Genomic DNA, 57,671 nt, shown 5'->3' with positions numbered 1-57,671 from the left:
CACGACGCTGCACGGGATGGCCGCCGCCGTCGAGGAACGCGTCACCGGGACGACGGCCGACGAGGTCCCGCACCTCACCTTCAACCCCGAGGCGGAGCGCCCGCTGTTCTGCTTCCCGCCCGCCGGGGGCCACGGGCTCGTGTACCGGGGGCTCGCGACCTCGCTGCCCTCCCACCGGCTCATCGCCTTCAACTACCTCCCGGGCGACGACAAGGTGAGCAGGTACGCGGACCTCGTCGCGGCCACCGTGCCCGAGGGGCCCGTCCCGCTGCTCGGGTACTCGCTCGGCGGCAACCTCGCCTTCGAGGTGGCACGCGAACTGGAGGCGCGCGGACGGGAGGTCGCCCACGTCGTGGTGCTCGACTCGCGGCGCACCCTGGAGGCGTACGAGCCGGGCCCCGAGGTCCTGAAGGCGTTCGAGGCCGAACTCGGGCACCACCTCCAGCAGCACACCGGCTCGGAGATCGTCACGGCGACGGTCATGGAGCACGCCGCCGAGTACCTGCGGTTCTGCGGGCGCACACCGAACACGGGGACGCTCGCTACGCCCGTCAGCGTCCTCACGGACGAGGACAAGGCGGACCTGTACGAGGAAGGGGTGCCCGGCTCCTGGCACGGGTCCTCGGCGGCCGGGCACCGCGCCCTGTGCGGCTTCGGGACGCACGCCGAGATGCTCGACGCGGAGCACCTGCCGCGCAACGCGGAGCTGGTGCGGCGCCTGCTCGACGGGGAGGCGGGGGCGTGAGCGCGGCCGAGACGGCGGCGGAGGCGGCGGTGCGGGCGGAGGAGGCCGTGCGGTCGGAGAGGGCGGAGGGGTCGGAGGCGTCCGCGCGCTCGGAGACGGCCGCGCGCTCGGAGGCGGCCGTGGGGGAGGGGGCGGCCGGGGTCCCGGCCGCCCGGCCCGCTGCCGCCGCGCAGGCGCCCGCCACCGACTGGGAGTCCCGCGAGCGGGCCCCGGGGACCCCGCCCCGCGTCCTCGTGATCGGGGCCGGGCTCGCGGGGCTCGCGGCGGGCTCGTACGGGCGGATGAGCGGGCTGCGGACGCTCGTCCTGGAGAAGCACGTGCTCCCCGGCGGCTGCTGCACCGCGTGGTCGCGCGAGGGGTACGTCTTCGACTACTGCATCGAGTGGCTCATCGGCACCGCCGAGGGCAACGAGGCGCACCAGGTGTGGCGCGAACTCGGGGCGCTCGACGGGAAGTCGGTGACGAACTTCGAGCTGTTCAACAAGGTCGTCGGCAGGGACGGCCGCGAGGTCGTCTTCTGGAACGACCCGGACCGGCTCGAAGCGCACCTTTTGGAGCTGTCCCCGGCGGACGCCCCGCACATCCGGGCGTACTGCCGTGACCTGCGGCGCTTCCAGAAGATCGAGCTGTACCCCTTCCTCACCGCGCCCGCGCTGAAGACGCTCGGCGAGAAGCTGCGCACCCTGCGCACCGTCCTGCCCGCCTTCCGGCTCTTCTGGCGCAACGCCGCGACGCCGATGCACGCCTTCGCCGACAAGTTCCAGGACCCCCTGCTGCGGACCGCCTTCCGCAACATCTTCTTCCAGGACCCCGAGGGCTTCCCCGTCCTGCCGTACCTCTTCAACATGGCGAGCGCCTACCACGGCAACGCGGGCTTCCCGCAGGGCGGTTCGCTCGGGCTCGCCCGCTCGGTCGAGGAGCGGTACACGGGGCTCGGCGGGGAGATCCGCTACCGGGCCCGCGTGGAACGCGTCCTCGTCGAGGACGACCGCGCGATCGGCGTCGTACTGCGCGGCGGGAAGACGCTCTACGCCGAGCACGTCATCTCCGCCGCCGACGGCGACACCACGATCAAGGGCCTGCTCGGCGGCCGGTACACGGGCCCCAGGATCGACAAGCTGTACGAGGAACTGCTCGACCAGGAGGGGACGTTGTTCCCCGCCGTCGTCTCGGCCTTCGTCGGCATCGAGGGCGGCCTCCCGGAGGGCGACGCGCACAGTACGACGTACCTCCTCGACGAGGAGGACGCGGCGCGCCTCCCCGGCGGCCTCCAGTCCAGCATCGTCGTGCAGCTCCGCTCCCGCTACGCGGACGGCTTCGCGCCCGAGGGCAAGTCCGTCGTGCACTGCACGTACTTCAGCGACTACGGGTACTGGGCGGACCTCCGCGCGGAGGACCGCCGCGCCTACCGGGCCCGCAAGAGCGAAGTCGCCGCTTTCGTACGGGAGTTCCTTGAGCGGAAGTGGCCCGAGGTGGCCGGGCGCATCGAGCTGGTCGACGTCGCCTCGCCCGCGACGACACGCCGATACACCGGCAACCACAAGGGCTCGATCCTCGCCTGGAAGGCGTTCTCGGAGGCCGACGACATCTCCGCGAAGCTCGTCGGCAAGGACCGTATGCGCCTGCCGGGGCTCGCCGGATTCTCGATGGCGGGCCAGTGGGTCGGCATGGGCGGGCTCATCCGCGCCGCGTCGACCGGGCGCTTCGCCATCCAGTACCTGTGCGACGAACTCGGTCTCCCTTTCCGGGCGTTCGAGAGCGAGAACACCGAGCCCTGGCACCCCGGAAAGCTCGGCAGCCTTCCCCAACTGGACCGCTGGAACGAACGCGAGGAGCGGGGCCGATGACGACCGCGCACGAGGAAAGGCGGGCCGATGACGACCGCGCACGAGAAAGGGCGGGCCCGATGACGACCGCGTACGAAGAAGGGCGGGCCCGATGACGAGCCGCTCCACCGCCCACCCGGCCCAGCTCGCCGAGGAGGAGCAGCAACGCGCGCGGGCCGGGAACCGCCGCGAGACCGTGCTGATCATCGGTGCGGGCCTCGGCGGGCTCTCCACCGGTGTCTACGCGCAGCTGAACGGCTACCGGTCCCGCGTCCTGGAGATGCACGAGATCCCGGGCGGCTGCTGCACCGCCTGGGAGCGCGGGGACTACACCCTCGACGCCTGCGTGAGCTGGCTGCTCGGCAGCGGCCCCGGCAACGAGATGCACCAGATCTGGCTCGAACTCGGCGCCCTCCAGGGCAAGGAGGTCCGCCACTTCGACGTGTTCAACGTCGTCCGCGACACCGACGGCCGCGCGGTCTACTTCTACTCGGACCCCGACCGCCTCCAGGCCCACCTCACCGGGATCTCGCCCGCCGACGCCCGCCACATCAAGGGCTTCTGCGACAACCTCCGCTCCTTCCGCAAGGCCCTCGCCGTCTACCCCTTCCTCAAGCCGGTCGGGCTCATGGGCCGGGTCGAGCGGATGCGGATGCTCGCCGGGTTCCTGCCGTACTTCAACGCGGTCCGCAAGACGATCTCCGTCCTCATGCGGGACTACTCGGAGAAGTTCCAGAGCCCCCTGCTCCGACGGGCGTTCAACTACGTCCTCTACGAGCGCCACCCCAACTTCCCCGTTCTGCCGACCCACTTCCAGATGGCCTCGCACGCCAACCTCTCCGCGGGCGTCCCCGAGGGCGGCTCGCTGGGCCTCGCGCGCTCCATCGAGGAGCGGTACGCGCGGCTCGGCGGCGAGGTCTCGTACAACACGAAGGTCGAAGAGGTCCTGATCGAGGGGGACACGGCGGTCGGGGTGCGGCTGAGCGACGGCACCGAGCTGCGCGCGGACATCGTCGTCGCCGCGTGCGACGGGCCCACGACGATGCGCTCGCTGCTCAAGGGCCGCGACCTCGGCAAGGAGTACGAGCGCCTCTACACCGACACGATCGAGAAGCCCGGCATGGTCTTCCCCGGGTACGTGACGCTCTTCCTCGGCCTGAAACGGGAGTTCCCCGAGGCCGACCCCTGCACGACGTACCTGCTCGACGACGCCACCGCCGAGCGGCTCACCGGCATCCGGCACTCCAGCATCAACGTCCAGTTCCGCAACCGGCACTACCCCGAGCTGTCCCCGCCGGGCACGAGCGTCGTCTATGCCACGTACTTCTGCGACATCGCGCCCTGGCGCGCGCTCGACGACGGCCCCGAGCAGCGCACGCGCCGCAGGGGCGGCGAGGAACTGCACACGCTCCCCGTCAAGCACGGGCGCGGCTACTACGCGGCCAAGCACCAAGTGCGCGACACACTCGTGGAGTTCCTGGAGGAGCGCTTTCCGGGGCTGAGCGAGTCCATCGCCGTGCGGGACGTGTCGACGCCGCTCACACAGGTCCGCTACACGGGCAACTTCGACGGCACCGTGCTCGGCTGGCAGCCCTTCGTGGAGAGCGGCGAGACGCTGGAGGAGCTGATCAAGAAGTACGGCCCCGGTGTCCCCGGACTCGGGAACTTCTACCAGTCGGGGGTCTGGGCCACGACCGGCGGGCTCATCCGCGCGGCGGCGGCCGGGCGGCACGTCATGCAGTTCGTGTGCCGCGACGACGGCAAGGAGTTCACGGCCTCCGTGGACACGCACGGCCCGCTGCCGACGCACCGGGTCATCCCGGTGGGGCCGAGGGTGCCGGGCCCGGCGGCGCGGGCCGCGGGCGACGGGGCCGCGTCCGTACCCGTACCGCAGAAGCTCGTCCCGCAGAAGGAGGAATCCCGGTGAAGATCAGCAAGTGGGTCGTCCGCGAGCACGTCAAGGGCACCCCGGACGTCTCCCGCGTCTACGAGCGCGTGGACGAGGACATCGCCGTCGACCTCGCGCCGCACCAGATGCTCCTGCGCACGCGGTACGTCTCGGTCGACCCGTATCTCCAGGGCATCACGCTCGACACCCCGATCGGCGCGCACATGGGCGCCGACACGATCATGGAAGTGCTCGAAGCCGGGCCCGAAGCCCCTTTCCGCGAGGGTGAGTTGGTGCAGGGGTACGGAGGCTGGCGCTCGCACCTGGTGAGCGACGGGAAGCCCGAGCTGTGGGCGACCGGGACCTTCCCGATGGTCTTCCCCGCCTACCGGCGGCTGCGGCCCGAGTGGTACGACGAAGGGCTGCCGCTCTCGACGGCGCTCGGCGCGATGGGCGGGCCCGGGATGACCGCGTGGGGCACGCTCGGCAAGTTCCTCGACGTGCGCCCCGGTCAGACCCTCGTCATCAGCGGCGCCTCCGGCGCGGTCGGCGCCCTCGCCGGGCAGCTCGCGCGCCGCGCGGGCGCCCGCGTCGTCGGCACGACGTCGAGCCCCGTGAAACGCGACTACCTGCGCGGACTCGGCTTCGACGAGGTCATCCTCTACCGCCACGGCGACAGCCCCGAGTCGATCCGCGCCGCCCTGGAGGCCGCGGCCCCGGACGGCGTCGACCGCTACTTCGACAACCTCGGCGGCGCCGTCACGGACGCCGTCTTCTCGATGCTCACCGTGGACAGCCGCGTCGCGGTGTGCTGGCAGTGGGCCACGCAGGTGGGCGGCGAGGCGGTCGGGCCCCGCCTCTTCCCGTACATCATGTTCCCCCGCACCACGATCCGCGGGATCTTCTCCATCGAGTGGTTCACCGACGCCAACTGGCAGGCGCTGCACGAGGAACTGGGCGGCAGCATCCGGCGCGCCGAGGTCGTGAGCGACCAGACGGTGTACGAGGGCTTCGACGCGATCCCCCAGGCGTACCAGAGCCTCTACGGCGCGCGCGAGGCGAACCGGGGGAAGGTGCTGGTGGAGTTGTGAGCGGCGGGCCCGCCGGGGAGCGGGGGCCGCCCGGGGGCTCGCCCGCTCCCGCTCCCCCCGGCTCCCCTCCCGGAAGGTCCGTCGTGACCAGTACCCTCCCCGCCCCCCTGCCCCCGCTGCACCGCATCCCCAGCGCACCCTGCGCGGCCCCGCACCCGGTCGTCCTGCCCGACGGGGCGGCGGCGTGGCGCGTGAGCAGATACGCGGACGTCCGCGAAGTCCTCGGCGGAGGGGGCTTCACCCGGGCCGCGCTCTACGCCGAGGAGCACGACGACCGGCCGAGCGGCGGCGGCATCGTCGACGACCCCGAACTCCTCTTCAACCAGGACGGCCCCGAGCACCTGCGGCTGCGCCGCACGGTCGGCCGCGCCTTCACGCCGCGCGCGGTGGCCCGCTGGGAGCCGTGGATCACCGCGACGGTCGAGGAACTGCTCGACGGGCTCGTCCGGCACGAGGGCCCCCTCGACCTCGTCTCCGGACTCGCCCGGCCGCTCCCCGTCACCGTCATCACCCGGCTCCTGGGCCTCGAAGGGGACGCATGGGAGAAGATCGGCTACTGGAGCGACCTGGCCTTCACGGACGGCTCGCACTCGGCGGCCGAAGTCGAGTCCGGACTCGCCGACTTCACGAGCTTCGGCGGCGAACTCCTCGCGCTGCGGCGCAAGGAGCCCGGCGACGACCTCGTGAGCGGCATCGTGCGTGCCGCCGACGCCGAGGGCGGCATCCCGGAGTCCCAACTCGTGCGCCTCGTCTGCGGGATGGTCGTGGGCGGGCACGACAGCACCATGACGATGCTCGGCAACGTGCTCCTCTACCTCCTCGGCGAACGCCGCGATGCCTGGCCGCGCCTCACCGACGTCGACGCGGCGGGACTCGCCGCCGACCGGCTCCTCCACCTCGTCCCCCTCGGCGAGGACCCCGGCAGCCTGCGCCGCTGCGTCGCCGACACCGACCTCGGCGGCGTCCGCGTCCCGGCGGGCGCGATCGTCGTGGCCGACATCGTGGCGGCCAACCGCGACCCCGAGGTCTTCCCGCCCGCCGAGACCGACGACCTCTTCCGCGAACTCCCTGCCCCCACGCTCGCCTTCGGCGGCGGCCCGCACTACTGCATGGGCGCCTGGCTCGCCCGCCTCGAACTCCGCACCGCCCTGAACCGCCTCGCGACCCGCCTCCCCGAACTGCGACTCGTCCCGGGCGACGGGGGAGTGGAGTGGCGGCTCGGGACGACCTCGCGGGGGCCGAAGAGGCTGATGGCGGTGGGGTGAGGGGGGGGCTTGGCTCGTGGGTGGTGGCGGGGCGTGCTTGGGGCGGGGCCGGAGCGGGACTTGCTCCCGTGGGCCGGGATCGACGGTCACGCCGCTCGGGTGCGGCGTGGCAACGGCATGGCAACCGCGAGCCCGCCTCGCCCTGCCCCCGGCGGCAACCGCGAGCCCGGCTACCCGTGGCACGTGGGGTCGGCGGGTCGGCTCATGACGTGGGGCCGGTGGGTGCCGTGCGGGGGGTGACCTTCCGCTCGTGAGCTGCCCCGTTCGCCGGCGTACGGGCCTGCCGTGCGGGTGGGCCGCCGACGGTGCGGGGCCTGCCGCTCGCGCGATCCGGCCCGTACCGCCAGCCACGCCCCCGCCGCCGCCATCGGGGGGATCGCGTACCCCAGCCACGGGTGGGGGCCGTCCGCCAGGTGGCCCGCCGCTGTCGCTCCCGCCGAGGAGCCCGCGAGGATCGCGGTCACCGCCCAGCTCATCGCCTCCGTGAGGCGGTGCGCGGGGACGCGGACGTGCAGGGTGTTCATGGCGGTGATCATCACGGGGGCCGTCGCCGTGCCGATGAGGAGGAGCGCGGGGGCCAGGGGCCATGCCGCGTCCGTCGTCGCCGCGCACAGCGGCGGCAGCAGGAGCAGCGCCGCCATGAGGGCGAGGCAGCGGCCGAGGCGGAGTGGCCTTCCGTACGCGCCGAGAGCGAGCCCCGCGAGGCCCGAGCCCGCCGCCTGCACGCCGAGCAGCACCCCGGCGGCGCCCCCCGTGCCGCTCACCGTCGTCACCTCCAGGGACCCGAAGACGACGCCGGTGCCCGCGAAGCAGCGCAGCAGCGGCGCGAGCCCCCGCCACGGCAGCCGCCCCGCCGCGCTCCCCGCCCCGGGCGCGGGGCCCCGGCCCTCGCCCGCCGCGACGAAGGCGAGCGTCCCGCCGAGGAGCAGCCCCGCCGCCGTGAGCAGCCCGGCCGCCGGGGCGAAGGACGTCGCGAGCAGCACCGCGAGGACGGGCCCGAGGGTGAAGCAGAGTTCGTCGACGACCTGTTCCAGGGCGTTCGCCGCGCCGTTCAGCCGGGAGCCCCCCGGGGTCGGCCGGGCGCCCTCGGACGCGCGCAGCAGGCGGGCCCAGCGCGCCCGCGCCATCGCGCCCGTGTTCGGCGCGCAACCGAGGAGCGCGTACGTCGCGAAGTACGTCCACACCGGCGCCCCGTACCGCACGCACAGCACGAGCCCGAGCAGCCCGAGCGCCGCGAGCGCCGCCGCCCACGGCGCGACGCGCCGCTGTCCGTGCCGGTCCGTGAGCCGCGCCGTCCACGGCCCGGCGAGCGCCGTCGCGAGCAGCCCCGCCGCCGACACGGCGCCCGCGAGCCCGTACGAGCCGTGCGCCCGCGCCACGAGCAGCACCGTGCTCACGCCGCACATCGCCGAGGGGAGCCGCGCCACGGCGCCCGCGGCGGTGAAGAGGCGCGCGGAGGGGAGGGCGAGCAGGGCGCGGTAGGGGGCCCACGGCGAGGCGCCCCGGAAGAGGATCGGCATGTCCCCAGGCTCGGGGCGCGGACCGTCGCGGGTCCAACACCTCTTCCGCCCCGATTCACCGCCGCGCGTTGTCAATTGCGGCGCGTCAATGCGGACGCGCCAACCCGGGGCGCCGTCAAGGCGGGTGCCGTCAATGCGGGCGACGTCAACGCGGACGCGTGAATACGGGCACGCCAACGCGGACGCGTCACCGGCTAGGTTCACGGCGTGCCTCCCCAAGCCGATGTCCCGCCACGCCTGTTGCGCGCCTTCCTCGCCGTCGCCGACGAGCTGCACTTCACCCGCGCCGCCGCCCGCCTCTACCTCGCCCAGCAGGCGCTGAGCCGCGATGTGCGGCGCCTGGAGCGGGAGTTGGGCGCGCAGTTGTTCGTGCGTTCCACGCGCAGCGTCGTCCTCACGCCCGAGGGCGAACGCCTCGTCCCGCTCGCCCGCCGCCTCCTCGACGCGCACGACGCGCTCCGCGCCGCCTTCGCGACGCCGGGCCCGCTCCTCGTCGACGTCAACAGCCCCGGGCTGCTCGGCGAACGCGTCGTCGCGCACGCGCGCACCCTCGCGGCCCCCGGCGCCGAACTCGTCGTCCGGTACGAGAGCGGGCTCACGCACGCCGCCGCCGAGATCCACGCGGGGCGCCTCGACGCCTCCTTCGGCCGCTTCGCCGGACTGCCGCCCGCGCTCGCCGCCGGACTCGGCCACCAGCCCGTCGCCTACGAGCGCATGGGCATCGTTCTGCCCGCGGGCCACCCCCTGGCCGCACTGCCCGAGGTCCCCATGGCCGCGCTCGCGGGCGAGGAGGTCTACGCGGGCGCGGGCAACGCCCGTACGGCCGAATGGACCGCTCTGGCCGAGGAGTTGTTCGCCCCGTACGGCATCGCGCTCGCCCCGCCCGCGCCGCTCGTCGTCGGCGAGGCCGAGTTCGCGCGCGTCATGGCCGAGAAGCGGCGGCCCGTGCTCTCGGTGACCGGGCTGCCCGCGCTCGCGGGGAGCGTGCTGAGGCCGCTCGTCGAGCCCGTACCGCTCTCGCCCGTCTCGCTCGTGTGGCGCGCGGGGCGGCGGCATCCGGGGCTCGACGTGCTGCGCGAGGCCGCGACCGCCCTCGCGGGCGCCGAATCATGGCTTATTCGGCCACCTTTCGCATGGCTTCCGACCAAAGATGCACTCATCATGACGAGTCCTGCACAAGAGGCAGTTTGAGCCTGAGTCCACGCGTTACCTTGCTCTTCCGGGCGCGGTGGGACAAATGGGGGGCGCTCGGACCGGGTGGGGGCCCGGTCCGGTGAGGGGCGGCGCCCGGGTCGCCCGCGCACCCGTACCAGCTCAATGGGGGAAGTGCGCACATCGTGGAAACTTGGCGAGAAGACGTCAGCACGGGACGTAGTCACGAGCCGCAGGGCGTGACCGTCGATCTCGACAGCCTCGGCCGCCGGTCGGCCGACCTTCCGGCGCAGGACGGCACCGGCACCCGTCCCGGACCGGGCGGGGACGGCGCCGAAGGGCCCGTCTTCGTCGACGCGTCCGGGCGCCGCAGCCGCCGCTACCGCAGGCTCGGCCTCGGTCTCGGCCTGGCCTGCGGGGCCTACGCGGCCGTCATCTGCGCCACGCTCGTCTCGGGCAACTCGGACGCGCCCTGGCTGCCGCTGCCGCAACCGGCGGCGAAGGCACACGCGGACAAGGTCAAGCCCTCACCGCCGCCGAGCACGGGCGTCGAGAGCGCGACGGACGCGGGGGCGGGCGCCGACGCCGCCCCGCCCGTGCTCCCGGCCGCCCTCGTCCCCGGCCTCCCGGGCCGTACGGGACTGCCGGGCCTGCCCGGCACCCCCGGCATCCCGGACATCCCGAAGCTGCCCGGCGCGGGCACGGCCCCCGGCACCGGCAAGGCGCCGGGCAAGGGCGGCACGCCCGGCGCGGCCAAGCCGTCCCCGGGCGGCGGCGGTTCCTCACCGGGCGCGAAGCCGAGCGGCGGTACGGGCACGGGGCCGGGCACCGGCACCGGCTCGGGCGGCCCGAAGCCGGGCTCCGGCACGGGGAGCGGGCAGCCCGGTACGGGCCCCGGCGGCGCGGACCCGGGCCCCGGCACGGGGGCGGGCACGACGCCCGGCGGCGGCACGGGCAGCACCGATCCCGGTACGGGCCCCGGCGGCACGGACCCGGGCCCCGGCACGGGCACCGGCGGCACGGACCCCGGTACGGGGCCGGGCGGCGGCGAGACCCCCGGCGGGGGCGAGACCGGCGGCACCTCGCCCCAGACCGGCGGCGAGACCCCCCTCCCGGACCCGCCCGCACCGGGCGAGGGCCACGGCACCCCGCGCGAGGGCACGCCGGACCCGGCTGACCCGGGGGCTCCGGGGGGCGGGGCCGGCGGTGCCGACGGTGCTGCCGGTACCGGCGGTTCGGGCGACGTGGGTGCGCCGGGGCCGACGACGGGGCCGGGCCTCGTGCTCTTCGCGGCGGTCTGAGGGCGGTACGGCGAGGCGGTGCGGGACGGCCGGTCGGTCGCCCCGTGCGGTCGCCCCGCCCCTGCCCCGGTCGGCCGGGTCGCGTGATCGCTCAGGCCGCCCTGCCTGACTGCCCTGCCCCGATCTCCCTGCCCGATCTCCTCACCCGGTCTCCCCGCCCCCGATCTCCCCGCCCGGTCTCGCCTCCCGGTGTGCCCGCTCGGCCGCCCCGTCAGCCCCGCCCGGTGACGGCCGGAAGCGGCAGCCGAGGGCCGCCGCCGCGCCCTCCCCTGCCCGCTCACTCCCGTACCTCTCGTGAAAGACGTCCCCGCCTTCCGCGAAACCCTCCCCGAAAGGCCGCTCACCGTCATGGCCAACCGTTCCCGGCCACCCCGCCCCCGCACGGGCTCCACCCGCTCCGGCACCCGCTCCGGCACCCGCCCCGGCACCCGCCCCCGCACCGGCTCCGGTGCCCGCTCCCGCCCCGCTGCCCGCAGACGCCGCAGGCGCGGCCTCCCGCTCCGCTACCTCCTCCCCGTCCTCTTCCTCTGCGCGGTCGTCGCGATGCTCATGCTGCGCGGCTACGTGCACAGCGAGATCATGGCCGATCACCGCGTCCGGCCCGAGGCGGCGACCGACAAGGTGCCGGAGAAGATCCTCGACGGCGGCCCGGTCATCGACACGCGCGACGGCAAGGAGAAGTCGTTGCGGATACCGGACCACCGCATCGTCCTCACCTTCGACGACGGCCCCGACCCGACCTGGACGCCCCGCGTGCTCGACGTGCTCAAGCAGCACCACGCGCACGCCACCTTCTTCGTCACCGGCACGATGGCCTCCCGCTACCCCGCACTCGTGCGCCGCATGGTCGCCGAGGGGCACGAGGTCGGCCTGCACACCTTCAACCACCCCGACCTCTCCTACCAGTCGAAGACCCGCATCGACTGGGAGCTGTCGCAGAACCAGCTCGCGCTCGCGGGCGCCGCCGGGGTGCGGACCTCGCTCTTCCGGCCCCCGTACTCCTCCTTCGCCGACGCGATGGACGACAAGTCGTGGCCGGTCACCCAGTACATCGGCTCGCGCGGCTACTTGACCGTCGTCAACAACGACGACAGCGAGGACTGGCAGCGACCCGGGGTCGGGGCGATCATCGCCAACGCCACGCCGAAGAAGGAGGGTGAGGGCGCGGTCGTCCTCATGCACGACTCCGGCGGCAACCGCGCCCAGACCGTCGCGGCACTCGACCGCTACCTCCCCGAACTCCAGGGCAAGGGCTACACGTTCGCCAACCTCACCGAGGCGCTCGGCGCGCCCAGCGCGCTCGCCCCGGTGAGCGGCCCCGACCTGTGGAAGGGCCGCGCCTGGGTGTGGCTCGTGGCCGCGTCGGACAGCGTCACCGGCGTCCTCGTCGCGGGCCTCGCCGTCACGGGCAGCCTCGTCATCGCCCGTTTCGGCCTCATGCTGCTCCTCTCCTTCGCGCACGCGCGCCGCACCCGCCGCCGCGGCTTCGCGTGGGGCGTGCCGGTCACCGAGCCGGTGACGGTGCTCGTGCCCGCGTACAACGAGGCCAAGTGCATCACCGCGACGGTGACGTCCCTGACCCGCAGCGCGCACCCCGTCGAGATCATCGTGATCGACGACGGCTCGACCGACGACACGGCGGGCATCGTGGAGCGCCTCGGCCTTCCGGGCGTCCGTGTCGTGCGGCAGGAGAACGCGGGCAAGCCGGCGGCGCTCAACAGGGGCATCGCGCACGCCTCGCACGACATCATCGTGATGATGGACGGCGACACCGTCTTCGAGGCCGCGACCGTCCGCGAGCTGGTGCAGCCCTTCGGTGATCCGCGCGTGGGCGCCGTCGCGGGCAACGCCAAGGTGGGGAACCGGGATTCGCTCATCGGGGCGTGGCAGCACATCGAGTACGTCATGGGCTTCAACCTCGACCGCCGCATGTACGACATGCTGCGCTGCATGCCGACGATCCCCGGAGCGGTCGGCGCCTTCCGCCGCGACGCGCTCACCCGCGTCGGCGGCATGAGCGAGGACACCCTCGCCGAGGACACCGACATCACGATGGCGATCCACCGCGACGGCTGGCACGTCGTCTACGCCGAGAAGGCCCGCGCCTGGACCGAGGCCCCGGAATCCGTCGCGCAGTTGTGGTCCCAGCGCTACCGCTGGAGCTACGGCACGATGCAGGCCATCTGGAAGCACCGGCACGCCTTCCTCGAACGCGGTCCCTCCGGCCGTTTCGGCCGCGTGGGCCTCCCGCTCGTCTCGCTCTTCATGGTCCTGGCCCCGCTGCTGGCCCCGCTCATCGACGTGTTCCTGTTGTACGGCCTCGTGTTCGGGCCCACGCAGAAGACGCTCCTCGCCTGGCTCGGCGTCCTCGCGATCCAGGCCGTGTGCGCCGCGTACGCCTTCCGGCTCGACAAGGAGCCCATGACGCACCTCGTCTCGCTGCCGCTCCAGCAGATCCTGTACCGCCAGCTCATGTACGTGGTCCTCCTCCAGTCCTGGATCACCGCGCTCACGGGAGGCCGCCTGCGCTGGCAGAAGCTCCGCAGGACCGGCGTGCTCGACGCGGGCGGAACCCCGCGCGGCAAGGATCTGGCCGAGCTGACCGGCGAAGTGCGCCTCGTGGACGAGGCGTTCGGCGGAAACGGGAACGAGAGCGAGCGGAGGCCGGTGGCATGAGCGGGACCGACAGCAAGCCGTACGAGGACGAGAGCGCCACACGGCCCGTGCCGACGGCGGGCGGCGGACCCGTCACGACGGCGGGCGGCGAGTCCGTGGCGGTGAGGGGCGGCGAGTCCGTGGCGGTGGAGTCCTTGGCGGTGGCGGGTGGCGAGCCCGGCACCGTGCGCCTGCCCGTCCAGGAGCCCCGCGCCGCGCGCGGCGAGGCACCCAAGTCGCCCCCCGGCAGGGACCGTTACCTCGACCTCCTCCGCTCCGTCGCCCTCGTCCGCGTCGTCTTCTACCACGTCTTCGGCTGGGCCTGGCTCAGCGTCGTGTTTCCCTCCATGGGCGTGATGTTCGCGCTCGCGGGCTCGCTCATGGCGCGTTCGCTCGCGCGGCCCGCCGTGTCCGTGATCCGTGGCCGGCTGCGCCGACTGCTGCCCCCGCTGTGGCTCTTCGCCGCCCTGCTCGTCCCCGCGATGCTGTACGCGGGCTGGCGCGCGCCGCGCGGCGAGGGCTTCGGCTGGTGGCTGCGCCTGGCCACGTACCTCGTCCCGCTCGGCGCGCCCCCGTACCCCGAAAGCCTCGGCTCGACGGGTGGCTGGCTCGAACAGGGCTGGGCGGACGAGGCGGCGGGGCCGCTGTGGTACCTGCGCGCCTACCTGTGGTTCGTCGTCGCCTCGCCGCTCCTCCTCAAGGCCCTGCGCCGCGCCCCCTGGCCGGTCTTCCTCGCCCCCGTCGCGCTGACCGCCGTGATCGGTACGGGAGTTGTCACGATCCCCGGCGAGACGGGCCTGGCGCTCGTCGACTTCGCGCAGTTCGGGAGCTGCTGGGTGCTCGGGATGGCGTACCAGGAGGGCCTGCTGCGGAAGGTGCCGCGCTATCTCGCCGTCTCGCTCTCCGGTTTCCTCATGGCCTTCGGCCTGTGGTGGGCGCTCGGCCACGCGGGGGACGACGGCATCGACCTCAACGACATCCCGCTCGCGCAGGCCACGTGGTCCCTCGGCTTCACGGTGATCCTCTTCCAGTACGCCCCGTCCTGGAAGACCCTCCCCGGCCGCCTCGCCCGCCTCGACCGCTTCGTCACCCTGACCAACAACCGCGCGGTCACGATCTACCTGTGGCACAACCTGCTCATCCTCGCCACCGTCCCGGTCATCGACCTCCTGTGGCGCCTCCCCGCGTCCGACGGCGCCTTCGGCACCTTCCTTGGCGACTCCTACGCGTGGTGGATGTTCGTAGTGGTGTGGCCGCTGCTGGCACTGGCGATCGTGCTCGTCGGCTGGGTCGAGGACGTGGCGGCGAAGCGGCGGCCGAGGCTGTGGCCGGACGGGGGAGGAAGCGGGAAGAACCGCCCCCGTCGCGCGTAGGAGCCCCGGCGCCCGCCCCGCCGTTCCTCGCCCGTCCGATCGGCCCCCGGCCCGCCGCCTCGTATACCACCGCCGCCCTTCGCCGCGTCCCGTAACGCCCGCGACATACGCTGTGAACAGTCGCGACACCTGCGCTTGGCAGGCTGACGCGCTCCCCGGCGGCGGGCCGGGGGCGGACCGGACGGGCGAGGAACGGCGGCATGGGGAGCAGCGGTACGGGGCAGGCGGGCGCCGAGCGGGAGGTGGGCGCCGAGCGGGAGGAAGGCGCCGAGCGGGAGGCGGGGCCGCTGAGCGGGTTCACCGTCGCCGTGACCGCCGACCGCCGCGCCGAGGATCTGCTCGCCCTGCTCCGCCGTCGCGGCGCCCGCGTTCTTCACGGCCCCGCGATGCGGACGGTCCCGCTGGAGGACGACGCGGAACTGCGCGCCGTCACCGAGGAACTGCTCGCGCACCCGCCCCACCTCGTCATCGGCACCACCGCGGTGGGGCTGCGCGGCTGGTTCGCGGCGGCCGAGGGCTGGGGACTGGGGGCGGAGCTGAGCGACGTCCTGCGCGGGGCGCGGCTGCTGGCGCGCGGGCCCAAGGTGAAGGGCGCCCTGCGGGGTGCCGGGCTCACCGAGGAGTGGTCGCCCGCGTCCGAGTCGATGGCCGAAGTACTGGACCACCTGCGGACGTTCGAGCTGCGCGGCGCGCGCGTCGCGGTCCAGCTCCACGGCGACCCGCTGCACGCGTTCCGTACCGCCCTCGCCGAGGCGGGCGCCGACGTCCTCGCCGTCCCCGTCTACCGCTGGCTGCCGCCCGAGGACACCGCCCCGCTCGACCGCCTCACCGACGCGGTCCTCGCGGGCACCGTCGACGCCCTCCCCTTCACGAGCGCCCCTGCGGCGCTCGCCCTCCTCGACCGTGCGGAGACGCGCGGCCTGCGGGACCAACTCCTCGCCGCACTCAGGGAATCCGTCCTCGTCGCCTGCGTCGGCCCCGTCACGGCCGCCCCGCTCCAGGCCCTGGGCATCCCCACCGTGGCCCCCGAGCGCTTCCGCCTCGCCCCCCTCGTCGACCTCCTGTGTCGCGAACTCCCCTCCCGGGCCCGGGAGGTGCGGATCAACGGCCACCTCCTCACTGTGCGAGGCGACGTGGTGCTCGTCGACGGCGAGCCCCGCTCCCTCCCGCCCGCGAGCGCCGCCCTCCTGCGCCGCCTCGCCGACCACCCGGGCCGCGTCGTCCCCCGCGCCGAACTCCTCCGCGCCCTCCCCGGAACGGGCACCGACGCGCACGCCGTCGACGCCGCGATCAGCCGTCTGCGCACGGCCCTCGCCACTCCCGGCCTCGTCCAGACCGTCGTGAAACGCGGCTACCGCCTGGCGATCGAGCCGTAGAGGCACACCCCTCCCCGGCGCCGCGCCCCGCACGGACGAGGCGGTGCGCGGTGCGCGGGTGTGCGGTGCGCGGACGCTCCGTCCCGGACAGCGCGGCCCGGACCGGACGCACCCCCACCCCGTACACCCCCGCCCCCTTCCCGTACGCCCCCGCCCCCGGCACCCTGGTGTCGCGCACCCCCGACCCCCGCTGGCCCCCACCCCCTCGGCGGTGAGACGAACATGTCGCTGCTCCCCGTGGCCCCCGCGCCGTTCCGGTACGACGCCGGACGGCCCTGTCTGGATCTGCTCGCGACCGGGCACCCGGTCGAACGGCTCGTGACGGGTGAGGACGTGGTCGGCTGGTGCGTGGGCGCGGGGCTGATCCCGGCGCGCGGGCCGCTGCCGCTGCCGCAGCCGCACTGGCCGGCGGCGGTACGGGAGGTACGGGGCCATCTCGGCCGCCTCGTCGACGGGAGCCTCGGCGGCCGGCGCGCGCCGCAGGCGCTCGACCGCCTCAACGCCCTGGCGCTCGCCGCGCCGCCCGTCCCGCAGGCCGCCCGCGCCCACGACGGCCGCCTCGTCGCCGGGCTTCACTCGGCACCCACCCTCTCCGCGCTCCTCTCCCTCCTCGCCCGCGACACCCTCACCCTGCTCACCGACCCCGGCCGCACGGCGCTCCTGCGGCGGTGCGAGGGCGAGGGGTGCCCGCTGATCTACCTGGACACCTCCCGCGGCCAGCGGCGCCGCTGGTGCTCCAGTGAGGTCTGCGGCAACAGGGAGCGCGTGGCCCGCCACCGTCGGCGCACCGCCACGGGGGCTCCGCCCCCGAACCCCCGCTCCTCAATCGCCGGAGGGGCTTGATCTTCCGCCCCGCCCTCACCCGCCCTTCCGCCCCGCCTTCACCCGCCCTTCCGCCCCGCACCCACCCGCCCTTCCGCCCCGCACCCACCCGCCCTTCCGCCCCGCACCCATCCAGCCCCTCCGGCGATTGAGGAGCGGGGTGTGGGGCGGAGCCCCGCAAAGGCGCCCCCGCACAGAGGCGCCCCCCGGCGTAAACGCGCCCCCCGGCGGAAAGGCGAGCCCCCTCCCGCCCCCCGACCGGGTTGCCGTACGGTGGACGGCTGCTCAGCACCATCTGAAGGGGGCCTCGGTGGCCGATACACGCGACCACGAGATCAGCGTCGAACAACAGCATCTTGACCGCGCCTACCGCCGTCTCCTGGAGAAGATCGACGAGGCCGAGTTCCTGATGCGCGACGCGGCCAAGCTCGGTCACGTCGGCACCCCCGGCGCCCTCGCGGAGCGCGACGCGCAGGTCCACCGGGCCGGCGTCCACCTCAACCGGCTCAACAACGAGTTCGAGGACTTCGTCTTCGGCCGCATCGACCTCCTCGCGGGCAAGGACGGCAAGAAGGGCCCGGACGGCGCCTACACCGCCGTCGAGGTCGCCGAGAACGCCATCGGCCCCGACAACACGGCCGACATCGCGGAGACACTGCACATCGGCCGCATCGGCGTGCTGGACACCGACTACAGCCCACTCGTCATCGACTGGCGCGCCCCCGCCGCCGCTCCCTTCTACCGCTCCACGCCCGTCGCCCCGGGCCGGGTCGTGCGCCGCCGCGTCATCCGCTCGAAGGGCCGCCGCGTCCTCGGCGTCGAGGACGACCTCATGCGCCCCGAGCTGACGGCGTTCCTCGGCGGCGCGCCGCTCCCGGCCGTGGGCGACGGCGCGCTCATGGCCGCGCTCGGCCGCTCGCGCGGGCACGCGATGCACGACATCGTCGCCTCGATCCAGGCCGAGCAGGACCTGGTCATCCGCGCCCCCGCCGCCTCCGTGACCCTCGTCGAGGGCGGCCCCGGCACCGGCAAGACGGCGGTGGCGCTGCACCGCGCCGCGTACCTCCTCTACCAGGACCGCAGGCGCTACGCGGGCGGCATCCTCATCGTCTCGCCGACGCCGCTCCTCGTCGCGTACACGGAAGGTGTCCTGCCCTCGCTCGGCGAGGAGGGCCAGGTCGCGATCCGCGCGCTCGGCGACCTGGCCGACGACGCGGCGGGCCCCGGTGGCGCGAGCGCGTACGACCCCCCGGCGGTCGCGCGCGTGAAGGGCAGCGCCCGCATGGGCGGCGTCCTGCGGCGCGCGGCGCGAGGAGCGCTCGAACTGCCGGTGGCCGGTGCCTTCCCCGGTACGGATCAGAGCGAGGCGAACGGACAGCTCGCGCTCGCCGCCCCGGGCCACACCACCGCGCCCCCGGAGCGTCTGCGCGTCGTCGCCTTCGGTCGCCGTGTCGAACTCGGCCCGGAGGTGCTCAAGTCCGTCCGTCGCACGGCCCTTTCGGGCAGCGGCCCGATCAACTACCTCCGCCCGCGCGCCCGTCGTCTTCTTCTGGATGCCCTGTGGGAGCGCTCCGGGGGCGCGGACCGCCACAACGACCCGGAGCTGGCGGCCGAGTTGCGATCGGCCTTCGACGAGGACATCACGTCGGAGGACTCGTTCACGGAGTTCCTGGACGCGTGGTGGCCCGAGCTGAAGCCCCGCCGCGTGCTCGCCGCGATGGCCTCGGAGCGACGGCTCGGGCGCTGGTCGCGCAGGGTGCTCGACCAGGGCGAAGTGCGGCGCGTGGCACGGTCGTTGCGGCGTCTCGACCCGGAGACGGGCGCGGGCCCGCTCTCGGTGCACGACGTGGCGCTGCTCGACGAACTGCACGCCGTGCTCGGCGCCCCGGCACGCCCCAAGCGCCCGCGCGCGTACGACGCGCTCGCCGAACTGACCGGCGTGGAGGAGCTGATGCCGCAGCGCGAGGAGAGCCGCCGCGAGCGCGCCGAACGCCTCGCGTCCGAGCGCACGGAGTACGCGCACGTCATCGTCGACGAGGCGCAGGACCTCACGCCGATGCAGTGGCGCATGGTCGGCCGCAGGGGCCGTCACGCGACCTGGACCGTGGTCGGCGACCCGGCGCAGTCCTCGTGGCCGGACCCGGAGGAGGCCGCCGCCGCGCGCGACGAAGCCCTCGGCACGCGCCCGCGCCGCCGCTTCACGCTCACGGTCAACTACCGCAACCCGGCGGAGGTCGCGGCCGTCGCCAACCAGGTCCTGGCCCTCGCGATGCCCGGCACCGAGCCCCCGCGCGCGGTCCGCTCCACGGGCCTCGCCCCGCGCTACGTCGTCGCGGCGGACCACGGCGGCCTCGCGGCCACGGTCCGCGCCGAGACGGAACGCCTGCTCGGCGAGGTGGAGGGCACGATCGGCGTCGTCGTGGCGATGAACCGCCGTGGCGAAGCGGCGCGTTGGCTGGTCGGCCTGGGCCCGCGCGTCGTCGCCCTCGGCAGCCTGGAGGCGAAGGGCCTGGAGTACGACGCGACGCTGGTCGCCGCCCCGGCGGAGATCGCCGAGGAATCGGTCGTCGGCCTCCGCGTCCTGTACGTGGCCCTGACCCGCGCGACGCAACGCCTCACGGTCGTGGCGGGCGACCGCGACGCCCCGGACGAGACCGGAGTCCCCGACCTGCTGCGGGACTGAGGTCTACGGGGGCGGCTTCCGGTGCCGCCCCCGCCCGGAGCGGAGAGCCCCCGGGGACTCCTCCGCCGGGCACGCGGGCGGCTCCTCCACGGGTGGGCGGACCAGCCGCAACGCCTCCGCGAGATCCCGCGTCACCGCGAACGCCTCCCACGCGCACCCGCTCCACCGCTCCACGACCCGGGGCTCCCCGGGCCGTACATGCGCCCCGCGCGCCCGCCGCCCCTCGTACAGCGGTACGACCCTGAGCCGCCCCACCCGCTCGTCCCGCCGCGCGGCCCACTCGGCGAGCGGCTCCTCTTCCTCACCCATTCGCCCGAGTCTGTCCCACGCGAGTCCGAGCGGCGATCCCCCTCAGGGGTGACGCCCCGCCGCCCGCTCCTCGCACCGCTCGGCGAGCCGCCGCAACCCGGTCGCCAGCAGACGGATGTGCGCGAAACGCTCCCAGGCCGGGGTGGCGCGGGTCGGCTGCCGCTCCGGGCCGAGCAGATCCCGTACGTACGCGACGAGCGCCGCCATCGCGCGGTCGTCCCCGTAGTCGGGCAAGCCCAGGAGCAACCAGGCCGAGGCGTGCGCGAGTTGCGCCGTGACAGCACGCAACTCGGGGAGCGTGGTCGTCCCGAGCCCGAGCGTGAGCCCCCGCCTGCTCGCGGCCACCGCGTCACCGAGCCCCCGCCGCCACTCCGCCTCCGCGCACGGCAGCGCCCCGACGCCCCGCTGCCACAGCAGTGCGACGACGTCGTAGGCCGCCCCGATGTCGGTCGAGAACATCCCCCCGATGGCCTGATCCGCAGCGCCGATCCGCCCCTCTCCGACCGCCCCGCTCACCGCCCCTCCTCCTCATGCGGGTGCCGCCGCACGAGCACGCGGCAATCGGCGGCCCGCGAGTGGTCCCCCCCGCCCCTCGGCCTCCGCCTCCTCACGCCGAAGCCGCGCGCAGACGGGACAACTCTCAGGTGGCGGAGCCTCGTTGCATTCGTGAATACGCACGGACCGTGTTCCTTCCCGGGTGACATGAGGTGGTGTCGGCCGCGCTCGCGAGCGGCCCGTTGACCAGCGCCCGGCTGCGTGCGCCACCAGGCTGGTCACTCATGCAACGCCCGTACGGGATGGAGGGGCAGCTGCCAGAATGTCTGTCACCTGTAGTCCAGATGTGAACCAGCGCTTGACGAGGGATCGGATCGCACATGCCGGAGAGCACCATCGGTCAGCGCATCCGGGCCGCGCGTGAGGCCCGGCGACCGTGGTGCAGCCAGGAGAGACTCGCGGACGAGTTGTCGGTGGCACGGTGGGGGAAAACGGGATTCTGTGACCGGCAACAGGTCTACAGGTGGGAGAAGGACCTCAGGTCCCCCCCGGGTGTGGCTGCCCTTCATCGAGCAGGTACTCGGCATCAACCTCTCCGAGCCGGAGGAAGGCCCGGCCACGCGGGTGGATACCGTGACTTCGGTCATGCTCTTGGGAGGTAGCGACGTGGACCGACGACGATTCCTCGCGGCGTCCGCCGCTGTCGGTCTGGCCGCGCTGGAAATGCCGGATGCCGAGGCCGTCCTGCGTCGTGCCAACCGGAGCGGGCCACTCGCGGTCGGCAAGGGGGAGGTCGCCGCCATCCGCACGATGACCGCGACACTCGGCGACGCGGCGTCCGAACTCGGCGGCGGGCACGCCCGTCACCTCGCGGTGCGCTACCTGACTGTCGATGTCGCGCGATGGCTCGACGGCCGCTACTCCGAGGCTACGGGACGTGAGTTGTTCGCCGCGACGAGCGAACTCGTGTACCTGATCGGGTGGATGGCCCGTGACGAGGGGCACCAGGGGCTCAGCCAGCGCTATCACGTCCACAGTTACCGGCTCGCCGCCGAAGCCGGCGAGAACGAGCTGGCCGCGACCGCGCTGCGCGGCCTCGCGGAACAGGCCCTCGATCTTGGCTACATCCCCACCGCCGTCCGCCTCGCCGAGGCGTGCGAGCACCGCGGCCGGAAGCTCGACAACCCCAAGGCGCTCGCGTACTACCGCAACACGTACGCGCGTGCCGCCGCGGCGGACGGCGACCACGCCACCGCGGCCCGCCTGCTGGCCGCGTCCGAGGCGGCGATCGAACACGCCCCCGCGCGCCCCGGTCTGTCATGGGCGAGCCACTACAGTGCCGGCCGCTGGGCCCACGACTCCGGCATGATCCACGCGAGGCTCGGCGACCTCGGCGCGGCGGCCGAACACCTGCGCCTCGCACTCGACACGCACGGCCTGGACCGCAAACGCACCCGGGCGATCGTCCTCGCCGATCTGGGCCACGTCCAGTTGAAGCGCGGTGACACGGAAACAGCCCTCGCGACCTGGAGGGAGTTCCTCGACTGTGCCGAGGGCGTGCGTTCCGTACGGATCGACGACGGCCTGAGCAACGTCGCGGCTCGCCTCTCCGGCCTTCCCGGGACCTCGGCGGCGGCCGAACTGCGGGAGCGCATCGCCGCGCGAGCCTGATCGTCGGCCGGCCCGACGCGGCGAGCCTCGGACGGGGCGCCCCCGGACCGCGATGAGACGCACACGAACGTGTACGGAAAGTGACCACGGTGAAAATCCCGGCCACCGGGAATTGCCCCGTCCCCAGGCTTTGTTACCTTGGACGTGGCACCGGTTCGATCCAAGCCCCCGGGCCCAACCATAGGCGCTTCGAGCGCCCACTTGCCGCGAGGCGAGCATGGCGGGCCGGTGTCACAGACGTAGGGCGGAGCCCCGGTCGCGGAGACGCGGCCGGGGCTTTGTCGTGCGCGCGGGAACCCGGGGCTTTGTCGTGCGCGCGGGAACGCGGTGTCAGCGGCTCTCCTCCACCGCGATCAGTGTCCGCCCCGTGTGCCGTCCCGCCAGCAGGCCCGCGAACGCCTCCGGCACCGCCTCGAAGCCGTCCAGGCGGGTGTGCAGGCTCCGGACGCGGCCCGCGCGGACCCAGCCACCCACCTCCGCCTCGAAGGCCGCGCGGCTCTCCTCGTGCGCGGTGACCGTGAAACCGCGCAACGTCAGCTCCTGGTAGATCATCCGCAGGTAGTTCGCGGGGCCGCGCACCTGCTCGCGCCCGTACTGCGAGGCCGCGCCGCACAGCACCGCGCGGCCCCGGAAGCGCAGCGCCTCGATCGCCGCCTCCAACTGGGCGCCGCCCACGTTGTCGAAGGCGAGGTCGACGCCGTCCGGTGCCGCCGCGCGCAGGAGTTCCGTCGCGTCGCCCGCGTGGTGGTCGAAGGCAGCGTCCGCGCCCAGCTCGCGCGTCAGCAGCGCGACCTTCTCCGGGGAGCCCGCCGAGCCGATCACGCGGGCCCCGCGCGCCCGCGCGAACTGCGTCGCGCACCCGCCGACCCCGCCCGCCGCGCCCGAGACGAAGACCGTCTCGCCCGCACGCACCGCGCCCACCGTCACGAGACCGGTCCACGCCGTGAAGCCGACGTGCCCCAGAACGGTCAGAAACGCCTCCAGGCCGGTCCGCGGCGCGTCGGCGGGCAGTGGGCGCAGGGCGTCGGCCCGTACGGCCCCGTACGTGCGCCACGGGACCTTGCCCACCGCGAAGCTTCCGGGGGGCAGCGCGGGGTCCGCCGAGGCCGTGATCTCCACGACCGCGTCGCTCTCCGGCACGTCGCCGGGGCGCAGCCCGGGGCCGTACGCCGTGTCCGGGCCGCCGATGCGGTGCGCGAGCCCGGCGTTGAGGCCGAGGCGGCGCAGGGCGACGAGGACCTCGCCGGGGCCCGGCGGCGCGGGCTCGGGCGCCGGGCGCACCGTGAAGGTGGCGGCGGTGACGCCCTCGGGGCCCGGGAGGGCGGCGAGACGGGCTTCGCGCGGGGGCTCGTGCGGGGCGGTGCTCATGGGCGGCAGGCTACGACCGGCGGGCGGGGCGGAGGCGCTCCGCCCCGCGCGGGCACGTGATCCCCCTCACTCGTACCGCAGAACGGAAAGCGAATTCCGCGATACGGTCGGAATCGGCCTCCCGGGCCCGGAAAACTGTCGCAACCGCCGCACGCGGGACCGCGAGGGCTGTAGGGAGGGTATTCGCGCCTACTCGCCAGTAGGTGCGACGATCGGACCGCACGTCCGGCGGGTCGCCGTTCACCACGGGTCACGACCGGTCGCAAAGAAACACCAGGTGGAAAGAGGAAGTCGGCATGGCAACGGCGCCCAGCGTCTCCTACTCGATGACGGTCCGTCTTGAGGTGCCCGCGAGCGGTACGGCGGTCTCCCAGCTCACGACGGCCGTCGAGTCCTCCGGGGGCTCGGTGACGGGTCTCGACGTGACCGCCTCCGGCCACGAGAAGCTCCGTATCGACGTCACCATCGCCGCCTCCTCCACGGCGCACGCCGACGAGATCGTCAGCAAGCTGCGCGGCATCGAGGGCGTGACCCTCGGCAAGGTCTCCGACCGTACGTTCCTCATGCACCTCGGCGGCAAGATCGAGATGCAGTCCAAGCACCCGATCCGCAACCGTGACGACCTCTCCATGGTCTACACGCCCGGCGTGGCGCGGGTCTGCATGGCGATCGCCGACAACCCCGAGGACGCCCGCCGCCTGACGATCAAGCGCAACTCGGTCGCGGTCGTCACCGACGGCTCCGCCGTGCTCGGCCTCGGCAACATCGGCCCGAAGGCCGCGCTGCCCGTCATGGAGGGCAAGGCGGCGCTCTTCAAGCGCTTCGCGGGCATCGACGCGTGGCCGCTGTGCCTCGACACGCAGGACACGGACGCGATCGTGGAGATCGTCAAGGCGATCGCCCCGGGCTTCGCCGGGATCAACCTGGAGGACATCTCCGCGCCGCGCTGCTTCGAGATCGAGGCCCGCCTGCGCGAGGCGCTGGACATCCCCGTCTTCCACGACGACCAGCACGGCACCGCGATCGTCGTGCTCGCCGCGCTCACCAACGCGCTGCGCGTCGTCGGCAAGAAGATCGAGGACGTGCGCGTCGTCATGTCGGGCGCGGGCGCCGCCGGTACGGCGATCCTCAAGCTCCTCCTCGCGGCCGGTGCCGAGCGCGCCGTCGTCGCCGACATCCACGGCGTCGTGCACGCGGGCCGTACGGACCTGGTCGACGCGGCCCCCGACTCACCGCTGCGCTGGATCGCCGACAACACCAACCCGGAGAACCTCACGGGGACCCTCAAGGAGGCCGTGCGCGACGCGGACGTCTTCATCGGCGTCTCGGCGCCGAACGTCCTCGACGGCGACGACATCGCCGCGATGGCGGACGACGCGATCGTCTTCGCGCTCGCCAACCCCGACCCCGAGGTCGACCCGGGCGAGGCCCGCCGCACCGCCGCGGTCGTCGCCACCGGGCGTTCCGACTTCCCGAACCAGATCAACAACGTGCTGGTCTTCCCGGGTGTCTTCCGCGGCCTGCTCGACGCCCAGTCGCGCACCGTCAACACCGAGATGATGCTCGCCGCCGCGACCGCGCTCGCCGATGTCGTGAGCGCCGACGAGCTGAACCGCAACTACATCATCCCCAGCGTCTTCAACGACAAGGTCGCGGGCGCGGTCGCCGGAGCGGTGCGCGACGCCGCCCGCGCGGCCGGTGAGTCGGCGGAGGCCGCCATGAGCGGCCCCGTCCCGCCCGCGGCCGGCTGAGGCCGCGCGGGGCCCGTACAGGCCGGTTCCGTACAGTGCGACGAGAGCCTTCGGCCGTGGTGGCACGGGGTGCGGACGACCCGTGCCACCCGGCGTGGCGCACGTGAGGCACGCCACGCCGCGCATCGGCCCGCGCCGAGCGGGCAGACGTATGGTCGGCGCGTCGCGAATCGCCGCCCCCGCACCCGGCACCTAGGGTGTCGGGCACGAGACACGACGCGCCCGCGGCTCCACGGGGGACCCGGATTGGCGTTCCCGCCGCAGGTGGGGGCAGGATGCCTCTCTGGGCGCGAGGGTCCGTAGAGCAGGACCCGGGTCCGGGGGACCTCGTGGACCCTGGCAGCATCGGCTTCGCTGTTGCCCAACATGCGGCAACGCCGCGTGGCACGCCTCAACGGCAAGAAGAACACGGGAGTACACAACATGAACCGCAGTGAGCTGGTGGCCGCCCTGGCCGACCGTGCCGAGGTGACCCGTAAGGACGCCGACGCCGTGCTGGCCGCGTTCGCCGAGGTGGTCGGTGACGTCGTCGCCAAGGGCGACGAGAAGGTCACCATCCCCGGCTTCCTGACCTTCGAGCGCACGCACCGTGCGGCTCGTACGGCGCGCAACCCGCAGACGGGTGAGCCGATCCAGATCGCGGCGGGCTACTCCGTGAAGGTGTCGGCGGGCTCCAAGCTGAAGGAAGCGGCGAAGGGGAAGTAAGTCGCCCCGGGTGCGCGGGGTGGGCCCCTTTGTGGGGCTCCGCCCCACACCCCGCTCCTCAAACGCCGGAGGGGCTAAGTTTTTTCACGTGAAGGGGGCGGTCACCCAACCGGGTGACCGCCCCCTTCACGTGCCCGCTACGCCAGGCCCTTGCTCGGCAGCTCCACCTTGGCGCCCAGTTCCACCAGCTTGTCCATGAAGTTCTCGTAGCCCCGGTTGATCAGGTCGATGCCGTGGACGTGGCTCGTGCCCTGGGCCGCGAGGGCGGCGATGAGGTACGAGAAGCCGCCGCGCAGGTCGGGGATGACCAGGTCGGCACCCTGGAGGCGGGTGGGGCCCGAGACGACGGCCGAGTGGAGGAAGTTGCGCTGGCCGAAGCGGCAGTCCGAGCCGCCCAGGCACTCGCGGTAGAGCTGGATCTGCGCGCCCATCTGGTTGAGCGCCGCCGTGAAGCCGAGGCGGGACTCGTAGACCGTCTCGTGGACGATCGAGAGGCCCGTGGCCTGCGTGAGGGCGACGACGAGGGGCTGCTGCCAGTCGGTCTGGAAACCCGGGTGGACGTCCGTTTCCAGCGCGATCGAGTGGAGTTTGCCGCCCGGGTGCCAGAAGCGGATGCCGTCGTCGTCGATCTCGAAGGCGCCGCCGACCTTCCGGTACGTGTTGAGGAACGTCATCATCGAGCGCTGCTGCGCCCCGCGCACATAGATGTTCCCCTCCGTCGCGAGGGCGGCCGAGGCCCAGGAGGCGGCCTCCAGGCGGTCGGCGAGGGCGCGGTGGCGGTAGCCGCCGAGACGGTCCACACCGGTGATCCGGATGGTCCGGTCGGTGTCCATCGCGATGATGGCGCCCATCTTCTGGAGGACGCAGATGAGGTCCTCGATCTCGGGCTCCACCGCCGCGTTCGACAGCTCGGTCACGCCCTCGGCGAGCACCGCCGTGAGCAGCACCTGCTCGGTCGCGCCGACCGAAGGGTAGGGCAGCCGGATCTTGGTGCCGCGCAGCCGCTGCGGGGCCTCCAGGTACTGGCCGTCCGCGCGCTTCTCGATGCGGGCGCCGAACTGGCGCAGCACGTCGAAGTGGAAGTCGATGGGCCGGCCGCCGATGTCGCAGCCGCCGAGGCCGGGGATGAAGGCGTGGCCCAGGCGGTGCAGCAGGGGGCCGCAGAAGAGGATCGGGATGCGCGAGGAACCGGCGTGCGCGTCGATGTCGGCGACGTTCGCGCTCTCGACGTGCGTCGGGTCCAGGACCAGCTCGCCCGGCTCCTCGCCGGGGCGCACGGTCACGCCGTGGAGCTGGAGCAGACCCCGCACGACCCGGACGTCACGGATGTCGGGCACATTGCCCAGCGTGCTCGGCTCGCTGCCGAGCAGCGCGGCGACCATGGCCTTGGGCACGAGGTTCTTCGCGCCTCGGACCCGGATCTCGCCCTCCAGCGGGGTTCCGCCGTGGACAAGCAGTACATCGTCGGTGACGGTCATCGATCTCGCGTTCCGAAGGAGGTGGACAGGGCCGAAGCAAAGCGTAATCGCCGCGGGAGGGGGGACGGCGTGCCTGAACGGGGCACAAAGCGTCATGAGTTCGCCACAACACGAACGGTTGAGAACCAAATGCGGTACGTCACCATCCGCGTGTCGTGCGCGGGGGACGCCCCTGTGCGCCCTGAGCTGCGGCGGCGAGCCCGGCGTGACCCACTCCCCGTCCCTTGCGCCGATGCGGGATCATGGCTGTCATGACCGGGGTGTCCTCGCTCACAGGGCGACTGCTCGTCGCCACACCGGCCCTCGCGGACGCGAATTTCGCGCGCGCGGTGGTCCTCGTCCTCGACCACGACGCCGAGGGCACCCTCGGCGTGGTCCTCAACCGGCCGACCCCGGTCGGCGTGGACGACATCCTGGAGGGCTGGGGGCCGCTCGCGGGCGCGCCCGGTGTCGTCTTCCAGGGCGGCCCCGTCTCGCTCGACTCCGCGCTCGGCGTCGCCGTCGTGCCGGGGGAGCCCGGGGCCCGTACGAGCCCGCTGGGCTGGCGGCGCGTGTACGGGGCGATCGGCCTCGTCGACCTGGAGACCCCGCCCGAACTCCTCGCCGCCGCGCTCGGCGCGCTGCGGATCTTCGCCGGGTACGCGGGGTGGGGCCCCGGGCAACTGGAGGACGAGCTGGAGGCGGGGGCCTGGTACGTGGTCGACGCGGAGCCCGGCGACATCTCGGCCGAACACCCCGAGGGCCTGTGGCGCGAGGTGCTGCGCAGGCAGCGGGGGACGCTGGCCATGATGGCGACGTACCCGGAGGACGCGAGCCTGAACTGAGGGCTCGCGGGCGTTCCCGCCGTGGCCTGTCGCGTGGGTACCCTTGGAATTTATGAGCACTCTTGAGCCCGAGCGCGGTGGCAACACCTCCACTCTCGTCGAACCGGTCCCGCAGACCTCGCACGGCGACGGTGACCACGAGCGGTTCGCCCACTACGTCCAGAAGGACAAGATCATGGCGAGCGCGCTCGACGGCACGCCCGTCGTCGCCCTGTGCGGGAAGGTCTGGGTGCCCGGCCGCGACCCGAAGAAGTACCCCGTGTGCCCCATGTGCAAGGAGATCTACGACTCCATGGGCCCCGGCGGCGACAACAACGGCAAGGACGGCAAGGGCGGCGGCAAGAAGTAGCCCCCGGCCCCCGCCTCCCGCACGGCCAGGGTCCTCTCCTCATGCACGGACCCCCGCACCCCCGGTCCCCACCGGGCGGCGCGGGGGTTCCGTGCGTCCCGGGGCCGCACGGCGCGTTCCCGATCCGAAACCGGTCCCGCTCCAGGTCTTCGCATGTCAGCCGCTATCTGGTGGACTAGACCTCATGACTGGACTGGACCACCCGGACTCCCTGCCCGACGCCGCGCCCGACGTACTCGCCACCCTCCTCCCCGCCCCCCGCCACGTCCGCGCCGCGCCCGACGGCACCCTCCGCCTCGACGCCTCCGCCCGGCTCGACGCGGGGCCGGGGACCGCCACCGCCGCCCGCGCCCTGCGGCGCGACCTCGGGGTGCCGCTCGGGCTCGACTTCCCGGAATCCGGGGACGGCCCCGTCGTACGCCTGCGCATCGACGCGAGCGCGCCCCCCGAGGCGTACGTCCTGACCGTCGGCGCCGAAGGCGTCCGCATCACCGGGGGCGGGCCCGCCGGGGTCTACTACGGCGTCCAGACGCTCCGCCAGCTCGCCGGGCCCCAGGCCCTGCGCCGCGCACCGCTCACCGCCGCGGTGCCCGCCGTCCCCGGCGCCGCGCCCGTGCCCGTAGCGGCGCCCGGCGTCGAGATCCCGTACACGGAGATCGAGGACAGCCCCCGCTTCGCCTGGCGCGGCCACCTCCTCGATGTCGCCCGCCACTTCCTGCCCAAGGACAGCGTGCTGCGCACGATCGACCTGCTCGCCGCGCACAAGCTCAACGTCCTGCACTTCCACCTCACCGACGACCAGGGCTGGCGCATCGAGATCAAGCGCCACCCGAAGCTCATGGAGACCGCCGCCTGGCGCCCCCGCACCAAGCGCGGCCACCGCACCTCCGAGCTGTGGGACGAGACCCCGCACGGCGGCTACTACACGCAGGACGACCTGCGCGAGATCGTCGCGTACGCCGCCGAGCGGCACGTCACCGTCGTCCCCGAGATCGACGTCCCCGGCCACTCGCAGGCCGCGATCGCCGCGTACCCGCACCTCGGCAACAGCGACGTCGTCGACACGGAGGCGCTGGGCGTGTGGGAGACGTGGGGCGTCAACCCGAACGTCCTCGCCCCCACCGAAGAGGTCCTGCGATTCTACGAGGACGTCTTCACCGAGGTCCTGGACGTCTTCCCGTCCACCTTCTTCCACATCGGCGGCGACGAGTGCCCCAAGGACCAGTGGAAGGCGTCGGAGACCGCGCAGAAGCGCATCGCGGAACTCGGCGTCGGTGACGAGGACGGGCTCCAGAGCTGGTTCATCCGCCACTTCGACACGTGGCTGACCGCGCGCGGGCGCCGGCTCATCGGCTGGGACGAGATCCTGGAGGGCGGGCTCGCGCCCGGCGCCACCGTCACCTCCTGGCGCGGCTATGCGGGCGGCATCACCGCCGCGCGCGCCGGGCACGACGTCGTCATGTGCCCCGAGCAGCAGGTCTACCTCGACTTCCGGCAGGCCGGGGGCGAGGAGGAGCCCGTCCCGATCGGCTGGGTACGGACCATGGAGGACATCTACCGCTTCGAACCCGTGCCGCCGGAGCTGACCCCCGAGGAGGCGCGCCACGTGCTCGGCGCGCAGGCCAACTCCTGGGCCGAGGTGATGGACAGCCAGGACCGCCGCGACTACCAGACCTTCCCGCGCCTCGCCGCGTTCTCCGAGGTCGTCTGGAGCGAACTCCCCGCCCCCGACGCGCGCGACTACGAGGGCTTCGCACGGCGCATGGACGCGGCGCACTACGCGCGGCTCGACGCGCTCGGCGTCGCCTACCGGCCGAAGAACGGCCCGAAGCCGTGGCAGCGGCGCCCCGGCGTCGGCGGCTTCCCGAGGGAGGGCAGGCCGCCGCGCGTGTGAGTCAACGGCGGGGCAGGGGGCGCGGGTCCGGGGGAGCGGGGCGCGAGCCGCGACGCGGTCGCGCGCTCCCTGCCACCGGACCGCCCCGGCCCCGCCCCCACCCCCGCTCCGCACCCGCGCGAAGATGTGCCAGAGTTGCCACGTCCGGCCCGTGACGACGTACCGTACGGCAGCACAGGCCACAGGCGGGACACGTCCGGGGCAACGGGAAGGGGCAGCCGCTTTGACCACACAGGCACCGAATGCGGCGGTCTCCCTGCCCGCCACGCTGGAGGAGGCCGTGGCCGCGCTCGCCGCGACCCCCACCGCCGTGCCCGTCGCGGGCGGCACCGACCTCATGGCCGCCGTCAACGCCGGACTCCTGCGCCCCGCCGCCCTCGTGGGCCTCGGCCGCGTCGCCGAGATCCGCGGCTGGCAGTACCTCGACGGCCACGCCCTGCTCGGCGCCGGGCTCACGCACGCGCGCATGGGCCGCCCCGACTTCGCCGCGCTCATCCCCGCCCTCGCCGCCGCCGCGCGCGCCGCCGGGCCCCCGCACATCCGCAACGCGGGCACCCTCGGCGGCAACATCGCGACCGCCGCCGCCACGGGCGACGCGCTCCCCGTCCTCGCCGCGCTCGAAGCCACCGTGCTCCTCGCGAGCGCGGGCGGCGCGCGCCGCGAGGTCCCCGTCTCGCACCTCCTGACGGGCATGGACCCGCTGCGCGGCGGCGAACTCATCTCGCACGTACGGGTACCGCTCCTGCACGCCCCGCAGGTCTTCCTCAAGGCGACGGGACGCACCGGGCCCGGCCGCGCGGTCGCCTCGCTCGCCCTCGTGCTCGACCCGGCCCGGCGCGCGGTGCGCTGCGCGGTCGGCGCGATCGCGCCGATGCCGCTGCGGCCCCTCGAAGCCGAGGCGTGGGTCTCCGCGCTCGTGGACTGGGACGGCGACCGCAGCCTCGCGCCCGAGGCGCTCGCCGCGTTCGGCGAGTACGTCGCCGCCGCCTGCGTACCCGAACAACCGGCGGGCGAGGACGGCGTCGTGCCCCCGCTCACGCCCGCCGTTCAGCACCTGCGCCGCACCGTCGCCGCGCTGGCCCGTCGCGCACTGGGGAGGGCGCTCGCATGAGCGAGGAACAGGACCGGCCCACACCGTCGCAGCAGGACCCCTACGGCGAGGGCCCGGGGCCCTACGGCGGCTGGGAACCCGTCCCGCACACGGACTACGACGCCGACGCGACCGCCTTCGTGAGCCTCCCCGAAGGACTCCTCGACGCGGCCCCCCTCGCGGCCCCCGGCCACGGCTACGTGCCGCCGCGCATCCCGGCCGCCGGTACGGACCCGGGCGCGACCGGGCAGTGGGCCTTCCCGCAGCAACAGGCGGAGCCCGGCCCCGAAGCACCCGGCGAACCGGCGTACGGGCCCAGCCCGATGGAAACCACGGTCCAGTTCGCCGCCTTCACGCCCGAGCCCGCCGCCGAGGCCGCGCGCGACGCCCAGCCGAGCGAGCCGAGCGCCTCGGGAGCGACAGGGCAGTGGCAGATCCCCGTCGCGGAGGGCGCGCTTCCCGAGGAGTCCGGCGAGTTCCAGGGCTCCTCACTCACCTCCCAGTGGTCGGGCACGGCCCCCGCGACCCTCCCCGGCGGCGCGCTCGCACCGTGGGCGGTGGCGGCGCAGGAGGCGGAAGCGGCCAGGGACGAGACGGCCGTTCGGGACGAGACGGGGGCGGTTCGGGACGCGCCCGCGCCCGGTGGGGACGCGCCCGCGCCCGGTGGGGACGCGCCCGCGCCCGGTGGGGACGCGCCCGCGCCCGGTGGGGACGCGCCCGCGCCCGGTGGGGACGCGCCCGGCGTCGCGAGTGTGCCGGAGCCCCGGCACGAGACGGCGCCGGGGTATGTGCCGGGCGAGGAGGAGCCGGAGGCGGCGACGGCCCCCGAGGCGGAGGCCGTTCAGGAGCCCGAGGCCGCCCCCGAGCCCGAGGCCGCCCCCGAGCCCGAGGCCGCCCCCGAGTCCGAGGCCGCTCCCGAACGGGATGTCGCGGACGAGCCCGTACCCGAGGCCGCCGCCGACGCGACGGCCGAGCCCCCGGCGGAAACCGGGCCCCCTGCGGAAACCGGGTCCTCGGCAGAGCCCGGCCCCGAATCCGCCGCCGTGCCCCCCGGGTTCCCCCTCCCCGACGAACACCCCCTCGCCTCCTACACGCTCTCCGTCAACGGCGTCGAACGGCCCGTCGAGGGCGCCTGGATCGGCGAGTCCCTGCTCTACGTGCTGCGCGAGCGGCTCGGGCTCGCCGGGGCCAAGGACGGGTGCGCGCAGGGCGAGTGCGGGGCGTGCAACGTCCAGGTGGACGGACGGCTCGTCGCCTCCTGCCTCGTCCCCGCCGCGACGACCGCCGGGAGCGAGGTCCGCACCGTCGAGGGGCTCGCGCGCGACGGCGAGGCGTCCGACGTGCAGCGCGCGCTCGCCGCGCACGGCGCCGTGCAGTGCGGCTTCTGCGTCCCCGGCATGGCGATGACCGTGCACGACCTCCTGGAGGGCAACCCGGCGCCGACCGCGCTGGAGACCCGTCAGGCGCTGTGCGGGAACCTGTGCCGCTGCTCCGGGTACCGGGGTGTGCTCGACGCCGTCCAGGACGTCGCCGGGAGCCGCCGCGAGGCGAGCGAGGAGCGGGCTGCCGCGAAGGAGGAGGCCGCCGCCGAGGCTGAGCCGCCCGCCGGGCACCCCCACGCCCGGGTCCCGCACCAGCCGGGCCCCGTCGACCAGGAGCCCGCCGCGACCCCGCCCTACGGCACCGACCTCGGCGAGGCCGGGGGCACGTACGGCGCGGGCTTCGCCGTCCCGCCCGAAGGCCCGTACCCCGCCGAAGGCCCCTACGAGGACCCGGGACAGCGCACCTACGGCGCCGGTGAGCACTTCGCGCCCCAGGAGGGCTACGGGCCCGAGGAGAGCTACGCGCACGGGGCGCCCGGAGCCCACCCCCAGGACGGAGGCCAGGCATGAGCGAGTCGACCCTGGAGCCCCTGGAGAGCCTGGGGGACGAACAGGCCGAGGAGCGGCCCCCCTTCGGCCTCGGCACCTCGCTGCCGCCCGCCGAGCTGCGCACCAAGACCGAGGGCACCTTCCCGTACGCGGCGGACCTGTGGGCCGAGGGCCTGCTGTGGGCGGCGGTCCTGCGCTCCCCGCACGCGCACGCGCGGATCGTCTCGATCGACACGAGCGAGGCGCTGCGGATGCGGGGCGTGCGCGCGGTGCTCACGCACGAGGACCTGCCCGCGCACTCCTTCGGCGGCGAGCGGCCCGTCTTCGCCTCCGAGGTCGTCCGCCACCACGGCGAGGCGATCGCCGCCGTCGCGGCCGACCACCCCGACACGGCCCGCATGGCCGCCGCCGCCGTGCAGGTCACCTACGAGACGCTCGACCCCGTCACCGATCCCGAGGAGTCCTTCGAGGCGGCCCCGCTGCACCCGGACGGGAACCTCGTGCGGCACATCCCGCTGCGCTCGGGCGACCCCGAGGCGGTCGGCGAGGTCGTCGTGGACGGGCTCTACCGCATCGGCCGTCAGGACCCGGCCCCGATCGGCGCCGAGGCGGGGCTCGCCGTCCCGCGCCCGGACGGGGGCGTCGAGCTGTACACGGCCTCGACCGACCCGCACGGCGACCGCGACCTCGCCGCCGCGTGCTACGGGCTCAGCCCGGACCAGGTCAAGGTCGTCGTGACCGGCGTCCCCGGCGCGACGAGCGACCGCGAGGACCAGAGCTTCACGCTGCCGCTCGGGCTGCTCGCGATGCGCACCCAGTGCCCCGTCAAGCTCACGGCGTCGCGCGAGGACTCCTTCCTCGGCCACGCCCACCGCCACCCGACCCTGCTCCGCTACCGCCACCACGCCGACGCCGAGGGCCGCCTCGTCAAGGTCGAGGCGCAGATCCTCATGGACGCGGGCGCGTACGCGGGCAGTTCGGGCGAGGCGCTGGCCGCCGCCGTCTCCTTCGCCTGCGGCCCGTACGTCGTCCCGAACGCCTTCGTCGAGGGCTGGGTCGTGCGCACGAACAACCCGCCGTCCGGGCACGTGCGCGGCGAGGGCGCGATGCAGGTGTGCGCCGCGTACGAGGCGCAGATGGACAAGCTCGCGAAGAAACTCGGCGTCGACCCGGCCGAGCTGCGGCTGCGCAACGTCCTCGCGACCGGGGACGTCCTGCCGACCGGGCAGACCGTGACGTGCCCCGCGCCTGTCGCCGAACTCCTCGAAGCCGTACGGGACGAGGAGCTGCCCCCGCTCCCGAAGGACACCCCCGAGGACGAGTGGCTGCTGCCCGGAGGCCCCGAGGGCGCGGGCGACCCGGCGGCCGTGCGGCGCGGGGTGGGCTACGGGGTCGGCATGGTGCACATGCTCGGCGCGGAGGGCGCGGACGAGGTCGCGACGGCGACGGTGAAGATCCACGACGGCATGGCGACGGTCATCTGCGCCGCCGTCGAGACCGGGCAGGGCTTCTCGACGCTCGCGCGGCAGATCGTGCAGGACGTGCTCGGCATCGAGGACGTGCGCGTCGCCCCCGTCGACACCGACCAGCCGCCCGCCGGGCCTGCGTGCCACGGCCGCCACACGTGGGTCTCGGGCGGGGCTGTCGAGCGCGCCGCCAAGATGGTCCGTACGCAGCTCCTCCAGCCCCTCGCGCACACCTTCGGCATGTCCGCCGAACTCCTCCAGATCGCGGACGGCAAGATCACCAGCTACGACGGGGTCCTCTCCACGACGGTCGCGGAGACCCTGGAGGGCAAGGAGCTGTGGGCGACGGCGCAGTGCCGCCCCCACCCGACCGAACCGCTCAACGCGGACGGCCAGGGCGACGCCTTCGTGGGGCTCGCCTTCTGCGCGGTGCGCGCGGTCGTGGACGTGGACATCGAGCTGGGCGCGATCCGGGTCGTCGAGCTGACGGTCGCGCAGGACGTGGGGCGGGTGCTCAACCCGGCGCAGCTCCGCGCTCGGATCGAGGCCGGTGTCACGCAGGGCGTCGGCGCCGCGCTCACCGAGAACCTCCGCACCCCGCGCGGCCTCGTCCGCCACCCCGACCTGACGGGCTACCCGCTCCCGACCGCGCTCGACACCCCGGACATCCGCGTCGTGCGCCTCGTCGAGGAGCGCGACGTCATCGCCCCCTTCGGCGCGAAGGCCGCGAGCGCGGTCCCGGTCGTGACGACCCCGGCGGCGATCGCCTCGGCGGTCCGCGCGGCGACGGGACGGCTCGTCAACCGGCTGCCGATCAGGCCGCAGCAGGCGGTGGCGAACCCGTAGGCGGTGGGGGCCGGGCGCCGGGTGCGCGGGTGAGTCGCGCTCGTGCTCGCGCCCGTGCCCGTACTTGTGCTCGTACGTGGGCGCGCGGGCCGTACCGGGGCGCGCACGCGGAAGGGCCGGGCGTCCCCTTCTCCTGGGACGCCCGGCCCTTCCGCTCGACCGAGGCCGTGATCGGATTCGAACCGACGTAACCGGCTTTGCAGGCCGGCCCCTGAGCCACTCGGGCACACGGCCACGCGCACACGTACGGACCGCTGTCCCTGGCCCGCCGTGTGCTGTGCGGTACCCCGACCGTAGGAGCGGGAGGGGGCGCGGGCAAGGGATCGGCCGTCCCCGCCACGGAGCCGACATACGGCGTTCACGGGAGGCCACACGGGGCGCGGCCGTCCCGTACCGGCCCGTCCGGGGTCGTACGCCGAAAGGAGGAGCGCGTACCCGGCTCCGGACAGGGACGTATGCCGCATTCGCCCCTTACCCTGGGCCGGTGAGTACGAGCCAGCAGCCCGGCGCCGAAGCCGCGGACCCCGTCCCGATACCGGTCCCCGTCGAACCGGCCCCCGTGCCCGCCGCGGGCGGTGTCCTCTCCCGCCCGTACCTCGCGCTCAGCCTCGGCATCGTCTCCGTCGTCCTGCTCATCGCCTTCGAGGCGACGGCGGTCGGTACGGCGATGCCGGTCGCGGCGCGCGAACTGCACGGGGTCCCGCTCTACGCCTTCGCGTTCTCCGCGTACTTCACGACGAGCCTGTTCGCGATGGTCCTCGCCGGCCAGTGGGCCGACCGGGCGGGACCGCTCGCGCCGATCACGCTCGGCATCGGCGGCTTCGCGGCCGGACTGCTCCTGTGCGGCACGGCGGGCAGCATGTGGGTCTTCGTGCTCGGACGCGCGGTGCAGGGGCTCGGCGGCGGCCTCGTGATCGTCGCGCTGTACGTCGTCGTCAGCCGCGCCTACCCGCGCAGGCTCCAGCCCGCGATCCTCGCCGCCTTCTCGGCGTGCTGGGTCGTGCCCTCGGTCGTCGGGCCGCTCATCGCGGGGACGGTCACCGAACACCTCGGCTGGCGCTGGGTCTTCCTCGGCATCCCCGTCCTCATCCTGCTGCCCCTTCTCCTCGCCCTCCCGCAGATCCGCCGCCGCGCCGCCGGACCGCTGCCCGCGGACCCGGACGCCCCGCCGCGCACCGCGCCCCGGGGCCGCCTCGCCTGGGCCTTCGCGCTCTCGCTCGCGGCCGGGCTGCTCCAGTACGCGGCGGGCGACCCGGACTGGTGGTCCCTCGCGCCCGCGCTCGTCGGCGCGGTGCTGCTCGCGCTGGCGGTACGGGTCCTGCTGCCGCCCGGGACGTGGCGCGCGGCGCGCGGGCTCCCGGCGGTCGTGCTGCTGCGCGGGGTCGCGGCGGGCGCGTTCATCGCGGCCGAGTCCTTCGTCCCGCTCATGCTCGTGACGCAGCGGGGACTGAGCCCGACGCTCGCGGGGCTCTCGCTCGCGCTCGGCGGCAGCACGTGGGCCTTCGGGAGCTGGGTGCAGGCGCGGCCCGCCTGGTCCGCGTACCGCAGGACGTTCATGACCTTCGGCATGGTGCTCGTCGCCGGGGCGATCGCGACGGCGCCCGGCGTACTGCTCCCCTGGACGCCGGTGTGGATCGTCGCGGTCGCGTGGGGCTTCGGCTGCTTCGGCATGGGCATCGTCACCTCGGGCACGAGCACGCTCCTGCTCGAACTCTCGGCGCCGGAGGAGGCGGGCACCAACTCGGCGGCGCTCCAGATGTCCGACGGCCTCTCCAACGTGCTGCTCCTCGCCCTCGGCGGCGCGGCCTTCGCGGCGGCGGGCGGCGGCGCGGTGGGCGCGGGCCACGACCTGTCGGCGGCGGGTGCGGGCACGGGGCACCCGGCGGCCTTCGCGGCGGTGTTCCTCCCGCTGGCCGTGGTGGCGGCTGTGGGGGTGGGGGTGGCGCGGCGGACGCGGGAGTGAGGGGGGTGCGCGGCCCGCGGGGTGTGCGGGATGGCGGGGCGTGTGGGGGTGTGGCGGGGCGGCGTGGGGATGGCTCGCCCCGCCCTGGTCCGAGGGGCCAGGCCCGGGAGGGGGTGTCCCGGGCCGTGAAGGGACCGTCCCGGACCCCGTAAAGGGACCGTCCCGGCTCACTCGCTCACGCGCAGCACCGTCTTGCCCCCGCTCCTGCCCGACCGGATCGTCTCCTGCACCTCGGCGATCTTCTCCCACGGCTCGACGCGCCACACCGGGAAGCTGATCCGGCCGGCGGCGATGTCGTCGGCGAGCGGCTGGAGCGCGTCGTAGCGGAAGACGGTGTTCTCGCGGCCACTCGCGCGCACGCCGTACGTGTCCGCATTCTGGAAGTCCGTGACCGTCACGACGTGCGAGGTGTCGCCCCCGGCGAGAGAGATGAGCAGTGGGAGCTGGCCGCCGGGGCCGATGTCGACGACGCGGTCCACGCCCTGGGGCGCCAGCTCCCGTACGCGCTCCTCCAGCCCGTCGCCGTGCGCGACGACCTCGGCGCCCAGCTCGCGCATCCGCGCCGCCTTCGCCGCGCCCGAGGTCCCGATGACCCGCGCGCCGCGCTGGACGGCGACCTGCGTCGCGAGCTGCCCGACCGCGCCGCTGGCGCCGTTGATGAAGACGGTCTGGCCCCCCGTGACACCCACCTCGTCGAGCGCGCGGACGGCCGTCTCACCGGCCATCGGGATCGCGGCGGCCTGCGCGAAGGACAGACTCCCGGGCACGAAGGACCAGTGGTCGAGCACGGTGTACTCGGCGGCGCCGCTCGTCCGGGTGCCGAACCGCACGTTCCCGAAGACGCGGTCGCCCACCGACACCCCCTCGGCACCCGCGCCGAGCGCGTCGACCACGCCCGCGACCTCGAACCCCGTGCCCTGCGGCAGCGGCCCGCCGAGCATCCCCTCGCGCACCGCCCAGTCCGCCGGGTTGGTGCCGCAGGCCCGCACCGCGATCCGCACCTGGCCGGGGCCCGGCTCGGGGGTGTCGGTCTCGACGAAGCGGAGTTCCTCCGGGCCGCCGAACTTCTCGATCTGCACCGCTCGCATGAGCAGCCTCCCAGGACTCACAGTGATGACACTTGATGTCTTCGCAACGATAACACCAGGTGTCATCGGGGTCCCTCCGAGTGCGCCGCCGTAGGATTCCGGCATGCCACGATGGGAGCCCGACGCGCGGACGCGCCTGGAGAAGGCCGCGCTGGAACTGTTCGCCGAGCGCGGTTACGACGGCACGACCGTCGCGGACATCGCGGAGCGCGCGGGCCTCATGAAGCGCTCGTTCTTCCGGTACTTCCCGGACAAGCGTGAGGCGCTCTTCGGCGGCACGCCGCTCCTCGTGGGCCACTTGGAGCAGTACGTGACGGAGGCGCCCCCCGGAATCCGGCCCTGGCCGCTCCTCGTCGACGCGCTCACGGGCACCGCGCGCTTCTTCCCCGAGGACCGCGAGACCGCCCGCACCCGCCACCGCGTCGTGACGGCGAACCCGGAACTGCGCGAGCGCGAGGTCCTGAAGACGGCGACGCTCGACGACCTCCTCCGCGACCTCCTCACCGCCCGCGGCACCCCACCACGCCAGGCCGCCTACCTGGTACGCCTCGCCCTGACCATGTACGAACAAGCCTTCACCCACTGGCTCACTCCCACCGACCCGGAGCCGGACTTCACGGAGTGCGTGACGACGGCGGTGGGGGACTTGGAGCGGGTGCTGGGGGAGTGGGGGGACGGGGGGTAGGGGGACTTGGGTGGGGGGCTCGGGTGCGGGATCGGGCCCGGGTACGTGGGCGGGCTTGGGTGCAGGGTCGGGCTCGTCGAGGATCGGGTGCGGGTGCGGGTGCGGGTGCGGGTGCGGGTGCGGGTGCGGGGGCCGGTCCGGGGTGGCGTGGGCTCGCGGACTCGGTTCCGGGCCGGGTACGGGTACGGGTACGGAGCCACCTTCAGCCGCGTAGTCGGCCGCCCTCGGGGGCTCCGCCTTCTCCCGTACCGGCACGTGCGCCCCGCTGTCCGTCGAAACGGGCTCGCACCTTCAGCCGCCCCACCGTCCCCGCGCCCCAGCCCGGCGGGCCGCGCCATGTCCGCGCTGTGGCCGGGGCCGGTCAGTGGCTGGTTCGGTCAGTGGCTGGGCCGGCCCGGGACGCCCCGGATGCTTCTCCGTGGGCAGGGGCGCGGAATGGAGCGCAACTCCCCCCGTGGACGGGCCGGTTCATGTCCAAATCGCTCAACACGCGGGCTTCAGCGGCGCGGAGAGGACTCGACGGGCCTCATTCCCGGGTCTCCTCCGCCACCCACGCCAGGTACTCCGCGCTGCCGCCCGTGAGCGGCAGCGCGATGATCTCCGGCGTGTCGTAGGTGTGTTCGGCCTTGATGCGGGCCTCCAGGGCCGCATAGCGCGCGGCCGTCGTCTTGTACGTGACGCGCCACTCGGTGTCCGTCGCGATCTCGCCCTCCCAGCGGTAGACGCTGGTGAGCGGCCCGTCGATCTGCGCGCACGCGGCGAGCCGCGACTCGACGGCCCGCGCGGCGAGCCGCCGCGCACGGTCCTCGGAGTCGGTGGTGGTGAGCACGATGAGGAAATCCGGGGAGTCGGCCATGCGGCGAAGGTACCGGCCCGGCGCGGGGCGTCGCGAGGTACGGGCGGGGACGCGAGGCCCGGCGATCAGGCGGCGCACCGCACCTCTTGACCAGTCCCTGCCCGCCCCGTGGACCGCGCGCATCAGCCACCGACCCGCCGGGAGCGGCACCGGAGCCTGCTTCGCCCGCCGAGACACGCCACGGCGGTTCCGCTCCCGCCCCGGCCGCGCCGAACAGCACCCCCGGACCATCCGTGATCCGCAGCGCCACGTCCCTCACGCCGGTCCGGATCGGCCGGCCCCTCACCACCCCGAAGAGCCCCCTTCTCAGAACGCCTGACGAGGTGACCGCTCGGGGTCGGCTGCTTGTCGTCGGGTGCTGTCGGACAGCACGCGCGGATGGATTCGATCAACCGTTGCCTCGAGAGCCGAAGGCTCTTCACAGCGGCTCCGGCTCCCTCGCCAGAGCCGCTACCGCCCCGCAGCGCGTGCCGGTACTGGCACGTGTTCACGGTACAGACCTGGCGGCGGAGCGACGGGGCGACGAAAGGAGCACCTTCCCATGCGTGGGCTGCGACTTGCTTCAGGCCGTCAGAGTGCGATTTTTACGCTGTAGGTACGCAGCCAGGCGTCGAGTTGGAGCGCCGTCTCCAACGCTGCCCGGCTTATGGTCCCCGCCAAGGCGGATGCTCCGTGCTTGGACACTGCCTGCCGCAGCTGTGTGGAGAGCAGCGGGGCGATCGGGCTCTCAGCGGTGCAAATGACCTCGGCCAGCCGTTGCCGGAGGCCGCGGTCGTAGGCGCCATCCCGGATCGACGGGTAGGGGGCTTTGATCCTCTGGGCGACTGCTTTCGGAAGCAGGTCCTTCATCGATGCGCGGAGCAGGCTCTTCTCCCTGCCGTCGAAGGTCTTCATGGACCATGGAACGTTGAAGGTGTATTCGACCAGCTTGTGGTCGGCGAAGGGGACACGGACTTCGAGGCCGCACGCCATGCTCATGCGGTCCTTGCGATCGAACAGCACCTGGGCGTGCCGTGTAAGCGCCAGATACGTGGCTTCGCGGTAGCGGGCTTCTTCGGGATCCTTCAAGTGCTCGCGCGCGGCGATTTCGGCGATTGCCGTGCTGTAGCAATCGCGTTCGTAAACGTTCAGGTCAAGCTTCGCGATGAGGTCGGGATCAAAGAGGTCGCCGTTGCCCCGATAGGCGTCCCGGCCGTCATGCACCCAAGGGAATGTGCCGGAGAAGACCGAATCGCGTTCGCGCTGCCAGCGATAACCGCCGAATACTTCGTCTCCGCACTCCCCCGAGAGAGCGACGGTGGAGTGCTGGCGGACGCCGGCGAAGAGCAGTTGGAGAGAGGCGTGTTCATCCCCCTTGGCAATCGGCAGATCGTAGGCAGCCAGAACGGACGCTCGTAGCTCCGGATTGAGGAGGTTGTCCGTGTTGAGTGGGAGCTCGCTGTGGGTGGAGCCGACGTGGTCGGCGAGCAGGCGAGCATATACGTGGTCGTCGTTGGCCGGTGTGTTGCTCGTGTGCTCGGGGTCGGAGTCGCTCACCGAGCAGGACCGGATACCGCGTATCCCTTGCTCGCGAGCTGCCTTGGCGGCCAGCGCGGTGAGGGAGCTGGAGTCCAGTCCACCGGACAGCAAGGTGCACAGCGGCACGTCGGCCACCATCTGCTGTGTCACGATTGTCTCTAGCATGTCGCGCACCGTCTGGATGGTGTGGTCGAGTGAGTCGGGGTGTTCCGCTATACGAAGGCGCCAGTAGATCCGTTCCGTGGCACCGGACCGATTTACCGTGAGAGTGCTTCCTGGAGGAAGTTCCCTCATCCCCTGGAATATGGCGTTCCCTGGTACCTTTGCGACGGAGAGGATGTCGCGCAGGCCGTCAGCGTCGAGAACCGGCTGGAAGTCCGGGTGGGCAAGGATGGCTTTCGGCTCGGAGCCGAAGAGCACTCCGGTGGGTGTGATCGCGTAGTAAAGCGGCTTGACGCCCATGCGATCCCGGACGAGGACCAGTTCTTGACGGCGTTCGTCCCAGATGGCAAAGGCATAGATGCCCTCAAGGCGGTGGACGAACTCGGCCCCCCATTCCTGGTAGGCGCGCAGGACCACCTCAGTATCGCTCCGCGTATCGAAGTGGTGTCCCATCGACTGGAGCTGGGAGCGGAGTTCCTGGAAGTTGTACGTCTCTCCGCTGTAGGTCAATACGACTTGGGGTGCCGACCCTTTCTCGGTTGCCATGGGCTGGCATCCGCCTTCCAGGTCGATGACGGACAGGCGCCTGTGCCCGAGTGCTACGTGTTCACCGAGCCAGAGGCCGCTGGCGTCTGGGCCGCGTCGCGTCATCGTCATGGTCATCGCCTCGGCGACAGACCTGTGTTGAGTCACGTCGCGCGCGAAGTCAAGCCAGCCGGCAATTCCACACATGGGTCATCCCCGCAGTAGTTGAAAGAGACTCTTTGAGACAGACAGTTCTGCGTTACAGGCGCTCGACGTGGGCCATTGCGTGGGCGGATCCTCTGGTATCGAGCAGGAGCGGTGCGTGCTGCTCGATCTGGTCCAGATCGTACGATCGGTGTTGCTGGAGAAGGATCACCAGGTCCGCACTCGCCAGAGCCTTGATCAGATCCCCTGCGGCGGCCTTCACCGGGATACCGTCGACCTCCCAGACGGGCACGTAGGGGTCGTGGAAGATGACTTCGGCACCGAGCGCACGAAGGCGCTGTACCACGTGCCTGGCCGTGGTCTCTCGCTGGTCGGCGATGTCGGCCTTGTATGTCACCCCCATCAGCAAGACAGTGGCTCCGCCGAGCGTCTTTCCGGACCGGTCAAGGAGCTGCTGGGCGCGTTCGACCACATATCTGGGCATTCTGGTGTTGATTTCTTGTGCCAGTTCGACCATGCGGAAGGGGTAGCCGAGGGTGCGCACCTTGTGCGCGAGGTAATTTGGATCGATGGGTATGCAGTGGCCGCCGACGCCCGGTCCGGGGCGAAATGCCTGGAAGCCGAAGGGTTTGGTGGCTGCGCAGTCGATGGCGTTCCACAGGTCGATGCCGAGTTCATGGCAGAACACGGCCATCTCGTTCACCAGCGCGATGTTGACGTGACGGTATGTGTTCTCGATGAGCTTGGCCATCTCGGCTTCGCGGGTTCCTGCGGACTGTACGATCTCGTCGACGAATTTCCCGTAGAACGAGGCAGCGGCACTCGTGCAATCGGGGGTGTGGCCGCCGACGACCTTGGGAGTGTTGCGGATTCCGAAGAGCCGATTGCCCGGGTCGACGCGTTCGGGGGAGAAGGCGAGGTGGAAATCGGTTCCGGCAGCGAGGCCCGAACTCTCAAGTATCGGGCGCACTACCTCGTCGGTGGTGCCCGGGTAGGTGGTCGATTCCAGGACTACCAACGTGCCGGGACGCAGATGGCGGCTGATCGAGATGCATGCGCTCTCCACCATGGTCAGGTCCGGACCGCCATGCGGGGACAAGGGCGTGGGTACACACACCACAACAACGGCGGCATCCGCGATGACGCTCTCGTCGTGAGTGGCGGTGAAGTGAGCCTTGAGCATCTCGCTGACATCGTTGTTGCTGATGTCGTCGACATGCGATACGCCGTCGTTGAGCGAGGTGACGGTGGCGGGGTCACGGTCGAGTCCGGTGACAGTCAGTCCAGCACGGGTCGCCTCAAGCGCCAGTGGCAGTCCGACGTAGCCCAGGCCTATGACAACGAGATCGTTGCGCACGGTTTCTCTTTCCGACGGGGGGCATGTGGAGTGGGTGCTGGCTGGGGGCTCAGTGTTGACGTGTGCGCCCGGACAGCACGATCAGCAGAAGGCTTGGCAGCAGGAGGAGTCCGAAGGCGGTGGTGTAGCCCGCCAGACCCGTGGTGCCAAAGGCCAGGGTGATGTTGAGCGCAGCGGCGGCTAGCCCGAGGATGAGAATTTGCCCCAGGTTCTGGTTGGACTGCATGGCGCCGCTGGCATAGCCGCGGTCGCCGGCTGAGCTGTGGACTAGTGAGAGCACGATCAGAGAGGGTTCCAGCAGGCCCATACCGACGGCGGCGAGCGGCATGGCTGCGGCAGCGGTCAGGGCGGGGACCCCGGGGAGCGTTCCGGCTACGGCTACGGCGACGGCCGTGGCCTGCACCAGGGCCCCTGCACCTACCAGCCGGTGACGGGGCCAGTTTTCCAGTACCCGGCCCTGCACCCAGGAGGCGCCTGCCCAGACCACGGATGCGCTGGTGAAGATGAAACCGATCAGGACGGCGGAGACGTGGCGATGGCTGACCAGCATCAGCGGGACGAAGGCCTCGAGTGTGAAGAAGACGCCGGACCCCAGACCTCGTAGGAGCACGGTGGCAGGAAGTCCCTGTACAGCCCGCCAGGTACCGGCGGGCAGGAGGCGGGGCGCCAGCAATACGAGCACGGTCATCCCCGCGACGGTGAAGACGGCGTGCCGCACGTCCCAGCCCGATACGCCGTACTGTCCGAGCGCCGCACCTACGCTGACCGTGGCGGCGACCAGCACGGCGGGGCGTTTGGGAAGGGTTTCCACATGCTCGTGCGCCACTGCCCAGGCGCGGCCGCGCAACACGATGCCCAGCGCGATGGCAGGCAGGAGTGTCAGTACGGCCAGGCCGTAGAACACTGCTCGCCACGACCAAGCTTCGGTTACCACTCCGGCCAACGGAGGTCCCGTCAAGGACGGAATGATCCAACTGGTGCTCATGAGGGCCAAAGCGCGTGGCCGTAGACGGTCCGGATAGGTTTCACCGATGGCCGTGTTGACGGACACGGCCACCATGCCGGCTGCCAAGCCGTCCAGGAACCGACCAAGGGCGAGCTGCCAGATCGAGGTACTCGTAGCGGCTACCAGGAGTGTGACCACCGTCAGTGCCATGCCCGTTGCCAGGGGCCGACGAGCCCCGGAACGGTCAGCCCAGTTGCCGCCCAGGACCCCACCCAGCAGACTCGCTGCCACAAAACAGCCGGTAACCAGCGGGAACAGCGACACGCCGTCGAGGGCGTCGGCTGCCGTCGGCAGGGTAGGCACCACGGCCAGGGCGGTGAATCCGGTCAGGAACATTGTGGCGGCAAAGCTGAGTGTTGCCACCGCGTAGTGGCGGGAGAACAAGCCCTCTTGCGCTGTGTCGGCTTCCGCGTCCAGCGCCTGCTGCGGCTTCTCATCCGCCGTCTGATCAGACATCGCTGCCGATCTGCGGGAGCCCGGTGACGGCGTCGTGTACGTCGCAGGCAAGCCATTGGGCCAAGGCGCGCAGGCCTCCCAGAGCCGGCAGCGCGGAGTGCCAGCCGAGCTCTTTTTCGGCCAGTTCGGTGGACATGACCCCTCCACGGTCGGCCGCGGTCGGTGCGTCGTGCCAGGGCATTCGGCGGGCCAGCACGGCCACCAGCTCGGCCAGTTCCTCTTCGCTGTATGTTTCCGAGGCGACGTTGAACACTGTCTGACCTGCCGGGGCAGCCAGGAGGGCGGTGATGGCACCTGCCACGTCTCCGTGGTCAAGTACCTGGTGTCGACGTCCACGGTCCAGCGACAGAGGGCGCCTGGTCCAGGCTCGGTGAATCCACCGCGCGGCTGTTCCTTCGGCGAAGACGCCCGGTCCCACCGGCTCGGCCAGCCGCAGGATCTGTACGGGAATACCGGCCTCTCGGCCCCATCGACGGCACTGGTCCTCCTGCTCCCACCACTCTCGGGCCTGGGCGTCGTCAGGAGGCCCGGTGATCAGGTCCTCGGTGAAAGTGGTGGCATCCAGGCCTCGGTAGATGGCCGCCGAACTGATGTGGACGAACCGTTCGACACCGGCCTCCTCGACGACCGACAGGACATCCGCGAGCACCCGCGAGTGCGCCCTGGGGGTTCCCAGATGCACTACGAAGGCGCTGTCCTTCAGTTGCGCGGAGTCGAGGGGGCCGGACAGGTTGGCGGCGCGGTATCCGAGGTCACCCAAGAGCCCAGTCAGGTGACGACTGAATGCCGTGTCCTCGTCGGCAATGACCGCCACACGAGCAGTCTCTGTGAGCGGAGCGGACATCGGCTGGGCCCGGCGCCCTGCCTCAAAGGCTGTCAGGGCGAGTTCACCAACAGCCGGGATCAGCTCGCGCAGATCGTCGGCGGTGTAGTCCTCGCAGAGCCCCCCGGGTCCCACAGAGTCCAGTACCGTGCGCAGTACTTCGCGAGTGGGGAGCTCATCCGTGAGCGACGCAATCACGGCCCCCATCGCGAAGGCTGTTTCCCACACAGCCTTCGTCACCCGTTCGGGCAAGTGGGAAGAGCCTGCCGCCGCGAGCGCGGACGAACTTTGTTCGCCCAGTCCTACCCGCTGCAGGTAGCGCTCGGTCTCGATGTACTGCCAAGGGGCTTGGGCGTCCTGGCGCAGAGCCGTTCGTGCAAGCCCGTACTGGTAGAAGGGAACGGTGGCGAACTGCGTGCAGCGAAACGTGGTGGGTTCCGGCGCGCGATGGGTGAACAGCGGGGACTGACGCCATCCGTGTGTGCTGTTTCCCGCGATGCTGGGTACTTCACTGTGGTCGACCGTGCTTGGGACGGACACTCTGATCGGAACGCCGCGCGAGTTGAGGTAGCGCTGCATCACTACGTCGTAGGGCCAGCCCCGGCCTTCTTCGGCTGCGTAGCCGGTATAGCCGCGTGCCACATCGGCGGGGAGCATCAAAGCCAGGCATGGGCTGTGTTCTTCGATCGCATACGTCCATTCCTGCCCCGCAAGCGCGGCCATACGAAGTGCCGCGCCTGTACGCCCTTCCCAGCCTGCGTAGAAGGCGACAGCCTCATCGGGCACGGCCGCCGCTACGCGTTCGGCGTAGGTGAAGAATCCCTCCGCCAGGACGACGTCATCCTGTAGCACCAGGTGATGGGTGGCGTCCTCGTTAACACTCTGCCAGGCAAGGGCCGCGGACCGCAGGGCTGTCGGGGGACCATCCGGCTCCGGGTCTGTCACGACGCAAACCCGTCCGAGCGTGTCCGCCTCTGCCAGGCGAGAAGCAGCCTCCATACGGATGGGGTGGGTCATGACCGCCCCGCTGAGCCGGATTGGTCCCGGGCCGACGCCTTCAAGACTTCGCATCTTCATAGCAACACCTTTGAGAGTGGCGGTTCGCAGGCAAATGTGATCTTGGCAACAGACGCTGTCCGCGGTCCGTGATCACATAAAGCCTTCTTCAACTTGGCTTATCTATAAGGAGGTTCGGCATGACTGGTATGACAGTGATCTCGGCTGAGGGGCTCAAGGTCCAGGTGGCCCACCGTCGCAACCCCTACGCCTACCTTTTCGACTCCGCCGGGCTCGACTCACTCCTGCTCGAAGTGGCCTGTCGCCGGGCAACCAGCATTTGGCGGCACCACACCTCCACGGGGGCCAATGCGCCGCGCGGCGTCTACCCGCAGGACTCGATGGGTTTCGTCCTCATGGATCCCACAGCGGGTGCCTGGACGCCCAATGAGGAAGCGGTACTTGGAGTCATCGCGATAGGCGACCAAGGTCACACCTTTCTACCGAACGCCGCCGCCAAGGCAGGTGCGCATCGGCGCCTCGGGCGCAATAACGGCGAAGCGGTGCACATAGAGCCTCATCTGCTTGGCACGGGTTCGTTCCGCTACGGCCACTCGGCGCAGGTACGTGGTCAGATCGTCGGAGCCAGTGCACAGGACACGGACCAGGATTTGTACGAGTCGGCCTGCCTCGCCTCGGACTTCGTGGACGCACTGCGCAACCGGCATTCAGAGTGGGAGCGGCAACACAGCACCGGCATATGGACATCCGCCGACGATGATCACGCTCCGGAGTACGAAGCCATGATCGACTGGTTCGAGCCGAGCTGATGCCCGAACCGCCGGCAGCTATCCCGATCCGAGCGTGCTGCTCCTTCCGGCCTCAAGTAGCCAGATCAGCTGTGGGAGTCAGCTCCTGCGCGGTGTCCGAGAAGTGTCCCCAGGCACTGAGCGCATCACGCTCGAACTTCTCCTCGGAGATCTGCTCCGAGATGACTCCCTGAAGCTCCTTCCCCATGTGCTGCACGCCCGGATCGCTGTAGTGGATTCGCTCGATCGCGCCGCACAGGCCCGCCGGTGACGGTTCGAAGCGGTACGTGGCGGGGAAGAAACGCCCCGCTTCGACTCTCTCCGAGTTGGTCATGAGCGTGCAGACTCCGCTAAGAGCGGCTTCCAGCGGGGTGATGCCCAAGGTCTCGTAGCGCGAGGGACATACGAAGAGCCCTTGATGCCTGACCTCACGAAACAACGCGTGAAGTTGCGGTTTGGACAGCTTACTGGTGGCCATGAAACTCGGCAGATGCTCAGTAGGCACACGACGCAGCAGCTGCCGTCGTCTGACATCGTTGTCTGCTTCGTCACCTACTATCAGCATGCGCAGAGGTATGCCACGCTGGCGCGCCTGGACGCTCGCGTCCACGAGAAGTTCGATGTTCTTGAAGTAGTCCAGTCGCGCTACGGCCGTGAAAACGAGAAGCTCTGCGCCGGTGACAAAGGCGCACAGTTTTTCGCCCTGAAGTGTTTCGGCAGAGTTCAGGACCGGAATAGGGGGACGTACAGCACGGATTCGCCGCGCATCCACACCTCGGTCGATCAGGTGTCTGCGTTGGATGTGGGAATGCTGGAGCACAAACATTCTGTCGCTGTACCGGAGTTTCTCCAGCCCTAATTCCTGATACTTGAGCAGGTGCAAGGCTTTGACGGCGTCACCGAATGCCTGCCCGGTCTCTTCTGCTGGGAACCTTCCGATGAAATCGGACACGAACGGGCCGTGGTGTGTCACGCAAGCAGAAAGCTCTTCTGGGTGGAAGCCGAGCAGTGCATCGGTCTGATAGTAGAGCATTGCCGGACGCCTGATGTCCTGCGCGTCGAGCAGGCGTTGGCTCGCTTTGGCAATGCAGCGACTCACAGCCTGGTCGTCCATGCCGAAGTTGAAGCGCATAATTGCGCACAGAAAACCAGCCCTGTGCTCAAAATGCATGAGCGGTTCCGTCAGGCTTTCATCTCTCTTGTAGAGAAGAATCCCTGCGCACAGTTCGACCTGTCGCAGGAAGCGCAGGACGGAGTGAGCGAATGAGGTCGCTCCTACGTGTGCGGGATCTTTCTCGCTGTGGGGGAAATATTTCTCGTTGACGACGACTATGCCGGCTAGATGCGATTCGACTGAGGTCACTTCTGGATACCCGCGTCCTGGGCGGCATCAGAATTGCGCACCAGTCGGACGTTCTCCGTCAGGCCCACGTCGTATCCGCGCTCACGCTCAAGGCGAAGCATTTCCGCAGGGCGGAAGTTCAATATGTAGGCGCGACGCACCGAATGTGTGCTGTTTCCGCGCGAGTAGTGCAGCGTAGTACCCGAGTGAGCCACCCCCTCTCCCAGCCCAAGGGGGATTGCCGTCGCACCGGGTTCATCCTCGGAGCAGTCGCACTGGATGTTCTTGCCGTCTGCCGTTTCGTAGTGTCGGCGGAGAGGTTGCTTGTGCGAACCCTTGACGTACCACATGCATCCGTTGTCCGGGACAGCGTCGTCGAGCGCCACCCAGATCGACACCGCCCGCTTGTCGGGCAGATCGATCCAATAAGCCGCGTCCTGGTGCCAGGGGGTTGCTACGTCTGCGTGCGGGGCTTTGTGGATGAGCATGTCGAAGTCGAAAACGGCGTCCTCGCCGATCAGTTCCTTCGCCATGCTGAGAGCCCGTGCATGCAGCGGCATGTCCATCAGCGTTTTATGGAGAGCGGACGGCCACATGATCTGAGTGATGTTTTCCTTCACGCCGTTCTTGCGAGTGACGTGGGAGCCGAGATCGGACCGCTTGTCACCGCTCTCGATCTCGCCGCTCAAAAAGCGATCGTAGATCTCGCGGTAGGTGTCGACTTCTGCTTCTGAGAGCAGGCGTCCGGTCGTAACAAACCCATCCGCCTCAAACTTCTCAGCCAATGTACGGTCAGTGTCAACTGGCATGACATTCCCTCCGTGCCGTATTGTCGAGATCAGTCTTATAGCGACTAAGGATTCTGCAGTAAGTCCGCATGAATCAGTCAGTGCGATTTCTTGGTGACGCCTCGCAGGAGATCTTCTGTCTACTGGAGTTCGCGCTCGCGTCGGCGCCTCGCAATCCAGAAGCGCATTACCTTGCACCACTCTTCTTGATGGCGCTCACGCACAGCGATACTCCCCCTCCATTCGAAAGACCCCCCGGAGCCGCGACCGATCATGAACCCACGACTATCCGGAAGTCAAGCGCTTTCTGCATTCGCGAGCCAGTACCTCAGGCCCGTGCCTTTGGCATATTTTTTGCCAATCCTTTACCTGAAACGCCAGGAACAAGCCACTGTCTGCGTCGGTTTAACGGGGAACAAGCCACTGTTCGCGTCAAATTGAGGAGAGAAAAGAACCCCGTCATCGGCGGTCCTTCTTTTTTCAAGAAGCCTGTATAAATGCGCCCCGCGTGGCCCGGCGGTGCCAGCGCCCGAGCGTTTACGAGGCGCGAGGGTAGTTGCTGCTTCACGAGACAGCCCGGAATGCATCATTCCACCGCTGTCCGACAGGCTTCCTGCCTCGCGCAGGTCCTCGGCAGTCGTCCGACCGACGCGGTGCCCGTTGTCCGGGAACCGCCCGATCAGCACTCCGGCCAGGCCCGGTTTGGCGGCGAAGACGATGTCCTCGTCGAACCCGGCCGCCTGGCAGAGATTCAGGTCAGCGGAACACAAGCGCGGAACATGCGTCTTCCGGCCCAATACCGCATGCCCTGCTCACCGGCCTAGACAAGATGGACAGCGCCCTGCGAGAGCTAGGGCGTGTGCCGAAAGTGGATCTCGGGCTGTGAATGATCACGGTTCATGGGCCGGGGTGATCTTACGGACGAGCAGTGGGCGGTTCTGGAGGCGCTGTTGCCAAAGGGGGTCAGGTCGGGGCAGCCGCCTGTCTGGCCTCGGCGGCGTTTGATCGACGGCATACGGTTCCGTGTCCGGACCGGAGTTCCGTGGCGGGAGATCCCCGTCGAGTATGGGCCGTGGAACCGGGTGTTCGACCTGTTCCGCCGGTGGCCGCAACGGCACTTGGCGCCGGATCCTTACCCGGCTCCAGAACCTGGCCGACGCGAAGGGCGCGATCGTCTGGGACCTGAGCGTCGACTCCACGGTCTGCCGCACCCGTCAGCACGCGGCCGGGGCGGCAAGCAGGGCGAGCTGCAGAAGGAACCACTGGGCGGCGTATTCACTGAGCCCGATGACCACGGGCTGGGACGATCGCGTGGTGGCTTCACGACCAAACTGCACCTGGCCGTCGAGCAGGGTCAGAAGCCAATGTCGACCGTGGTCACAGCTGGGCAGTGTGGGGACTCACCACAGTTCGAACCTGTGCTGTAGAAGGTCCGCGTGCCCCGCACCGGTCCGGGACGGCCGCGCGTCCGACCCGACCGCGTGCGGGCTGACGAGGCGTACGGCTCCCGCGCGAACCGCGCCTATCTGCGCGGACGCGGCATTGGCTGCACTGTCCCGGAGAAGCACGACCAGATCGCCAACCGCAAGAGGCGCGGCTCCCACGGGGGGTCGGCCACCGAAGTTCGCCAAAGCCGACTACCGCGAGCGCCACGCAGTGGAGTGCGGCATCAACCGTCTCAAGCGGCACCGCGCGGTGGCCACGAGATACGCCAAGCTCGCCGTCCGCTACGCAGCGACAGCTCTGGTCGCAGCCGTCAACGAGGGGCTTTGACGAGCGCTTTCGGAATCGCCTGGCGAACACACCCGCAGGAAGTCCACCCATCCGGCTCCCCACTCACCAACTCTCCCCCGGAAATTCCGAGGACCGCATCGTGCACATGGACCTACACTCCGGCCACCATGAAGCGCCGTGTTGAGTTCACCGAGCGAGTGGCCCGGCTCCGCGACTACCTGCCTCCCGATGATCGCCGTTCCCTGAAACGCCTAGTTGATCGGGTCACCGATGACCCCGACGGCCCTTCCACCCACCTCGTCTTCACGAACGACGACCTCACGCGTTCCAGCTGGCTGGACGGAGCGATGGTCCATTTCATCGTGACCACACAAGTCATCTACGTCGTGGACGCCGACATCCATGACGCCGCCCGAGGCTTCAACGTCGTCTGACCGACTGGCCCGACCGCTCGCCATGGAACATCACTGCGCGACCCTGATCTACTTCCGAGACACGCCCCAACTCCCCGAGGGGGGAGCTGTCAACTGCAGCTTGGGAGGAGTCCGACAAGGTCGGACTCGTGGGGCTGGGCCAGGCGCCAGCCTCGGCCCACTTGGGCAGGCGGCATCAACGCGTCACGCCCGAGTTGAAACCGAGCTCCGGTGGCAAGTGTTACCAGGTGATCCCGGTGCGCAGCACGAACACAATGCCCTGGAACACCAGTCGATCGGGATGCCGCTACGCACGGGGTAGCGCGTGCGACCCTCGACCTTCGGCAACAGTCGATCGACCGCCGCCCACAGCTCGTCTTCGACATGCGACGGCTGCGGCCGAGCCACCCCGCACTTCCCGGATCGGTCGGCCCCGCTCCGCCGCCGCGAACACCCCCTCCTCCGTGTCCGTCCCGGTCACCGCACGAAGAACAGCCTCTCCAGCACGGGCACGTCCTCGCCGGTTCGTCGGCCAGGACGAGGACGAGTGCGGTGGCGGTGCTCGTACCGATCGCTCCCGCCCCGCCCCACCCTTCCACCTCGCGGGCGTGGTCGTAGTCGTCACGGCCCTCGGCCCCCGCGGAGCGAGCCTTCCCCGAGCACCCACCCCAGCCGTTGAGGGCGGACAGCGGGACGACGACCGGGGGACCGCTCAGCGTCGACCCCCACACCGGCCCCGTCCGCGTACCGCGCACCGCACTCGGCCTCGTGTGCCTCCTGCGTGCGCGCCGCCGTGCCCTCTCTCCCGCTCGCCCTCAGGCGGTCGCCGTCGCGAGGATGCGGGCCGCGCCCTGGGCGAGGAGGCGTTCCGCCACCGTCAGGGCCAGCTTCTCCGGCTCCTCCGCCGGGCCCTGCGCCGTGGCGGCGATCTGGTGGGTGCCGTCCGGGGTGGTCACGGCCGCGTGGAGGCGCAGGAGGGTGGGGGAGGGGCGGCTCGTCCAGGTGCCGAGGGGGACGGAGCAGCCGCCGTGGAGTTCGGCGAGCAGCACACGTTCGGCACGGACCTCCGCGTCGGTCGCCGCGTCCCCGCTCGCGGCGAGGAGGCGCGCCGCCTCGCTGTCCTCCCGTACCTGGATCGCGAGCGCGCCCTGCCCCGGCGCGGGCGGGTACGCCTCCGGGTCCAGGTACTCGGTGATCTCGTCCGCGAGCCCGAGGCGGTGCAGCCCGGCCGCCGCGAGCACGACCGCGTCGAGGGTACGGGTACGGGCCAGGCGGGCCGGGACGTTGCCCCGCACCGGGACCACCTCCAGGTCGGGACGCAGCGCGAGCATCTGCGCGACCCGCCGCGTCGAACCCGTACCGACCCGGGCGCCTGTGGGCAGTCCCGCGAGCGTCGCCCCGCACAGCGCGTCCCGCACGTCCTCGCGCGGCCCCGGCGTCCGCAGCAGCACCGTGCCCGGGGCCGGGGCGGTCGGGAGGTCCTTGAGGCAGTGCACGACGACATCGACCTCGCCGCGTACCAGCGCCGCCTCCTGCCGCGAGGAGAAGGCCGACGCACCCGCGCGCCGCGTCACCCCGGCGACCGTGGGCGTGCTCCGGTCCGCGTCCCCCGCCTCCGTGATCACCCGCCGCACGAACCGGGCCCCCGGCACCTCGCGCTCCCAGCGCTCCACCATCTCCCGCACCTGCGCCCGCGCCAGCGCGCTCCCGCGCGAGCCGACCGTCACCACGCTCTCGACCACGCCGCTCGACTCCCTCACCGGTCCGCTCCTCGGGCCGTCCGAGTCTAGGTATGCGCGGCGGCGCCCCATGCCAACGCACTGTCGCCAAGCGCACCCCTCGCGCGAGGTCGCGAACCCGTCGCGCGAGACCGCGAATCCGTCGCGCGAGGTCGCGGGCCACTGAAAACCCGGTGCTCAGCCCCCGTGCCCGCTCGTACGCTGCCGCCATGACCGAGCGCCCCGAGGACCGCACCGCGACCGACGACGAGTACACCGCCGCCGACCGCGCGACCGTCCTCCGCCTCGCCCGCGAAGAGGCAGCGCGCTGGGCCGAGTTGATCGACCGGCTGCGATGAGCGCGCGGCTCTCGCCCGCCGACGCGCTCGCCGTCGCGACCGTCGCGGTCGATGACCAGCCGGTCCTCGTACGGGACGCGGCGCTCCTCGACTCCGCGCTCCACCGCCCCTACGGGCGCATGCTCGGCACCGAGGCGTACCCCGGCCTTTTCACGAAGGCCGCCGCCCTCCTCCAGTCCCTCGCGATCAACCACCCCCTCGTCGACGGCAACAAGCGCACCGCCTGGATCGCGACGGCCGTCCTCCTCCGCCTCCACGGCGTCTCCCTCCGCACCGACACGGACACCGCCGAACGCCTCGTCGTGTCCGTCGCGGCGGGGGAGACGCGGGACGTGGGGGAGATCGCCGACGTGCTGCGGGAGCTGGCGGGGCGGCGGGAGCCCGCCGGGGAGCGGGACGCGGCGCGGCAGGTACGGGCACGCCCTCCGCCGCCCCTCGGCCTCGCCCCGACCCCGCGCTCGTGACACCCGCCCACGGTCCGTGCCACCCTCGGTGTGACGCCCGTCGCACCCGTGCCCTCCCTCCGCGCCGGGCGCCGCGCCCGTCCCGGGGGCGGGGATAGGGTGGCTGCTCGTCCACGCAGCCGAGCCTGATTCAGCGGAGAACGTGACTACCACCCCCACCTCCTCCTCACACCTCTCTCCCGCCTTCCCCGGCCGGGCCCCCTGGGGTACGGCGGGGAAGCTGCGCGCCTGGCAGGAGGGCGCGATGGAGCGGTACGTACAGGAACAGCCCCGCGACTTCCTCGCCGTCGCCACCCCCGGCGCCGGGAAGACGACCTTCGCGCTCACGCTCGCCTCCTGGCTGCTGCACCACCACGTCGTGCAGCAGATCACCGTCGTCGCCCCGACCGAGCACCTCAAGAAGCAGTGGGCGGAGGCCGCCGCGCGCATAGGGATCAAGCTCGACCCCGACTACAGCGCCGGGCCCGTCTCCAAGGAGTACGTGGGCGTCGCCGTCACCTACGCGGGCGTCGGTGTGCGCCCCATGCTGCACCGCAACCGCGTCGAGCAGCGCAAGACCCTCGTCATCCTCGACGAGATCCACCACGCGGGCGACTCCAAGTCCTGGGGCGAGGCGTGCCTCGAAGCCTTCGAACCCGCGACCCGCCGCCTCGCCCTCACCGGCACCCCCTTCCGCTCCGACACCAACCCCATCCCCTTCGTCACCTACGCCGAGGGCAACGACGGCATCCGCCGCTCCGCCGCCGACTACACCTACGGCTACGGCAACGCCCTCGCCGACGGCGTCGTGCGCCCGGTCATCTTCCTCTCGTACAGCGGCAACATGCGCTGGCGCACGAAGGCGGGCGACGAGATCGCCGCACGGCTCGGCGAACCGATGACCAAGGACGCCATCTCGCAGGCGTGGCGCACCGCGCTCGACCCGCGCGGCGAGTGGATGCCGAACGTGCTGCGCGCCGCCGACCAGCGCCTCAGCGAGGTCCGCAAGGGCATCCCCGACGCCGGCGGCCTCGTCATCGCCTCCGACCAGGAGCAGGCCCGCGCCTACGCCAAGCTCATCCGCGAGATCACCGGCACGAAGGCGACCCTCGTCCTCTCCGACGACTCCGGCGCCTCCGAGAACATCGACACCTTCTCGCACAACGAGGACCGCTGGATGGTCGCGGTCCGCATGGTCTCCGAAGGCGTCGACGTGCCGCGCCTCGCCGTCGGCGTCTACGCCACCACCATTTCCACGCCCCTCTTCTTCGCCCAGGCCGTCGGCCGTTTCGTGCGCTCGCGCAGGCGCGGCGAGACCGCCTCCGTCTTCCTCCCGACCGTCCCCGACCTGCTCGGCCACGCCAACGCCCTTGAGCTGGAGCGGGATCACGTCCTCGACAAGCCGAAGAAGAACGGCGAGGAGGACCCGTACGCCGAGTCCGAGAAGGAGATGGACGAGGCGAACAAGGAGCAGGACGAGGACACCGGCGAGCAGGAGCAGTTCTCCTTCGAGGCGCTGGAGTCCGAGGCCGTCTTCGACCGCGTCCTCTTCGACGGCGCCGAGTTCGGCATGCAGGCGCATCCTGGGAGCGAGGAGGAGCAGGACTACCTCGGCATCCCGGGCCTCCTCGAACCGGACCAGGTGCAGATGCTGCTCCAGAAGCGGCAGGCCAAGCAGATCGCGACGAGCCGCAAGAAGCCGGCCGAGGACGCCGATCTGCTCGAACTCCCCGCCGAGCGGCGGCCCGTCGTCTCGCACAAGGAACTCCTCGAACTGCGCAAGCAGCTCAACACCCTCGTCAGCGCCTACACCCACCAGAGCGGCAAACCCCACGGCGTGATCCACACCGAACTGCGCCGCGTGTGCGGTGGACCGCCGAGCGCGGAGGCGACGGCGGGGCAGATCCGGCAGCGCATCGACAAGGTGCGCGAGTGGGCCACGCGGATGAAGTGACCAAGCGACGGCGGGGCAGCGGCGCGGAAGCGGGCGGCGCAGCGCGAGGCGACGCAGCGGACCTCGCTGGGGCGGACGGTGGCGGAGCGGGCCGCGGCGATGCGGGCGCTGGCGGCGACGCGATGGGGCGGGCGGTGGCGGAGCGGGCCTCGGCGGCGACCCAGCGGGTATCGGTGGGGCGGGCGGTCGCGGAGCGCGCGGCGGTGGGCGGGTGGGGCAAGGACGCCGCGCCCGCTCCGTGTTCGGCGCGCCGCTCCGCTTCCTCCTGTGTGCTTTCCGTGTACATGCTGAGTTCCTCAAGGGGTAATACGGACGGTTCGGCTCCGTTACCGCCCGGATACTGGACAACGCCTTCCGCTGAGCGGGGACCGCTCGCTACTGTCCGGGCAACGCACACGCCCCGTGGCAGCGTCGCCCCGGAGCGCAGCCGGTGCGACTCGCAGGCGGACCGGGTACGAGGTGCCGTGCGCCGGACGGGACCGGTGGCCCCGCGCCCGTACGGTCGGGCCCCGCCGCACCTCATCGAAGGAGTGGGCGTCGTGACCGCGGAGACCTCTCAGACGCTCGACCGTGGACTCAAGGTCCTCAAACTGCTCGCCGAGACCGACCACGGTCTCACCGTCACCGAACTCTCGGCCCGGCTCGGGGTCAACCGCACCGTCGTCTACCGCCTCCTGGCCACGCTGGAACTGCACGC

The 57,671-nt window shown here is 72.0% G+C and carries 44 protein-coding genes, 1 tRNA gene and 1 pseudogene (2 of these 46 only partly in view); 30 read left to right on the top strand and 16 right to left on the bottom strand.

The genetic code is table 11. The features are described 5' to 3' along the window. The 5 genes from STTU_RS11485 to STTU_RS11465 form a co-directional block, all read left to right on the top strand. Window positions 1-745, top strand: the 3' portion of a protein-coding gene (locus tag STTU_RS11485) for a non-ribosomal peptide synthetase/type I polyketide synthase (protein WP_007822902.1). It extends 8,669 nt beyond the left edge of the window; 745 of the gene's 9,414 nt are visible here — the last part of the coding sequence; its start codon lies off the left edge, out of view; it ends in the stop codon at window positions 743-745. Between the two features lie 119 nt (window positions 746-864). Next, window positions 865-2,592: a phytoene desaturase family protein gene (locus STTU_RS11480; protein ID WP_043257316.1), complete on the top strand. Its 1,728-nt coding sequence runs from the start codon at window positions 865-867 to the stop codon at window positions 2,590-2,592. Between the two features lie 175 nt (window positions 2,593-2,767). After that, entirely contained in the window at window positions 2,768-4,498 is a 1,731-nt protein-coding gene (locus tag STTU_RS11475; protein WP_095683900.1) for a phytoene desaturase family protein, read from the top strand. Beyond that, on the top strand, window positions 4,495-5,550 hold the full coding sequence (locus STTU_RS11470) for an MDR family NADP-dependent oxidoreductase (protein WP_043254881.1): 1,056 nt from the start codon (window positions 4,495-4,497) through the stop codon (window positions 5,548-5,550). Before STTU_RS11475 ends, STTU_RS11470 begins: the two co-directional genes overlap by 4 nt. An 83-nt stretch (window positions 5,551-5,633) precedes the next feature. Next, a complete protein-coding gene (locus STTU_RS11465; RefSeq protein WP_007822898.1) occupies window positions 5,634-6,815 on the top strand; it encodes a cytochrome P450 in 1,182 nt (393 codons plus the stop codon). Window positions 6,816-6,985: 170 nt separating this feature from the next. On the opposite strand, the gene STTU_RS11460 is transcribed toward STTU_RS11465, so the two are convergent. Then, entirely contained in the window at window positions 6,986-8,335 is a 1,350-nt protein-coding gene (locus STTU_RS11460; RefSeq protein ID WP_007822897.1) for a hypothetical protein, read from the bottom strand. 240 nt (window positions 8,336-8,575) lie between these two features. Between STTU_RS11460 and STTU_RS11455 the strand changes: the two genes are divergently transcribed. The 7 genes from STTU_RS11455 (at window position 8,576) to STTU_RS11425 (ending at window position 19,697) form a co-directional block, all read left to right on the top strand. Beyond that, window positions 8,576-9,526 (top strand): LysR family transcriptional regulator, encoded by a 951-nt coding sequence (locus STTU_RS11455; protein ID WP_007822896.1) that lies wholly within the window; start codon window positions 8,576-8,578, stop codon window positions 9,524-9,526. A gap of 200 nt (window positions 9,527-9,726) precedes the next feature. Beyond that, window positions 9,727-10,788 (top strand): translation initiation factor IF-2, encoded by a 1,062-nt coding sequence (locus tag STTU_RS36050; RefSeq protein WP_106432128.1) that lies wholly within the window; start codon window positions 9,727-9,729, stop codon window positions 10,786-10,788. Window positions 10,789-11,136: 348 nt separating this feature from the next. Continuing rightward, complete coding sequence (locus STTU_RS11445; RefSeq protein WP_043257315.1) at window positions 11,137-13,464, top strand: polysaccharide deacetylase family protein; 2,328 nt, start codon at window positions 11,137-11,139, stop codon at window positions 13,462-13,464. Further along, a complete protein-coding gene (locus tag STTU_RS11440; protein WP_043254879.1) occupies window positions 13,461-14,816 on the top strand; it encodes an acyltransferase family protein in 1,356 nt (451 codons plus the stop codon). Before STTU_RS11445 ends, STTU_RS11440 begins: the two co-directional genes overlap by 4 nt. A gap of 200 nt (window positions 14,817-15,016) precedes the next feature. After that, window positions 15,017-16,192: a uroporphyrinogen-III synthase gene (locus STTU_RS11435; RefSeq protein ID WP_007822891.1), complete on the top strand. Its 1,176-nt coding sequence runs from the start codon at window positions 15,017-15,019 to the stop codon at window positions 16,190-16,192. A gap of 222 nt (window positions 16,193-16,414) precedes the next feature. After that, the gene (locus STTU_RS11430; RefSeq protein WP_007822890.1) at window positions 16,415-17,035 is read left to right on the top strand and encodes a CGNR zinc finger domain-containing protein; all 621 of its coding nucleotides are present in this window, start codon (window positions 16,415-16,417) and stop codon (window positions 17,033-17,035) included. 289 nt (window positions 17,036-17,324) lie between these two features. Continuing rightward, the gene (locus STTU_RS11425; RefSeq protein WP_007822889.1) at window positions 17,325-19,697 is read left to right on the top strand and encodes a HelD family protein; all 2,373 of its coding nucleotides are present in this window, start codon (window positions 17,325-17,327) and stop codon (window positions 19,695-19,697) included. A 3-nt stretch (window positions 19,698-19,700) separates the two neighbouring features. Here STTU_RS11425 and STTU_RS11420 read toward each other — a convergent pair whose 3' ends face one another. Both STTU_RS11420 and STTU_RS11415 read right to left on the bottom strand, forming a co-directional pair. Then, complete coding sequence (locus STTU_RS11420; protein WP_007822888.1) at window positions 19,701-20,006, bottom strand: DUF6087 family protein; 306 nt, start codon at window positions 20,004-20,006, stop codon at window positions 19,701-19,703. A gap of 42 nt (window positions 20,007-20,048) precedes the next feature. Then, window positions 20,049-20,522 (bottom strand): hypothetical protein, encoded by a 474-nt coding sequence (locus tag STTU_RS11415; RefSeq protein WP_043254877.1) that lies wholly within the window; start codon window positions 20,520-20,522, stop codon window positions 20,049-20,051. 531 nt (window positions 20,523-21,053) lie between these two features. On the opposite strand from STTU_RS11415, the gene STTU_RS11410 reads away from it, so the two are divergent. Beyond that, on the top strand, window positions 21,054-22,172 hold the full coding sequence (locus tag STTU_RS11410) for a tetratricopeptide repeat protein (protein ID WP_007822884.1): 1,119 nt from the start codon (window positions 21,054-21,056) through the stop codon (window positions 22,170-22,172). A 330-nt stretch (window positions 22,173-22,502) separates the two neighbouring features. On the opposite strand, the gene STTU_RS11405 is transcribed toward STTU_RS11410, so the two are convergent. Further along, entirely contained in the window at window positions 22,503-23,540 is a 1,038-nt protein-coding gene (locus tag STTU_RS11405; RefSeq protein ID WP_007822883.1) for an MDR family NADP-dependent oxidoreductase, read from the bottom strand. A gap of 296 nt (window positions 23,541-23,836) precedes the next feature. On the opposite strand from STTU_RS11405, the gene STTU_RS11400 reads away from it, so the two are divergent. Together STTU_RS11400 and STTU_RS11395 are read left to right on the top strand one after the other, a co-directional pair. Continuing rightward, entirely contained in the window at window positions 23,837-25,291 is a 1,455-nt protein-coding gene (locus STTU_RS11400; RefSeq protein WP_009068307.1) for an NAD-dependent malic enzyme, read from the top strand. A 423-nt stretch (window positions 25,292-25,714) separates the two neighbouring features. Continuing rightward, the gene (locus STTU_RS11395; RefSeq protein ID WP_008745984.1) at window positions 25,715-25,996 is read left to right on the top strand and encodes an HU family DNA-binding protein; all 282 of its coding nucleotides are present in this window, start codon (window positions 25,715-25,717) and stop codon (window positions 25,994-25,996) included. Between the two features lie 137 nt (window positions 25,997-26,133). On the opposite strand, the gene murA is transcribed toward STTU_RS11395, so the two are convergent. Then, the gene (gene murA / locus STTU_RS11390; protein ID WP_007822867.1) at window positions 26,134-27,474 is read right to left on the bottom strand and encodes a UDP-N-acetylglucosamine 1-carboxyvinyltransferase; all 1,341 of its coding nucleotides are present in this window, start codon (window positions 27,472-27,474) and stop codon (window positions 26,134-26,136) included. A gap of 242 nt (window positions 27,475-27,716) precedes the next feature. Here murA and STTU_RS11385 point away from each other — a divergent pair, with 242 nt between their 5' ends. The 6 genes from STTU_RS11385 to STTU_RS11360 all read left to right on the top strand — a co-directional run bounded on the left by STTU_RS11385 (window position 27,717) and on the right by STTU_RS11360 (window position 35,814). Further along, complete coding sequence (locus tag STTU_RS11385; RefSeq protein ID WP_043254873.1) at window positions 27,717-28,298, top strand: YqgE/AlgH family protein; 582 nt, start codon at window positions 27,717-27,719, stop codon at window positions 28,296-28,298. Between the two features lie 52 nt (window positions 28,299-28,350). Then, on the top strand, window positions 28,351-28,647 hold the full coding sequence (locus STTU_RS11380; protein ID WP_007822864.1) for a DUF3039 domain-containing protein: 297 nt from the start codon (window positions 28,351-28,353) through the stop codon (window positions 28,645-28,647). A 184-nt stretch (window positions 28,648-28,831) separates the two neighbouring features. Continuing rightward, window positions 28,832-30,541 carry a beta-N-acetylhexosaminidase gene (locus tag STTU_RS11375; RefSeq protein WP_043254871.1) on the top strand — a complete coding sequence of 570 codons (1,710 nt, stop codon included), beginning with the start codon at window positions 28,832-28,834 and terminating at the stop codon, window positions 30,539-30,541. Window positions 30,542-30,764: 223 nt separating this feature from the next. Further along, complete coding sequence (locus STTU_RS11370; protein ID WP_007822859.1) at window positions 30,765-31,652, top strand: FAD binding domain-containing protein; 888 nt, start codon at window positions 30,765-30,767, stop codon at window positions 31,650-31,652. Then, window positions 31,649-33,523 (top strand): 2Fe-2S iron-sulfur cluster-binding protein, encoded by a 1,875-nt coding sequence (locus STTU_RS11365; RefSeq protein WP_052862355.1) that lies wholly within the window; start codon window positions 31,649-31,651, stop codon window positions 33,521-33,523. The genes STTU_RS11370 and STTU_RS11365 overlap by 4 nt, the downstream gene beginning before the upstream one ends. Then, window positions 33,520-35,814 (top strand): xanthine dehydrogenase family protein molybdopterin-binding subunit, encoded by a 2,295-nt coding sequence (locus STTU_RS11360; RefSeq protein WP_052862354.1) that lies wholly within the window; start codon window positions 33,520-33,522, stop codon window positions 35,812-35,814. Before STTU_RS11365 ends, STTU_RS11360 begins: the two co-directional genes overlap by 4 nt. Window positions 35,815-35,976: 162 nt before the next feature. Here STTU_RS11360 and STTU_RS11355 read toward each other — a convergent pair. After that, window positions 35,977-36,048 (bottom strand) — tRNA-Cys (locus STTU_RS11355). Window positions 36,049-36,298: 250 nt separating this feature from the next. On the opposite strand from STTU_RS11355, the gene STTU_RS11350 reads away from it, so the two are divergent. After that, window positions 36,299-37,777, top strand: a complete 1,479-nt coding sequence (locus STTU_RS11350) for an MFS transporter (RefSeq protein ID WP_007822846.1) — start codon at window positions 36,299-36,301, stop codon at window positions 37,775-37,777. A gap of 167 nt (window positions 37,778-37,944) precedes the next feature. On the opposite strand, the gene STTU_RS11345 is transcribed toward STTU_RS11350, so the two are convergent. Then, window positions 37,945-38,865: an NADP-dependent oxidoreductase gene (locus tag STTU_RS11345; protein WP_007822845.1), complete on the bottom strand. Its 921-nt coding sequence runs from the start codon at window positions 38,863-38,865 to the stop codon at window positions 37,945-37,947. A 103-nt stretch (window positions 38,866-38,968) separates the two neighbouring features. Here STTU_RS11345 and STTU_RS11340 point away from each other — a divergent pair, with 103 nt between their 5' ends. Next, a complete protein-coding gene (locus tag STTU_RS11340) occupies window positions 38,969-39,550 on the top strand; it encodes a TetR family transcriptional regulator (protein ID WP_007822844.1) in 582 nt (193 codons plus the stop codon). A 526-nt stretch (window positions 39,551-40,076) separates the two neighbouring features. Here the strand turns inward: STTU_RS11340 and cutA are convergent. The 5 genes from cutA to STTU_RS11315 form a co-directional block, all read right to left on the bottom strand. Next, complete coding sequence (gene cutA, locus STTU_RS11335) at window positions 40,077-40,406, bottom strand: divalent-cation tolerance protein CutA (RefSeq protein WP_043254868.1); 330 nt, start codon at window positions 40,404-40,406, stop codon at window positions 40,077-40,079. 570 nt (window positions 40,407-40,976) lie between these two features. After that, window positions 40,977-42,818: an asparagine synthase (glutamine-hydrolyzing) gene (gene asnB, locus STTU_RS11330; protein ID WP_043254866.1), complete on the bottom strand. Its 1,842-nt coding sequence runs from the start codon at window positions 42,816-42,818 to the stop codon at window positions 40,977-40,979. Window positions 42,819-42,870: 52 nt separating this feature from the next. Then, window positions 42,871-44,133, bottom strand: coding sequence for a nucleotide sugar dehydrogenase (locus STTU_RS11325; RefSeq protein WP_043254864.1), 1,263 nt, complete (start codon window positions 44,131-44,133; stop codon window positions 42,871-42,873). Between the two features lie 49 nt (window positions 44,134-44,182). Next, window positions 44,183-45,595 carry an MFS transporter gene (locus tag STTU_RS11320; RefSeq protein WP_078518962.1) on the bottom strand — a complete coding sequence of 471 codons (1,413 nt, stop codon included), beginning with the start codon at window positions 45,593-45,595 and terminating at the stop codon, window positions 44,183-44,185. Next, window positions 45,588-47,495, bottom strand: coding sequence for an NAD-dependent epimerase/dehydratase family protein (locus STTU_RS11315; protein ID WP_234019216.1), 1,908 nt, complete (start codon window positions 47,493-47,495; stop codon window positions 45,588-45,590). The genes STTU_RS11320 and STTU_RS11315 overlap by 8 nt, the downstream gene beginning before the upstream one ends. Before the next feature lie 119 nt (window positions 47,496-47,614). Here STTU_RS11315 and STTU_RS11310 point away from each other — a divergent pair, with 119 nt between their 5' ends. Then, window positions 47,615-48,244 (top strand): hypothetical protein, encoded by a 630-nt coding sequence (locus STTU_RS11310; RefSeq protein ID WP_043254862.1) that lies wholly within the window; start codon window positions 47,615-47,617, stop codon window positions 48,242-48,244. Window positions 48,245-48,296: 52 nt separating this feature from the next. On the opposite strand, the gene STTU_RS11305 is transcribed toward STTU_RS11310, so the two are convergent. Both STTU_RS11305 and STTU_RS11300 read right to left on the bottom strand, forming a co-directional pair. After that, the gene (locus STTU_RS11305; protein ID WP_139121317.1) at window positions 48,297-49,586 is read right to left on the bottom strand and encodes a glycosyltransferase; all 1,290 of its coding nucleotides are present in this window, start codon (window positions 49,584-49,586) and stop codon (window positions 48,297-48,299) included. Further along, window positions 49,583-50,374 carry a phytanoyl-CoA dioxygenase family protein gene (locus STTU_RS11300; protein WP_078518961.1) on the bottom strand — a complete coding sequence of 264 codons (792 nt, stop codon included), beginning with the start codon at window positions 50,372-50,374 and terminating at the stop codon, window positions 49,583-49,585. The genes STTU_RS11305 and STTU_RS11300 overlap by 4 nt, the downstream gene beginning before the upstream one ends. 878 nt (window positions 50,375-51,252) lie before the next feature. Here STTU_RS11300 and STTU_RS32955 point away from each other — a divergent pair. Next, window positions 51,253-52,126: pseudogene (locus STTU_RS32955) on the top strand (IS5 family transposase). Window positions 52,127-52,254: 128 nt separating this feature from the next. After that, the gene (locus STTU_RS11295; RefSeq protein WP_007822824.1) at window positions 52,255-52,521 is read left to right on the top strand and encodes a hypothetical protein; all 267 of its coding nucleotides are present in this window, start codon (window positions 52,255-52,257) and stop codon (window positions 52,519-52,521) included. 89 nt (window positions 52,522-52,610) lie between these two features. Here STTU_RS11295 and STTU_RS35345 read toward each other — a convergent pair whose 3' ends face one another. Further along, a complete protein-coding gene (locus tag STTU_RS35345; RefSeq protein WP_234019215.1) occupies window positions 52,611-53,231 on the bottom strand; it encodes an Imm21 family immunity protein in 621 nt (206 codons plus the stop codon). An 84-nt stretch (window positions 53,232-53,315) separates the two neighbouring features. Next, window positions 53,316-54,260 (bottom strand): hydroxymethylbilane synthase, encoded by a 945-nt coding sequence (hemC, locus tag STTU_RS11290; protein ID WP_043254858.1) that lies wholly within the window; start codon window positions 54,258-54,260, stop codon window positions 53,316-53,318. A gap of 188 nt (window positions 54,261-54,448) precedes the next feature. Between hemC and STTU_RS35870 the strand changes: the two genes are divergently transcribed. The 4 genes from STTU_RS35870 to STTU_RS11275 all read left to right on the top strand — a co-directional run. Further along, window positions 54,449-54,577 (top strand): hypothetical protein, encoded by a 129-nt coding sequence (locus tag STTU_RS35870; RefSeq protein ID WP_256055518.1) that lies wholly within the window; start codon window positions 54,449-54,451, stop codon window positions 54,575-54,577. Next, on the top strand, window positions 54,574-55,041 hold the full coding sequence (locus tag STTU_RS11285; protein WP_007822818.1) for a type II toxin-antitoxin system death-on-curing family toxin: 468 nt from the start codon (window positions 54,574-54,576) through the stop codon (window positions 55,039-55,041). Before STTU_RS35870 ends, STTU_RS11285 begins: the two co-directional genes overlap by 4 nt. Before the next feature lie 142 nt (window positions 55,042-55,183). Further along, entirely contained in the window at window positions 55,184-56,974 is a 1,791-nt protein-coding gene (locus STTU_RS11280; RefSeq protein ID WP_007822808.1) for a DEAD/DEAH box helicase, read from the top strand. A gap of 539 nt (window positions 56,975-57,513) precedes the next feature. Then, window positions 57,514-57,671, top strand: the 5' portion of a protein-coding gene (locus STTU_RS11275; RefSeq protein WP_009068332.1) for an IclR family transcriptional regulator. The gene runs 487 nt beyond the window's last position; the window shows 158 of its 645 coding nt (coding positions 1-158); it begins with the start codon at window positions 57,514-57,516; its stop codon lies beyond the right edge, outside the window.

The sequence above is a fragment of the Streptomyces sp. Tu6071 genome (assembly GCF_000213055.1).
GTDB classification, from domain to species: Bacteria; Actinomycetota; Actinomycetes; order Streptomycetales; family Streptomycetaceae; genus Streptomyces; species Streptomyces evansiae.
The sequence above is the reverse complement of the archived record's forward strand: the minus strand, read 5'-3'. Positions and strand labels throughout refer to the sequence as shown.

Excerpts from the sequence above, each read along its gene's own strand:
- STTU_RS11345 (WP_007822845.1), bottom strand. The coding sequence starts at position 38,865 with ATGCGAGCGGTGCAGATCGAGAAGTTCGGCGGCCCGGAGGAACTCCGC.
- STTU_RS11430 (WP_007822890.1), top strand. The coding sequence starts at position 16,415 with ATGTCGCTGCTCCCCGTGGCCCCCGCGCCGTTCCGGTACGACGCCGGA.
- STTU_RS11395 (WP_008745984.1), top strand. The coding sequence starts at position 25,715 with ATGAACCGCAGTGAGCTGGTGGCCGCCCTGGCCGACCGTGCCGAGGTG.
- STTU_RS11375 (WP_043254871.1), top strand. The coding sequence starts at position 28,832 with ATGACTGGACTGGACCACCCGGACTCCCTGCCCGACGCCGCGCCCGAC.
- STTU_RS11435 (WP_007822891.1), top strand. The coding sequence starts at position 15,017 with ATGGGGAGCAGCGGTACGGGGCAGGCGGGCGCCGAGCGGGAGGTGGGC.
- STTU_RS11295 (WP_007822824.1), top strand. The coding sequence starts at position 52,255 with ATGAAGCGCCGTGTTGAGTTCACCGAGCGAGTGGCCCGGCTCCGCGAC.
- STTU_RS35870 (WP_256055518.1), top strand. The coding sequence starts at position 54,449 with ATGACCGAGCGCCCCGAGGACCGCACCGCGACCGACGACGAGTACACC.
- murA (WP_007822867.1), bottom strand. The coding sequence starts at position 27,474 with ATGACCGTCACCGACGATGTACTGCTTGTCCACGGCGGAACCCCGCTG.
- STTU_RS11300 (WP_078518961.1), bottom strand. The coding sequence starts at position 50,374 with ATGCCAGTTGACACTGACCGTACATTGGCTGAGAAGTTTGAGGCGGAT.
- STTU_RS11285 (WP_007822818.1), top strand. The coding sequence starts at position 54,574 with ATGAGCGCGCGGCTCTCGCCCGCCGACGCGCTCGCCGTCGCGACCGTC.
- STTU_RS11340 (WP_007822844.1), top strand. The coding sequence starts at position 38,969 with ATGCCACGATGGGAGCCCGACGCGCGGACGCGCCTGGAGAAGGCCGCG.
- asnB (WP_043254866.1), bottom strand. The coding sequence starts at position 42,818 with ATGTGTGGAATTGCCGGCTGGCTTGACTTCGCGCGCGACGTGACTCAA.
- STTU_RS11380 (WP_007822864.1), top strand. The coding sequence starts at position 28,351 with ATGAGCACTCTTGAGCCCGAGCGCGGTGGCAACACCTCCACTCTCGTC.
- STTU_RS11460 (WP_007822897.1), bottom strand. The coding sequence starts at position 8,335 with ATGCCGATCCTCTTCCGGGGCGCCTCGCCGTGGGCCCCCTACCGCGCC.
- STTU_RS11360 (WP_052862354.1), top strand. The coding sequence starts at position 33,520 with ATGAGCGAGTCGACCCTGGAGCCCCTGGAGAGCCTGGGGGACGAACAG.
- STTU_RS11385 (WP_043254873.1), top strand. The coding sequence starts at position 27,717 with ATGGCTGTCATGACCGGGGTGTCCTCGCTCACAGGGCGACTGCTCGTC.
- STTU_RS11440 (WP_043254879.1), top strand. The coding sequence starts at position 13,461 with ATGAGCGGGACCGACAGCAAGCCGTACGAGGACGAGAGCGCCACACGG.
- STTU_RS11445 (WP_043257315.1), top strand. The coding sequence starts at position 11,137 with ATGGCCAACCGTTCCCGGCCACCCCGCCCCCGCACGGGCTCCACCCGC.
- STTU_RS11320 (WP_078518962.1), bottom strand. The coding sequence starts at position 45,595 with ATGTCTGATCAGACGGCGGATGAGAAGCCGCAGCAGGCGCTGGACGCG.
- STTU_RS11365 (WP_052862355.1), top strand. The coding sequence starts at position 31,649 with ATGAGCGAGGAACAGGACCGGCCCACACCGTCGCAGCAGGACCCCTAC.
- STTU_RS11405 (WP_007822883.1), bottom strand. The coding sequence starts at position 23,540 with ATGAGCACCGCCCCGCACGAGCCCCCGCGCGAAGCCCGTCTCGCCGCC.
- STTU_RS11400 (WP_009068307.1), top strand. The coding sequence starts at position 23,837 with ATGGCAACGGCGCCCAGCGTCTCCTACTCGATGACGGTCCGTCTTGAG.
- STTU_RS11310 (WP_043254862.1), top strand. The coding sequence starts at position 47,615 with ATGACTGGTATGACAGTGATCTCGGCTGAGGGGCTCAAGGTCCAGGTG.
- cutA (WP_043254868.1), bottom strand. The coding sequence starts at position 40,406 with ATGGCCGACTCCCCGGATTTCCTCATCGTGCTCACCACCACCGACTCC.
- STTU_RS11420 (WP_007822888.1), bottom strand. The coding sequence starts at position 20,006 with ATGGGTGAGGAAGAGGAGCCGCTCGCCGAGTGGGCCGCGCGGCGGGAC.
- STTU_RS11315 (WP_234019216.1), bottom strand. The coding sequence starts at position 47,495 with ATGAAGATGCGAAGTCTTGAAGGCGTCGGCCCGGGACCAATCCGGCTC.